We start from the raw sequence: 55,734 nt of genomic DNA on the forward strand, positions 1-55,734 counted from the left end.
GGGCCAAGGAGCGACGCGGGGGACTTCACCATGTTGGCCACGTCCCACAGCCTCGCCGCGATACTCGGGTCGTGCTGGCCCGCGACCACGCATTGGGTGACGTACCGATTGATCATCTTCGTCGGCCAGGGGCGGTGGCCGCGGGTCTCGGGATAGACGAAATCGGCTCCGGTAGCCGTCGTCCAGGCCGGTGACACCGCACGTGCGGACAGTCGGTAGAACGTGCGGGTGAACTCCGGGCCCATGACATCGGACCGCGCCAGGGCTTGCTGCAGGGCGACGACCTGAACCGCGGCAGAGGTCATGCCCTGCCCATACAGGGCGTTGAGGCTGCATACGGAATCGCCGACGCACACGAAGCCGCGCGGGTGGGCCGCGAGCCGGTGGAACAGCCGCCACTCGCTTCCCGGCAGCCGGAAGCGAACGGCCGCGCCGATGGGCCGCTCGTCTTCGATGATGGACGCTATTTTGGCGGTGGGCAGGGTGCGGGCCCAGCTGAGATATCCGGCCGGGTCGGTCGGCGCTCCCTCGCCGTGCAGCCCGGCGAGGGTGATGATCCACCGGTCGCCCTCGATCGGCATCGCCGTGCCGAACCGCCTCTTGGCCTGCGGGTCGCTGATGACGAAGTATCCGGCGGCGCCATCGGTCCGCACACTCGTCGACCGATGGAAGACACGGGTCGTGTAGCGCACGTCGGACTGGACCAGCTGGACGTCGGGGACGGGGTATCCGAGCCCGGTCAGCCAGTGGTCGGCACGTGACCGTCTTCCGGAACAGTCCACGACGAGGTCGGCGTTGATCACCGTCGATCCGCCGGACGGATCGCGCACGCGGACCCCGCCGACGGCGCCGTCGCCGCCGACCAGGCCGACCGTCTCACCGGTGCGGAGTTCGACGACTCCGTTGCTCCCGACGTGCTCACGCAGCAGGAACTCCAACAGCGGACGTGAGCAGGAGATGATGGGGGCCGCGTCGGTCACCGCCGCGCGGTAGCCCTTCTGCTGCCACCACCACACCCGGTCCATGGGCATCACGACCGCACCGTGCCGGATCAGGTCGTCCGTGATGCCGGGGCACAGGGTGTCGAGGATCTGCTCACCGCGGCGCAGGAGCGTATGAGGGTGCTTCGCCTGCGGGACGCCGCGCCGGACACCGCTGCTCGTCGTATCCAAGGTGTCGCGTTCGATGACGACGACCTCGTCGAACGCGGCCGAGAGCGCCTGTCCTGTCAGCAGGCCGGCGATGCTGCCGCCGATCACCACGGCTCTCTGCAAGGTGACCCCGCCTTCCGTGTCAACAACGCTCACGCGGCGGCAGACCGGCCAGATCCTCGGTGGTCTGGACGAAGTTCTGCCAGCTCAGCATGAAGGAGTCGAAACGGGAAAGATCCTGGAAGTTGGAGACCGGGCCGAGCGAGATCCGTAGCGCACCGCCGGTCTGAATGCCGACCTCGTGCCGATAGTGGTCCACCGTGTACGGGCCGTTGCTGAGCCGGCCGGCTCGTAGCAGGTCGTCCGTAGCGAGGCAGAACGCGGCCTCTCCGACGCCGGGGTTGCAGAAACAGCCGGTCCTCAACGCTATGTCCATGTCGACGGACCGGCTCTCGACCAGGCGCTCATCGACCACGCGGCCGTTCCTGTCCAGGACGTTGAACGCGATGGTGGGCCCCCTGTCGACGACATCGCCGGGGCCGTAGACGGCGCACATCGGCATGCCGTTGTCGTGCTCCAGTTCCGTCATCCGATGCAGCGCATACTGCAGCAGACTCGTCATGCGTGCCCGCGCCAGGTCCCGTTTGACGACGTTCGTGACGTAGTCCAGGCCGATGCCGACACCGACAGCGCCGAGGAAGTTCGGCGTGCCGTCCTCGAACCCCTCCGCTCCCGGCGCGAGCGCGTGCCAGCCTCCCATCGCGCTGGACGCGATCACGGTGCCGCCCGAGAACCAGGGGCGCCGCAAATCGGCCAGCGCCTCCTTCCTCGCGACGAGGCAGCCGATACCGGTCGGCCAGCCGAAGATCTTGTAGAAGGACATCGGCACGAAGTCGGGTTTGTGCTCGGCCAGGTCGAGGTCCTGCGACAGCACCAGCGCGGCCGCGTCGAGCAGCACCTTCCAGCCGTGGGCGTGAGCCACGTCGATCCAGTCGAGCGAATGGCGCACCCCGGAGAAGTTGCTCTGGGCCGGGTAAGCGAAGAGCGACGGGCCGTCCGTGCCGCCGGCAAGCACCCGGTTCGTCTCGTCGGCGTCGGCCCTCAAGTCCGCGCCGAGCGGTACGGTCGTCACCTCGGCGCCCAGCCGCTCGGCGTACTCACGAATGCCGAGCACGGAGTTGTGGTTGTCCTGGAGCAGACCGAGACGGGACGGCGCGGCGAAGGGGAACGCTTCGGCGACCAGTCGGATCGCGGCCGAGGCGTTCGCGCAGAACACCACGGTGTACTCGTCGGGTGAAGCGTTCAGGAAGTCGAGCACGGCCCGCCGCGCCGCTGTGATCGCTTCCGTCGAGCGCCGCGAGGGCAGGCTCGCCGAGTGCGGATTTCCCCAGATGTCGTCGCAGACGGAATCGCGGTATCTGTCCAGCTGGTATCGACCGGGAAGCGCACTTCCGGTGTAGTCCAAATACACCTGGCCGAGACGATCCAGTTGTGAGAAGTCCCGGGCACGAACCTCGTCGAGATGGTCCGCGGCAGCGTACTGCCAGTGATGGCTCGTGAAGTCCGCGAAACTCAGCTCGGTGGCCGACATGACGGGCTCCTCTCAGATCCAACTGGGCTCGGCAGGCAGCCACGAGTGATTAATACATAATTATTAAGCTATCCTCCGGCTTGGCGCATTGTCAAGATCGGAAAGAGATGACGTCCAAGCGGGCAGCTGGAGTCGAATGCCAGGTCGGCATGTATCCGAATCTCTCACTTCTGTGATTGAGGGTCTCCGGTGCGGCGGATGAACCGGAGCGAGGGCGGTTCGAGGTCGGTGCGAGCCGGCATTCCCGGTGGCGGGTCCGGGCATTGGCGCGCGAACAGCCAGGGCTGCATGATCGCGGCAGTATCGGTCTCGCTGACCGACGCGGCCGTGGCGAGGAACTGCGGCAGCGAGCCGTGCTGGTGGCGGTGGGCGGCGCACCACGTGCGCAGACAACTCATGAACGCGTCGTCGCCGATCGACCGGCGAAGAACATGAGTCGCCATCGCTCCGCGTTCATAGACCTGGGTGGAAAGGAGGTGGGCGGGTGAGGGGTCGCCGGGTGGGATCCGCCAGTAATCCGGGTCTGCGGCTCGAAGGTGATAGAAGCTGCTGAACAGCTCGTCCGTGGTGCCCTCGCCGTTCTTCTCCGACCACATCCATGAGAGGTAGGTGGAGATGCCTTCGCTGATCCAGATGTCTTTCCAGGTCGAGAGGCTGACCGAGTTGCCGAACCAGTGATGAGCCATCTCGTGTGCCACGACGTACGAGTCGAGGCCCTGGTGAAAGAAGCGGTCGCCGTAGATCGGATGGGTCTGCGTCTCCAGTGCGTGCGGGCCGGCCATGCGTGTCACCACTCCGCCGATGGCGTCGAACGGGTAGGGGCCGATGAGGGTTTCGAGCCAGGCGCGGACTGCCGGTGTGGTTTCGACGGAGGCCCGGGCCAGCGGTGCGTGGTCGTCGACCCCGTCGCCGTAGGCGGAGACCCATTGCGAGCCGCGCTCATCGAGAGTGTCGATCTCGATCCGCATCCTGTCGATGAGCAGCGAGTAGAGGTAAGAGGCGACGGGTTCGGCTGTCACCCAGCGGAAGCGATTCGCCTGTGAGGTGCGCGAGTGCTCGACGAGGCGGCCCGGGGCGATGGCGGCGAATCCGCGCGGCACGGTGATGGTGAGGTCGTAGGTCCCCTTGCGTGACGGATGGTCGTTGGTGGGAAACCAGAAGGCCGCCGCATGCGGTTCTCTCGCGGCGAGCGCACCAAGAGGCGTGTTCAGCCAGGACCGTTCGCCTCGGATCTCCACCTCCCCGGGCCGGCCCGCGTAAGTGATGTCGATGTGGTGACGGCCGGCGCCGAGACCGGTGTCGGGTTCGATGACGAGCTTCCCCGGGACCGCCTTGGGGGCCAGCGGGGAGCCGTCGACGACCACCTCACGGGCTGGTAGCCCGAAGTCGAGCGCTATCGCCGGTACGTCCGCACCGACGGCGATCTCCAGGCGCGCCAGCCCCTTGAGCACGCCACTGGTGATGTCGAAATCGACCTCCAGCGCGTGGTGGGTGATGGTGAACAAGTCGGAGCCGTCGACAGGGAAGTAGGGGTCTCCCACACCGGCCAGGTCCGAGCCGGCCAGCAGCGAGGAGCCGGCGTGCCGGGCCGCTTCGGCCAGCACTCTGTCGAATTCCGTCCGGTCGGTCATGGCCGAGATCCCTTGATCGTGGCGGTCCGTGCCCGGCAGGTGCGTCCGACGTCATCGGTCACAGGCAGGCGACTGCGTCGATCGCGTTGTCGACGTCGGTTTCGGAGTTCTCGATGGTGGCGGCAAGCCGGGCGTACGACCGCGGGTACGGAGTCGTGGCCGATCGGATGTGCCGTGCCGTGAGCCCGGCCACGACTTCACGGGGGTCGAGCCCGTCGACCTCGAAGCACACGATGCCCGCACTCATGTGTTCCGGCAGGGGTGTGATCAGGCGGACTCCGGGGAGCGCGGCCAGCCCGTCCCGGAGTCGCGTATTCAGGCTGAGTACGCGTCGGCAGATCTCGGACTTCCCGATGCTCGTCAGGAAGTCGATCGCCGCGGGAACGGCGTACAGGTACTCGTAGGCGACAAAGCCGCCTGGCGAGACGAATGAGGCACGTGTCGGCGGCAGATGTTTTCGGCCGACCCAGGCGCCGAACACGTCCGCGTCGAGTTCGAAGGTTGGAATCGTGGGCTCCACATGCCGCCAGCTCGCGGTCTCACCCCAGATGAATCCCGTGCCGCGGGGGCCGTGCATCCACTTGTGGGCTCCTGACACGAAGAAGTCCACGCCCAACCTGTCGACCGGCTCGTCGAGGACCCCACAGCCATGGACGCCGTCGACCACGATCAACGGACTCGGACGTGCCCCGTACCAGGAGCGGATCGCATCTGCTGCCTTGCGTACGGGCATCCGCACCCCGCTGCCGGAATACACCCAGGTCAGTCCGACGACGCGGGTACGCGTGGTGAGTGCGCCGAGTACGCGATCGATCAGTTCGTCCTCGGTTACCGCGGCGCCGTCCTCATAGAGCGACACGAATCGCGGGACGGCACCGCATTTCTCGGCCTTGCGCCGGGCTGCCTCGTGATGGGAGTAGTGGTCGTGCTCGGAGAGCAGGATCTCGTCGCCCGGGTGGAGTTGCAGGCCGGCGTACAGCAGGCCCAATCCGGCCGTGGTGCTCTGCACGAGTGCGAACTCGTCAGGCCGTGCCCCCACGTAATGGGCGATCGCGGATTTCACCTGGAAGATCATGTTCGCTTCGCCGGGTGCCAGTGCGGCGAGTTCGGCCCACTCCGGCCGCGCGTCTATTCGATCGGCCAGCTCCGCGATCGCCTTGCGAACCGGTTTCGGATGCGAGGACAGCATGAATGACGTGAAGTCGGCCCAGCCCGGCTGGAGTCTGAAATTCGCCCGCACCTCCGCCCAATTGATGCCATCCGTGGAGGCTTGCCCAGTGAGGTCGGTGTGCTTCTGCATAGGCGGATCGTTCCTCCGCGAGCACGAGGCTTGGTGGGTCACTATATGTTGGATATAGTGGCATGCTGGCGGTGTCGCCTGCAAGACATGGGAGGGTGCTGGGAGTGAGTGACCAGTCGACCGAACCGAGCGCGGACACATCCGATGCCGAGCGGGCGCGGGCTGCTTCAGCAGCGGATGTCCGCGACCACGTCACCCGTCTTGATGCGGCTCTGGGGTTCATGGCGACGACACTGCCGCCCGCGTCACCCCGGCCGGCGGCGCCTTTCACGGGCGAGCCGCTGCTGGTCAAGGATCTCGACCTCAAGCTGGCCGATGCGCCGTTGTGGCGCGGTAACCACGTCTTGCGCGAGCACGGCGTCGTCTCGAACCACGACGACCCCATGGGGCGGCGGCTGCGGGAGCTCGGGTTCGACATCGTCGGGCGGACCAAGTCCGCCGAATTCGGGCTTGCGGTGACCACCGAGCCGCTTGCCTACGGGCCGGTGCACAACCCGTGGGATCTGGATCGCAGCGCCGGAGGGTCGTCCGGCGGCTCGGCGTGCGCCGTGGCCGCGAGAGCGGTGCGGATCGCGCACGGGACGGACTTGGGCGGGTCTCTGCGCATTCCGGCGGCTCATTGTGGAGTCTTCGCGTTGAAGCCCGGTCTCGTGCGGCTCGCGACGACGCCGACGTTCGCGGCTTGGAACCAGCACGGGTTCCTCGCGAGCAGGGTCGACGACCTGCGCCGAATGCTCCCGGTGCTGGGCCGGGACATGGCGTCCGAAGCCGGCCGTTCCGGTACGGAGGGTCCGACCCGGCGGCTCCGGGTCGGCGTACTCGCGTCGGCTGTGAGTTCCGCGATCGACCTGGGTGGCGGCTCCGTCGAGGCGGTCGAACGGATGGCGGACAAGCTCAGTGACCAAGGCCATCATGTGCTCCCGGCCCATCCCCGGGTTCTCGAGCAGTTCGATCAGTTCGCGATGCAGACCACTCCCATGCTTGCCGGTTGGCTGGCGAAGGAGGTGGCGGACGCTTCGGAAGATCTCGGCCGACCGCTGACGGAAAGCGATATGGAGCCCGCGACCGCCCAGATGCTGGCCATGGCAGCACGGGCAACACCCGAAGCCGTCAGGGATACGGTGCAGTGGCTGCGCCGGCTCGTCACGGATCTCACGGCATGGTGGGGCCGGTTCGACATCCTGTTGAGCCCCACGGTCCCCGTTCAGGCACCGCGGCTCGGGTGGTTGAGTGATCCCGACACCGCGATGCACCGCACCTTCGGCATGATGCAGTACACCGCGATGTTCAACGCGAGCGGACAGCCGGCCGTCAATGTTCCCTGCGTCGGGGTGGGCGGCCTGCCGTACGGAGTGCAACTCGTCGGAGCGCACGGATCCGAGGCGGACCTGCTGGATCTTGCCGAACAGCTGAGTCCCGAGGGGGCGCCGGCGCCGCCGTTCTCGTAGGCGGGCCGAGACGGTGATCGCGGACTTGGCCAGGACACCGCCTGGGCCAGGACACGGCCTTGGCTAGGACACCGCCTCGACAAGACCCTCGCCGGCCGGTGGCTTGTCCCCGCCCGAGTCGAGACTGAGCCCCAACAGTTTCAGGCAACGCGCCAGCGCCGTCGAGTCGCCGCTGATCGACATCCGTCCGGACAGCACCGCATCGAGCGGGCTGACCTGTTCGTTCCCGATCCGTATGAACGTTTCGGGATCGGAGTCCACCACCAGCGCCGCCTTCCGCGGGGCGGGTCCTTCGACGACGGTGGCCTTCCCGTTCTCGCACGACACGCTGAAAACGTGGTCCCCGATGCGGAACTCATACGCTTCATCGGCCTCTGGTGGCGGTCCGGCCGCAATCATCGCCTCCACCGCCACCATGCCCCACTCGGCACGCACCAGATCGGTGGGCTCATAAGAGGTGATGTGCGACAGACCCCATGAGGCCAGCCCGAGAACGACCGGCCTGAGCGCCTCACCGCTCTCCGTCAGCCGGTACTCGACTCCACGGCCGTCGCCAGGGACCGGCTCTCGTTCGACCAGCCCCTCATCGGTCAGCATTTGCAGCCGCGAGGCGAGGAGATTCGGTCCGATGCCGACCAGGCTCTCACTGAGGAGCTGGTTGTATCGCTTCGGCCCGTTGATCAGGTCACGAATGATGAGCAGGGTCCAGCGCTCCCCGACGATGTCCAGCGCCGCAGCGACGGCACACATCTGCCGATATCGCTTCGTTCCCATATACGCTCACCTCCGTGCGCAGTTCGGCCATGCACTCTACAGCGTACTCTCTGTAGAGGTTGGGCCCATTTCTGGTAGTGGCCTCGTCCGCGGTCGGTGCGAAAGCCTGGTGGGGTGAGCGCGGGAGGCCGTTGGTCAAAATGCCTCCGTGGTGGGCGCCTTGCGGGGCGCAGAGCTCAGGCCGTGCTCAGGGCCTGAGGAGGGCCTGGAAGCCGAGCTCACTATTTCGACATATACGTTTCCTGCGAGGGCGCCATGAGGTCGACCCCGGCTCGATCCCGCCGTTGTTCAGATCGCTGACGGCGGCATGGCCGAAGCTGCGGTGCTGGCAACGCGACGAACATTTTCCTCTGGTCCATTGGTCTGCCCGTGGTTCGACCTGGACGTACCGGTGTGGGCCATTGGCATAGTGATGTGGGTGTCGGTTGAGCCAACAGGCTCGTAGATGGTGTGATGTCTCTGTCGATGGCGCTGCGGATCTCCGCGGCGCCTTTTTGATGTCGCAGGTCGAACGGAAAGCGGAAAGGGCGGGAAGCCGTGCTGAAGAGGGTGTTCGTGGCGCCGGATCCGGGGCGGGCGCGGTTGCGGTTCGCGTCGCGGGCGGTTCTCGGCATCACGCTGGCCGTGGTGGTGTGCGGCGTCGCCGGGCATTCGCTCGCCGCGGCGATCACCGGCGGGCTCGCCGCGCTGCTCGCGCTCTTCACCGTCACGGACTCGACCGTGCGAGGTCAGGCGGTCACCACCGCGCTCCTGCCTGTCGTCGGCTTCCCCGTGCTCGCCCTCGCGGCAGGGCTGCATGACTACCCGGTCGCTCGGGACGTTGCCTTTCTGACCGTGATGGGGCTCGGCGTGTACGCCCGCCGGTGGGGGCCGCGCGGGCATTCGCTCGGCGTATTCGCCTTCATGATGTTCTTCAGTACTCAGTTCCTCCACGCCGAGCTCAAGCAGCTTCCCCAGCTCTACGCGGCGGTCCTCTTCTCCCTGGCCGCCGCTTCGACCGTCCGCTTCGGGCTGTGGTGCTACGAGCGCGGGGCGCCCGTGGCCGCCGTGCCCGCTCCGCCGAGTGGCGAGGGGCTGGCACGGGCGACCACCCGGCAGGCGCTGCAGGCCACGGCGGGTGGTGCTTTCGCGCTCGCCGTGGGGCAGGCGATCTCCGGTGATCGCTGGTACTGGGCGGTGGGGGCCACATGGTGGGTCTTCGTGAACACCACATCGAGGGGCGAGACGCTCGTGCGCGGCTTCCGCAGGGTGCTCGGAACGGTCGTCGGGATCGCCGCCGGCCTGGTGCTCGTCGTGCCGCTGGACGGCGCGCCTGTTCCGAGCGCGCTGCTCATCGCGATCAGCGTCTTCGGCATCTTCTACACGGCTGCCGTCTCTTACTCGTGGATGATGCTCTCGGTCACGGTTCTGGCAGGTTCTCTCTACGGCCTTCTCGGTGTGCTGGATGCGAGCCTGCTCGGACTGCGTCTGGTTGAGACCGGTGTCGGCGCCCTGGGCGCCGGACTGGCGGTGCTGCTCATCCTGCCCATCTCGACTCACGCCACGACCGACGCCTGGGTGGAGCGGGCCATCCTCTGTGTGCATGCCTGCACCGCGGAAGCCGCGGCCCGCCTTGCCGGGACGACGTCCGCCGACCCGGCCCCGCGGGTCGCGGAACTGGAAGCCATATTGGGCCGGGTGCGCCTGTCTCTCGCCCCTCTTGTGCACCCGTTCAGTCCACTGCGGGCGCGCAAGGGCCGGGCCCTGCAGGTCATCGCCCTGCTTGACGACTGCGCACGCGAAGTCCGGGGGCTGGCGTCCATCGCAGGGGACCCGGAGGCGTCCCACGACGCCCGACTTGCTGCGGCGTGCTGGCGCGTCGAGGCCGCCGTCGAATCCCTGACGGCGCGGGAACCGAGGCCCCGGGAGGCGGGTACGTCCAGTGACCTGCTCCATACGGCCGCCCTTGAGCCCGCCCTCGCTCACCTGCACAGCCTGGAGAAATCCCTTGTCGAACTCGCGGCGCCTCTGCAGCGGGTGAGCCGCACGCCGGTGATCGGCAGCTGACGCGGGACCCGGCATCCCCCCACCGCCTGGTCTAGACCGACTGCTAGCGTTCGGCCGCATGAGCGGCGTCACACCTGTGGCGCCCGGGTCGAGAGGGGACAAGCAGTGGTCGTCGGCAGGCAGGCGGGACGGGCGTACATCGGATCCTTCACCGCGGCCGGGGGGCGCGGTGTCCTCGCCGCGGACGTCGATCCGGGCACCGGCGCGCTGACTCTCGTCGGCGCCACGGACGCGGTCGCCGATCCCTCCTACCTCGCGCTCTCGCCCGACGGGGAGACGCTCTACGCGGTCAGTGAGACCTCCGACGGCGCCGTCGCCGCGTTCCGCACCGGGGGAGGCGTGCCCGAGCCCGCGGGGCGTTCCGTTCCGGTCGGCTCGGCCCCCACCCACCTCGCGCTGTACGGCGGCCACGTACTCACCGCCAACTACCGCTCGGGCAGCGTCAGCGCCGTGCCGCTGCGCGCCGACGGCGCCCTCGCCCCCACGCCGTCGAGCGAGCTGCGGCACACCGGCTCGGGCCCGCATCCCCAGCGCCAGCAGGGGCCGCACGCCCACCAGGTCCTCGCCGACCCGAGCGGCCGCTGGGCGGTCAGCGTCGATCTCGGCACCGACTCCGTGCGGGTCTGCGCGTTCGGGGAGAGCGGGCTGACCCTGCACCGGGAGGTGGCGCTGCGTCCGGGGTCCGGTCCCCGGCACCTCGTGTTCCACCCGCGCGGCGACCGCGCGTACGTCCTGAACGAGCTCAGCCCCACCCTCACCGTCTGCGCCTGGGACGCCGCCGAGGGTGTTCTCAAGCCCCTCAGCGAGCTGCCGGTCCTCGTGGCGGCCCCGGACGGCGACACGTACCCCTCGGAGGTCGTCGTCGCGCCCGACGGGCGGTTCCTGTGGACGGCCACGCGCGGCCCCGACATCATCTCGGTCATCGCTCTCGACGAGTCGGGCGACGGGGCGCGGGTCACCGCCACCGTGCCGTGCGGCGGTCACTGGCCGCGCGACCTGGCCATCGACCCGGCGGGACGGCACCTGTACGCGGCCAACGAGCGCTCCGGGGACGTCACCTGGTTCACGATCGACCAGGAGACGGGCCTGCCGGTCCGGACGGGCTCCGTCGCGGCGCCCGCGGCCTCCTGCGTGATCTTCGGCTGAGTGCCGTGACGTCCGGCTGAACACGACGACGGGCCCGCCCCCACATCGGGGCGGGCCCATCGCCGTACGTACGGAGGTTCAGTGCACCGGCGTGCCCGAAGGCCGCTGCGGCGTGATGCCGAGCGTCGTCGTGTACTTGGCGAGCGCCAGCTTGCCGATCGCCGGGTAGGGGCCGAGCGGCTCGGCGACGGAGCAGCCCGCCTCCTTCGCGGCCGCGTCGAGCAGGCCGGTGTCGAGCTCGGGGCCGATCAGGTACGGGGCGAGCGCCAGCTGGGCCGAGCCCGAACCGCGCAGCTGCTCGGCGGTCGCCGCGATGGCGCCCTCCTCGTCGAGCGCGGCGGCCATCACCGGCACCGCGAGGCGCGCGGCGAGCAGCATGCCGGTGATCCCTGCGGCCTGCACGGCCTCCTCGCCGCCGACCGTGGCGAGCACGATGCCGTCCGCGGCCGTCGCCACGGTGAACAGGCGGGCGCGGTCGGCGCGGGCGAGACCGGCCTCCGACAGGCGCACGTGCAGCGCCTCGGCGAGCAGCGGGTGGGGGCCGAGCACGTCGGTCAGCTCGGCGGCGGCACGGCTGTCCATGACGGCCTGCCGGATGCGGCGCATCAGCGCGGCGTCGGGGCCCGCGAGCAGCGGCACGACGACGGCGACGGGGCCCTCGGGATCGGCCACCTCGGCGCCCGCGGCGCGCGCCCGCTCGACGCGGCCGGTGCGCTCGGCGGCCGCGTGCGCGAGCACGGACTGCAGCGAGGGAAACTCGGGGAAGGACGTGACGGTGGCGTCTTCCTCACCGTCGAGGTAACCGATGCGGGCGTCGAGGCCGGGCAGCTCGGAACGGGCGATGCTCACGACTTCCTCGGCGAGGCCGCGCGTGGTGGTGCTGGGGGCGCCCGGCACGGCGAGAACGAGTGCGGGCGCGCCTTCAGGAGCCGCGACGGGCTCCGGACGGCGGTGCCGGCCCGGCTGACGGGGGCGCGGCATTCGTACAGGCAGGCCGGATGCGGGCCCAGTGGGGGAGCTCATGCGCCCGCATGCTACTGGCTTGCGGGCCTCCCCTGTTCGGGGAGGGTGCAGGTGAGCGGTATAAGTCCGTTTTTGTCTGATGAATTACGCCGAGGTCACCTGTCGCCCGGTCCGTGGACGCAGAGCATGCGCGCGTCGTGCGGCAGTCGCAGCCGGTCGGCGGCGATATCGACCGCTATGCGCAGCGCGCCGTCCAGCGGGTCACCGGCCGCGGGGACCCGCCGCGCGTACGGCAGTTGCTCCGCGAGTTCCTCGTACAAGGGCGCGAGGAGAGGAGGTCCCAGCTTGAACAGGCCGCCGGTGAGCGAGACTTCGCCGGGCTCGGCGCGGGGGCAGACGGCGGCCGCGGCCTCGGCGATGTGCCGGGCCGCGTCCCGCAGAACGCCGTGCGCCACGGGGTCCTCCGGGGCGCAGCCGGCCACGTCGGGCGCGAAGGAGGCGAGGGCGGCGGGCCGGTCGGTGCGCGGATAGAGCTGCCCGGGCAGGCCCGTCACGGGGCCGAACCTCTCCGTCGCGCGGGCGAGGAGCGCCTTCGAACCGCCGCGCCTGCCGTCGTGCGCCCGCATCGCCGCTTCGAGCCCGGCGCGGCCGATCCAGGCACCGCCGCCGCAGTCGCCGAGCAGGTGCCCCCAGCCGTCGGCGCGGCGCCAGGCGGTCAGGTCCGTGCCGATCGCGATCATGCCGGTGCCCGCGGCGACGACCGCGCCGGGGCGGTCGCCGAGCGCGCCCATGTACGCGGTGACGGCGTCCGCGGCGAGCGCTGTGCGGCGTACGCCCAGGGCCTGTTCGAGCGCGGACGGCAGCTCGGCACGGAGGTCGTCGCCGAGGGTGGCGAGACCCGCGGCGCCGATGGCGACCGCCGTGATCCGGCCGCCGCCCGCCTGCTCCAGGAGAGCCCGCGCCATGGGCAGGAGGTGCTCCAGGAAGTGTCCGGCGTCGACGCCGCGCGGGCCGGTGCGCACCGGCCCGGCGGAGCGCGTCAGGTCGGCGGAGCGCGTCAGGCCGACGGAGCGCACCGGTTCGGACCGGCGCGCGCCCCGCGCCACGTGCAGCGCGGCCCGCAGCCCGGAACCGCCCGAATCGACGCCGAGGACGTACTCCTCGTGCGTCACGGCAGCCGCCAGTCCACCGGCTCCGCCCCCTGGCGGACCAGCAGGTCGTTGGCCCGACTGAACGGGCGTGACCCGAAGAACCCGCGGTCGGCCGACATCGGCGACGGGTGGGAGGACTCCACCGACGGCAACTGCCCGAGCAGCGGCCGCAGATTGCGCGCGTCACGCCCCCAGAGGATGGACACCAGGGGCTTTCCGCGCGCGGCGAGCGCCCGTATGGCCTGCTCGGTGACCTCTTCCCAGCCCTTGCCGCGGTGTGCGGCGGGCTTGCGCGGGGCGGTGGTGAGCGCCCTGTTGAGCAACAGGACGCCCTGGCCGGTCCACGGCGTGAGGTCGCCGTTCGACGGCGCGGGCAGTCCCAGGTCGTCGCTCATCTCGCGGTAGATGTTGATGAGGCTGCCGGGCAGCGGCCGCACTTCGGGCGCGACCGAGAACGACAGTCCCACCGCGTGACCGGGTGTGGGGTAGGGGTCCTGGCCGACGATCAGGACGCGGACGTCGTCGAAGGGCTGCTGGAACGCGCGCAGGACGTGCTGCCCCGACGGGAGATACGTACGTCCCGCGGCGATCTCCGCGCGCAGGAAGTCCCCCATCGAGGCGATCCGTTCGGCCACCGGCTCCAGGGCCTTCGCCCAGCCTGGTTCGACGATTTCATGCAAGGGTCGTGGTGCCACGGCGTCACCCTACTGCCGTAACGGTGGGGGCGATCAACCGATGGCCGCGGCCCGCACGCAGAGCACATCCGGCAGGTGCGAGGCGAGCAGCCGCCAGCTGTCGCCGTCGTCCGCCGACGCGTACACCTCGCCGTTGCGATTGCCGAAGTAGAGGCCCGCCGGGTCGCAGCCGTCGCTCCCCATCGCGTCGCGCAGCACCGTGCCGTAATGATCCTCCTCGGGCAGGCCCGCGCTCAGCGGTTCCCAGCTCTTGCCGGCGTCGGAGGTGCGGTAGACGCGGCACCGGTGGCCGGCGGGGACGCGGTCGCTGTCCGCGGTGATCGGGAAGACGTACGCCGTGCCGCCGCGGTGCGGATGCGCGACCACCGTGAAGCCGAAGGTGGAGGGGAGGCCCGCGCCGATGTCCGTCCAGTGCGCGCCCGCGTCGTCGCTGCGGTACACACCCCAGTGGTTCTGCAGATACAGGCGGTCCGGATCGGCCGAGTCCCGCGCGACCTTGTGCACGCACTGCCCGAACTCGGGGTCCGGGTCGGGCAGGAACACCGCGGAAACGCCCTTGTTGGCCGGCTCCCAGCTCTCGCCGCCGTCCTGGGTGCGGAACACCCCGGCGGTCGACACCGCGACCGTCACCGCGCGCGGGTCGCGGGCGTCGGTCAGCACCGTGTGCAGGCCCTCTCCGCCGCCGCCGGGCACCCACTTGGAGCGGGTGGGGTGCTCCCAGAGCGGACGGACGAGCGAGAAGGACTCGCCGCGGTCCTCCGAGCGGTAGAGCGCGGCGGGCTCAGTGCCCGCGTACACCACGTCCGGCTCGGCGGCCGACGGGTGCAGCTGCCAGACCCGCTCCAGTGAGGCCCCGGTGTCCTTGGGGAACTTCACGGCGGGCTTCGAGGGCTCGGTCCAGGTGCGCCCGAGGTCGTCGGAGTGGAACACGGAGGGGCCCCAGTGGGCGCTGTCTCCGCCGGCGAGGAGGCGCGGGGCGGGGCCGCGGGTGTCGATGGCGACGGAGTACACCGCCTGCGCGTTGAAGTACGGGCTGTCGTCGAACTCCCAGGCACCAGCTCGCCTGCGTCCGATGAAAAGGCCCTTGCGGGTGCCTACGGTCAGAATGACGTCGGCCATGCCGACCACCTCCGGGACGTCGTTGTCTCAGGTACCGGCCAGTCTGCACCCCGGCACTGACAGTCACCCCCGGGAGCGGTATCAGCCCAGGTCGGATGGGGTGTCCCGGGGATGGTGCGACCGGCTCCCGCGGCCCGCCGTGCCACCCCGCGACAGCTCCGCAGCGACCTCCGCGATCGCCCCGGGACCCACCCGGCAGCACCCGCCGATCAGCCGCGCCCCCGCCGCCCGCCACGCGTCGGCCTGCCCGGCCGTGAACCGGCGCGGACCCCGCCAGGAGCGGGCCGCGGCGTCCCACGCCTCACCGCTGTTCGGATAGACCACGACGGGCTTGCCGGTGACCCGCGCGGCGAGCGCCACCGCGGCGTCGGCGTCCCTCGGGTCGCAGCAGTTCACGCCGACTGCAAGCACCTCGTCCGCGTCGGCGGCGAGTGCGAAGGCCTCCCGGAGCGGCTGTCCCGCCCGCGTGCGGTCGCCCGCCACGCTGTACGACAGCCAGGCCGGGACCCCGAGCCCGCGGACCGCCCTCAGCAGCGCCCGCGCCTCGTCGGTGTCGGGGACCGTCTCCAGGGCCAGGACGTCGGGCCCCGCCTCGGCGAGGGTTTCGAGCCGCGGCCGGTGGAAGCGCTCAAGGGCGTCCACGGACAGGCCGTACCGCCCCCGGTACTCGGAGCCGTCGGCGAGCATTGCCCCATAGGGCCCGGCCGACGCGGCCACCCACACCTCGCGCCCGAGCCCGGCTCCGGCACGGCGCGCCAACTCCACGCTCAGGAGCAGCAGTTCGCGGGTGCGGGCCGCGTCGACGCCGCGCCGTGCGAACCCCTCGTACGTCGCCTGATAGCTCGCGGTGACGGCGACCTCGGCGCCCGCCTCGTAGTAGGCGCGGTGGGCGGCCTCGATCGCCGCCGGCTCGTCGGCGAGCAGCCGGGCGGACCACAGGGCGTCGCCCAGGTCGTGCCCGGCGGCCTCCAGCTGGTTGGAGAGGCCGCCGTCGAGCACGACCGGGCGCAGGGCAAGGGCATCGGCGAGTCTCACACCGCCGACGCTAGCCGAGGTGCGGCGAGGGGGAAGTGGCAGGCCACCTGGTGTCCCTCGCCGTTGGGCATGCTGACCTGGGGTTCGGTCGTGGCGCACACGTCCTGGGCCAGGGGGCAGCGGGTCCGGAAGCGGCAGCCCGACGGAGGCTTCGCCGCGGACGGGGTCTCGCCCTCCAGGGGCGTGCGTGCGGCGCCGGACGCGGCCTCGGGGTCGGGCAGGTTGACCGTGTCCAGGAGTCCGCGCGTGTAGGGGTGCAGGGGGTGCGCGTACACGCGCTCGGCCGGGCCCGACTCCACGAGCTTGCCCAGGTACATCACGCCGACGGTGTCCGCCAGATGGCGTACGACGGCCAGGTCGTGCGAGATGAACAGATAGGTCAGACCGCGCTCGCGCTGCAGTTCGCGCATCAGGTTGAGGATCTGCGCCTGCACGGACACGTCGAGCGCGGACACCGGCTCGTCGGCCACCACGAGATCGGGGGAGAGCGTCAACGCCCGTGCGAGGCCCAGGCGCTGTCGCTGGCCGCCGGAGAACTCGTGCGGATAGCGGTGCACCGCGCCGCGCGGCAGGCCGACGGCGTCGAGGAGTCCGGCGACCAGCCGCTCCCGCTCGGCGCGGTCGCCGACGCCCTGGATGACCAGGGGCTCGCGCAGGATCTCGCCGACCCGCATGCGCGGATCCATCGCGGCGGTGGAGTCCTGGAACATCAGCTGGACACGGCGCCGGTGCGCGCGCCGCTCGGCCCGCGACATCCGCGCCGGGTCGGCGCCGTCGAACCGCACCGCGCCGCCGGTCGGCTCGTCCAGGCCCGCGACGATCCGCCCGAGCGTCGTCTTGCCGCAGCCGGACTCGCCGACCATGCCGAACGTCTCGCCCTTGCGGATCGTCAGCGACACCCCGCCGACCGCGCTGACCGTGCCCCGGCTGCGCGAGAACGGCCCGCCCTTCAGGGGGAAGTCCTTGACGAGGGAGTCGAGTTCGAGCAGTACGTCACCGGGGGCGTCGGGGGTGGGAACGGCCGGTACCACCACCACCTCGTCCTCGGAGGCCGCCACCTCCGGCACCGGGTGGAAGCACGCGAACCGGTGCTCCGCCCCGTGCGACTCGTCGTCCACGAGCTGCGGCTCCTCGGCACGGCACGCGTCCGTGGCGAACGTGCAGCGCGGCGCGAAACGGCAGCCCGTGGGGCGCACCGCGAGGTTCGGCGGCAGGCCCGGGATGGTGTGCAGTTCGGTGCGGCTGTCGGCCGCCCGCTCGGGCAGCGCGGCGAACAGGGCCTCGGTGTAGCGGTGGCGCGGGCGCGCGAACAGACCGCGTACGCCGGCCTGTTCGGCGACCTTGCCCGCGTACATCACCGCGACGCGGTCCACGCGGTTGGCGATGACGCCCAGGTCGTGGGTGACCAGGATCATCGCCATGCCCAGGCGGGCGCGCAGCTCGTCGACGAGTTCCAGGATCTGGTGCTGGGTCGTCACGTCAAGGGCCGTCGTCGGCTCGTCCGCGATCAGCAGCTTCGGTTCGCAGACCAGGGCCATGGCGATCGCCACGCGCTGGCGCATGCCGCCGGACAGCTGGTGCGGGTAGGCCTTCATGCGTTCGGCGGGCTGGGGCATGCCGACCAGGCGCAGCATCTCCTGGGCGCGGGCCCAGGCCTCTTTCCTCGTGCTGCCCTCGCGGTGCAGGAGCAGCGGTTCCGCCACCTGGGCGCCGATGGTCATCGTCGGGTTGAGGGAGGTCAGCGGGTCCTGGAAGACCATGCCGATGGTGTTGCCGCGGACGTCCTGGAGGACGGGGGGCGCGGCCGCGGCGAGGTCCTGTCCGTCGAACAGGACGCGCCCGCCGGTGATCTCGCCGCCCGGCGGCAGCAGGCCGAGGACGCTGAGCGCGGTCATCGTCTTGCCGCAGCCGGACTCGCCGACGATGCCGAGGGCTTCGCCCGCGGCGAGTTGGAGGCTGACGCCGTCGAGGGCGTGCACGGTGCGTTCGCGCGAGGCGATGTCGACGTGCAGGTCGTCGATGGTGAGGAGGGGCTCGGTCATCTGTCGTGTCTCCTGTTTACTTCCGCAGCCGCACTTCGAACGCGTCCCGCAACCCGTCACCGATGAAGTTGAACGCGGCGACGACCAGCACGATCGCGATGCCCGGCGGGAAGATCAGCCACCAGTAGCCGTTCTGGGTGTAGGTGATGCCGGCCGACAGCATGGACCCCCAGTCGGCCGAGGGCGGCGGGATGCTCAGGCCGAGGAAGGCGAGGTAGCTGACGTAGAGGATCGCGTCGGCGATCTGGAACGTGCAGTTGACGATGACGGTGCCGATCGCGTTCGGCACGATGTGCCTGAAGACGGCCCGCGCACCGCCGCCGCCCATCATCCGCATGGCCTGGACGTACTCGCGGTTGCGCAGGGACAGCGACTCCCCGCGCACCAGGCGGGCGGGGGAGAGCCACGCCACCGACGCGATGATCATGATGAGGACGCCCTTGCTGGGCGTAACGATCGCGGCGACCACGACGAGCAGGAACATTGCGGGGATGGCGAGCGCCGCATCCGTGATCCGCATCATCGTGGCGTCGACCCAGCCGCCGAAGTATCCGGCGATCGCGCCGTAGACGGTGCCGAAGAGGGTGGCGAGCAGACCGGCCGCCAGACCGATCTCCAGCGAGGTCTGCCCCGCGACCATGAGGCGGCCGGTCATGTCGTAGCCGAGGTCGGTGGTGCCGAGGAGGTGACCGGAGCTGCCGGGCGGCAGGTTCGCCTGCGACAGGTCGGTGTGGACCTGCTCGGTGTCGTACACCAGCGGCCCGAGATAGCTGAACGCGAGCAGCAGGAGCAGTACCACCACGCCCGTCAGGGCGAGCTTGTTGCCGGTGAAGACCTGGAGCGTGCGGCGGGCCAGCGACGGCGTGGCCCGCGCGGCGTCCTCGTGGCCCGGCGCGGTGTCAGGGGCGACCGTGGTACTCATGCCACGCTCCGTATCCGGGGGTCGAGGACGGCGTACAGGACATCGGTGAGCAGCGAGCCGACGACGGTGGCGACCCCGACGACCAGCGTCACGCCGAGCAGTACGGGGAAGTCGGAACCTTGCGCCGCGTTCCAGAACAGCAGCCCCATGCCGGGGTAGTTGAACATCGACTCGACGACGAGGGCGCCACTGAAGAGGGTCGGGAGATACAGGCCGAGGAGCGTGGCGAGGGGGATCAGCGCGTTGCGCAGGACGTGCCTGACCATGATCCGGCGGTTCGACTGGCCCTTGGCCATCGCCGTCCGGACGTATTCCTCGGTGAGGTTGTCGAGCACCGCCGAGCGCATGTAGCGGCTGAACATCGCGATGATGCCGAAGGCCATCGTGACCACCGGGAGGATCAGCCCGGTGAAGTCGCCGAGCAGTTCACCGATCGTCTCGCCCTGCGGCGCCTGAGCCGGGAAGACCGGCATGACCTGCGCGAACAGGATGATCATGATGAGGCCGAGGAAGAACACCGGCGTGGCGTACAGCAGGAAGGCGAGGCCCGTCAGGGCGTAGTCCGACGCCTTGCCGCGCCGCACGGCCTGCACCAGACCCAGCGGCACCGCGATGACCACCGCGAGCACGGTGGAGAGGACCGTCAGGAGCAGCGTCTTCGGCAGGCGCTGCCTCAGCAGGTCGAAGACGGGCGAGTTGAGCTTGAAGGACTCGCCGAGGTCTCCGGTGAGCAGCCGCTTCAGATACATCAGGTACTGCATGGGCAGCGAACGGTCGTACCCCTGCTGATGGTTGAAGTGCTCGATCTGCTGCGGGGTGCCCTTCGGGCCGAGGATGGCGCGCGCGGGACCGCCGGGCAGCAGGTGCAGGAGAACGAAGACGATGATCGAGACGAGGAAGAGGACGACGATCGCCTGGAGGAAGCGCTTGACCAGAAAGCCGGTGAAGCCGGTCACTTCTCGGCCCCCTTCTTCTTGACGTAGTACCAGTGCTGGGGAGCGAAGGTCACGGTCGGGTTCTGCGCGACGCCGCGCAGGTCGTTGCGGATCACCGAGACCTGGTACGCCGGGTTGGGCATCCACATCACGGGCAGCTGCTCCGCGAGGTACTCGCCGTACGCGTGCACGGCCTTCATGTCGGGGGAGTACTGCACGCCCCGGATGATGCGGTCCGCCTTCTTGTCGCTGTAGTTGCCGAAGTTGGCCGAGGCGCCCGTCGAGAAGAGCTGCTCGCCGCTGGGGTTGAGCGGGTAGTACCAGCTGCCCGCCGTGCCGAAGAACGACATGTCCCAGTCGCAGCCGGGGTCCTTGGCCCTGCACGGCACGGAGTTGCCCAGAACGGAGTTCAACGGCTGCTGCCGGACGGTGAGTTGGACACCGGCCCTGGAGAGCGTCGACTTCAGCTCCTGCATCATGTGGGTCGTCTCGGTCGATCCCGACTGGGAGAGCAGGGTCAGTTCGAGTGGCGCGTCCTTGCTGATGCCCTTGCCGCACCGGTCCGCGCCCGTCCCGGGGCGTACGCAGTGTGCCGTGCCGTCCTTCATCCGCCAGCCGTGCCGCGCAAGGAGCGCCCTGGCCTTGTCGACGGAGAACGGGTACTGGTTCTTTGCCATCTTCTCGGACAGGTACTGGCTCTTCGGGGTCACCGGCACGGGGCCGAGCGTCGGCGTCGCGCTGCCCTGCCAGATGACGTCGCTCATCGCCTTCTGGTCGACGAGGTGCTGCATGGCCCTGCGGAGGTAGAGCTGGCGCATCAACGGGCCCGCGTGGGTGGAGTTGAAGTTGTAGACGATGTACGTCGCCGCCCAGCCCTCCCACGGATCGACGCGGTAACCCCTCTGCTCGAACTTCTCCTTCTGCGCCATCACCGACGGCGGGATGTAGCCGTAGTCGACGCCGCCCGAACGCAGCACGTTGTACTCGGAGTCGGCGGTCGTGAAGGGCTTGAAGACGACCTTGTCGAGGTGCGGCCGCTCCGACGCCGGGCCGGTGAACTTCTCGTTCGCCGCGATGGTGACCTGGCCGCTGTCCCGCCAGCCCGCCAGCTTCCACGGCCCGTTGACCGTCTTCCAGAGCGGGTCCGAACCGTACGAGCCGAGGCTCTTGGCGTGCCGGGTCAGCCGGGCGAAGACCGCCTTGGCGCCCGCGGGGGTGCGGTCCCAGTCGCCGACCTTGCCGCCGTCGGTCCTGGCGTCCCAGGCGTGCTGGGGCAGTGCCCGCATCAGGGTCAGCTGGTTGGCGGTGAACCAGTCCGGGTTGTACGCGCGACTGAGGTGCAGCCGTACGGTGTGGTCGTCGAGCGTCTCGAACCGCTTGACGTTGTCGGGCATGGTGCCCACCGAGTAGTTGCCCCAGTCCGCCTTGTTGGCCTTGACCAGATGGAACCAGAACTCCAGGTCGCGGGCGGTGACGGGCTTCCCGTCGGACCACTTCACGCCCTCGCGCAGCGGCACGGTCACGGTCTTGTTGCCGTCGCTGTACGTGGGTTCGAGGCCGAGCGTGCTGGGGCCGTGCGTGGTCAGCTCGCCCTTGGCCTTGTCCTGCACGGCGTCGTAGACCGGCATGAAGAGCAGCGACTGGATCCCGTAGTTGTACGAGGCGCCGTAGCCGGGCGAGCCGATCGGGAAGATCCAGTTGGGCGTCGCGGCCGGCGGCAGCGCCATCGTCGCCGTGCCGCCCTCGACGGGCGTGCCGCCGGTGGGGCCCATGTCGATGCGGCCGCCCTCGCGGGTGCAGCCGGTGAGAGCCGCCGCGAGGACGAGCAGCGCGGCCGCCGCGGACCTGAATGAGCGCATGGCGATGGGCCTCCAAGGGGTACGGGGCCGGCCCGTGCCGGAGAACGACGGGGCAGCGCCCGAACGCTAGGCCTGAGGCGAAAAACAAGTCAATAGCTTCATTCGGTAAGAAGCAGAAAAGCGGGAAGGGCTGGTCAACATGGTTCGGCCGGACTTAGTGTTCGTGCCGGTGCCGAATGAACTCGTCGAAGCAACGGGCATCACAGCACCACGTGCCGAAGCAACACAGAAGCAACTGGGGGCGCCATGACCGGAACACCACTCGGCGAGCCGGGTTCGGCGCAGCACATCGTGCACTTGGTCTCCTCGGGCGTGGCCACGTCCCGCGCCGACCTCGTACGAGAGCTGGGCCTCGCCCCCTCGACGGTCTCCCTGCGGGTGCAGGAACTGGTCGACGCCGGGCTGCTCTCCGAGTCCGGCGAGGGCGCCTCGCGCGGCGGCCGCAGGCCGAGGCTGCTGCGGGTCGCCGCACAGGGCGGCGTCGCCGTCGCCGCCGACCTGGGCAGCCACCACGCGCGGCTCGGCGTCGTCGACCTCGGCGGCACGGTCCTGGACGCCGTCGACCTGCCGCACGACATCACCGCGGGACCTGAGTCCGCCGTCGACTGGCTCTGCGAGCGGGTCGGCGAACTCGTCGCACGCCAGGGAGCCGAGGGCCGGGCCGTGCGCGCGTTCGGCGTCGCCTTCCCCGGCCCCGTCCAGCCCGCGACCGGCCGCGTCCTCAGTCCCTCCCGCATGCCCGGCTGGCACCGCTACCCGCTGCGCGACGTCCTCGCCGAACGGCTCGGGATCCCTGTCACCGTCGACAACGACGCCACGATGATGGCCGTCGGCGAACACCGCGTCGCCCGCCCCGAACTCGACCACCTCGTCGTCGTCAAGGCCGGCCGCGGCATCGGCAGCGGCATCATCTCCGCGGGCCGCCCGCACGACGGCGCCAACGGCAGCGCGGGCGACATCAGCCACGTCCGCGTCGACGCGGCGGGCGACCGGCCGTGCAGCTGCGGCAACATCGGCTGCCTGGAGACCGTCGCCAGCGGCGCCGCCCTGATCAGGGAACTCGCCCTGCAGGGCGTCGAGGTGGCCGACACCGCCGATCTGCTGCGGCTCGTCGCGGACGGCGACCCGCAGGCCACCACCCTCGTCCGCACGGCGGGACGGCACATCGGCACTGTCCTGTCCGTCGTCGTCAACTTCTTCAACCCGCAGGCCGTGGCCCTGGGCGGCGTCCTCGCCACCGCCGAACCACTGGTCGCCGCCGTGCGCGGCGTCCTCTACGAACGCTGCCTGCCCCTCGCCACGGCCGACCTGGAGATCACCACCACGGTGACGGGCGTCGACGCGGGGCTGCTCGGCGCGGGTCTCACGGCGCTGCGCCACCACTTGCCGGCCCCCACCCCTCGTATCCCCGCGCCCCATGTCCCCGCACCCGCGCCCGCGCATCAGGAAGAGAGCGCCCCCGCATGACCCCCTCCGCGAACCGTCGCCGCCTGCGCATCGGCATCGGCGGCATCGGCATCGAGTCGTCCACGTTCTGCCCGCACCGCTCCACCGCGGACGACTTCCGCCAGACCCGCGGGCAGGACCTCCTCGACCGCTACACGTGGACGCGCCCGGATTCCGACCTCGCCGGCACCGTCGAATGGGTCCCCCTGCTGCACGCGACCTCGCTGCCGGGCGGGCCCGTGGAAGCGGAGTCGTACCTGACCCTGAAGGACGAACTCGTCACCCGCATCAGGGCGGTGGGCCCGCTGGACGGCCTCGTGTACGACATCCACGGCGCGATGAGCGTCATCGGACTCACCGACGCGGAGGCCGACCTCACCGAAGCGGTCCGCGCGGCCCTCGACTTCGTGGGCACCCCGGACGGCACGGGCCGCCCCATGATCTCCACCGCCATGGACCTGCACGGCAACGTCTCGCGCCGCTTCGCCGAACCGGTCGACCTGCTCACCGCCCACCGCCTCGCCCCCCACGAGGACGCCTGGGAGACCCGCGAGCGCGCCGCCCGCAACCTCGTGCGTTGCCTGCTCGACGGCGCCCGCCCGCACCGCGCCTGGGTCCAGGTCCCCGTCCTCCTGCCCGGCGAGAAGACCAGCACCCGCCTGGAGCCCGCCAAGTCCCTCTACGCCTCGCTCGCCGAGACCGAGAAGCTGCCCGGCATCCTCGACGCCGCCCTCTGGGTCGGCTACGCCTGGGCCGACGAGCCGCGCTGCCAGGCCGCCATCGTCGTCACCGGTGACGACGCCGAACGCGCCGCGGCCGAGGCGGAGAAGCTCGCCCGCCGCTACTGGCAGGCCCGCCGCGACTTCGTCTTCGTCGGCCCGACGGGCAGCGCCGAAGAGTGCATCGAGCGGGCGGTGGCCTCGCCCCGGCGGCCCTTCCTGATCAGCGACTCGGGCGACAACCCGACGGCGGGCGGCGCGGGCGACCTCGCGTACATGCTGGGCAAGCTCCTGGAGAACGACGCGATACGGTCCGGCCGGGTCACCGCCGTCCACCCCGGCATCACCGACCCGGCCGCCGTCGCCCGCTGCTTCGACGCGGGCGTGGGCACCGAGGTGACGCTGAGCGTCGGCGGCAAGGTCGACGCGAACCACGGCGGGCCGTACGAACTGACGGGCACCGTCGTCGCGTTGCAGCGCGCCACCGACCAGAAGGACCGTGCGGAGGGCGGCGCGTACGACCGCGGCGTCGACATGGCGGCCGTCCGCCGCGGGGGCCTCACCGTGATCCTCGTCGAGCGCCGCAAGCCGTTCCACACCCTGGCCGACTTCATGGGCCCCGCCGAGGGCGGGCTCGGCATCGACCCCCGCACGTACGACCTCGTGGTCGTGAAGATCGGCTACCTGGAGCCCGAACTGCACGCCATGGCGGCCGACTGGCTCCTCGCCCTCACGCCCGGCGGCGTCGACCAGGACCTGCTGCGCCTCGGCCACCACCGGGTGGAGCGGCCGCTGTACCCGTTCGACGAGGACGCGTACGCGGATACGACGCCGGACCTGACGCCGACCCGGCTCGCCCCGCTCGCCCGGCTCGCCCCGCTCGCTCCGTGAGAAGGGGCTTCAGCCGCGGGAACGGCTCTGCGAAGGTGATCCCTTCGAGCCACCGTCCGTAGCGCAGAGGAGCCTCCTGTGAAGCGTGCCGCCACCCTGTCCGCCCTGGTCTGTCTGCTGGCCGTCACCGCCGCCGCGCCCGCGTCACCGGACGCGGCCGGCCGGCCGCACCGGCACCAGGGGACCCTCCTCGACTCCGTCCCGAAGAAGGGCGTGCTCAAGGTCTGCACGACCGGGGACTACGCGCCGTTCACGAAGCTGGACCCCAGCGACGGCACCTACAGCGGCGTCGACATCGAGATGGCACGGGACCTCGCGAAGAGCCTCGGCGCCAAGCCGGAGTTCGTGGCCACGACGTGGGCGAACCTGACCAAGGACGTGGCGGCCGGGCGTTGCGCCACCGCCGTCGGTGGCGTCTCCATCACCCTGCCGCGCGCCCGGCAGGTCTACTTCAGCGAGCCGACGCGCGAGGACGGCAAGACACCCGTCGTGCGCTGCGCGGACAAGGACGAGTTCGGCGCGGGCACGCTGAAGGACATCGACAAGCCCGGCACGACCGTCGTCGTCAACCCCGGCGGCACCAACGAGGAATTCACGCGCGCCCACATCAAGCGGGCGACCATCAGGCTGCACCCGGAGAACACCACGATCTTCCAGGAGATCGTCGACGGCCGGGCGGACGTGATGATGACGGACGCGAGCGAGACGCTCTACCAGTCGAAGATCCACCCCGAACTGTGCTCCCTCCACCCCGAAAAGCCCTTCACCTTCTCGGAGAAGGCGTACGCGACGCCGCGCGGCGACGACGAGTTCAAGGCGTACGTGAACCAGTTCGTGCACCTCGCGACGCATGACGGGACGTATGCGAAGTATGAGGCGGAGTGGATGAAGTAGGCCGGGGCCCCTCTCCCGGCCCTCTCCCGGCCTGTTCCCCCTCCCCGGTCAGAGGTGTGTCCCGGACGGGGTCTCCGCGAGGTGCCGGACGACGCGGTCGACCCGCTCCTTGATCACGGACAGGTGTTTCGCGGCCCCTGCGGCATCGGTCTTCGCGGCCGCTCGGTAGACCTCTTCGAGGCCGAGCATGTCGCTGCCGAACTGCACCGCCTTCCGCCGGAAGACGTCCAGCTGAGCCATGGGGTCGTCCGACGCGCCGCTGCGGGCGCTCTCGGAGGCGGTGGCCGGCCGCGTGCCGGTCGCCCTCTTCGCCCTCTCGGCCCTCCTGGTCGCCGTGAGGTGCGAGAGGAGCTCGTCGACGCTCAGGCCGGAGTGCTCTCGGGCGTGCCGGGCCATGACCCTGCCGTCCCGCTCGGACAGCGTGCCGTCGCTGAGGCGCCTTTGCAACTCGTCCGGGAGGGCGAGCAGGACGAGCTGGTTGGTGACCCAGGAGCGGTCGCGCCGCAGTCGCCTCGCGGCTCGCACCTGGGCGCCGCGCCGGCCTGCCGCTTCGGCGCAGACGGTCACCAGGGCTTCGATGCCGCGGGCGCGCTCGACGAGGTCGAAGTCCTTGCGGTCGAGGTTCTCCTGGAGCTGGTGGTCGACGAACGTCTCGCGCGAGACGGCGAGGTCGTCGCGCACGATGAGGTCGAGCTCGTCCATTTCGACCCGGCGGGCACCGCGCAGTCGGCGCTCCCCGCTGACGAGAACGTACTGGGCTGATTCACCGAGCTGTTCGGCGTGGTCGGGCCAGAGGCCGAGGTACGCCTGCCGGGTCACGGCGACGCACGGCACGAGTTGCTTGGCGCGCAGGCCTTCGCCGAAACGCACGAGTTCTTCGTCGGTGCCGAACTCGCGGCGCGGGTTGAGCGGAGTGGCGGCGACCTGGTCCAGCTTCACCCGCGAGAGCCCGTAGGCCCTGTCGAATGCGTATTCCGTGCTCATGACCTGACCTCCCGTGCGAGGGTGCGCAACACCTCGGCCTGGACGGGGACGGCGCCACCCTACTGACCCGCACCGGGCCCCATGTGCACGTTCCGCCGGGGTCGACTGCGCCCCCTCGGCAGAGACCTGTTGTCGTCCGCGGACAACGAACACCTCCGGCAGACGCCGCGACGTGCTCTGTGCACATGCCTGGTCCGCGCACACCGGCCGCGGGCTCGCACCGCACACTTTGTCTGGGAGAGCCATTCGGGAGGAAAAGCGTGCGCGGCCGCGACAGACACCGTCTACTGAAGGAGCGTCTCCACGAGTACGAGAAGACTCCGGAGATCGAGCGTCAGCAGAACGCCGCTCTGGACACCCACTACAGCGAGGCCCTTCGTGAGGCACTGGCGACCTGCTGCGACCCGCGTGCCGACATCTACGACATCGCGGAGTGCGCCTTCGCCCATCTCTTCGCCGGATGGCGGAACTGGGAGGAGGACCCGCGTCGCAATCTGCTCCAACTCGTGGACGAGTACTCCGCACAGACCCTGCGGAAGCTGCCCAAGAAGTTCGACCTCGAGGACTGGCTGACGCCGAAGTACCCCAGCATCTACAAGGACGTCGCCTCCCCGGAGCAGTACGCCACGCTCCAGGCGGTCATGGAGCTGGACGGCGAAGCCCGCCGCCTCTACGAAGCCCGCCGCGTCTACGGCTGGCCGGTGGCACGCACCGCCGAGACGCTCGCCATCCGCAGGAACACCATCGGGCCGACCACCACTCGAATTGAGCGCGAGCTCGGATCGAGACCCGGCAGGGATGTGCCGGGAGTCCGAGTGCTCTTCGAGACCTACCTCGCGGGGGGAGGTGACTGATGGGACATGACGAGATTCCGCGTGACCGTATTCAGCGGCGAGCCCAGCGGATCATACGGATCCAGCGTCAACGCGACGCGCAGTTCACTGTGACCATGACCTGGAGCTCGATCGCAACAGCCTCCGGCACGGCGCTAGTCGCACTGCTGCTCGTGACGGGCCTGGTATCCATGGAGGCTCTTGTCGTGGCTCCGGTTCTGCTGAACCTGGCGCAAGCAGCCCTCGCCGGCTGGTTGCACACCCGCAGCGTCGAGTGACGCACAACCTCTCATCCGTGGCCCACAAGCCTCTGAACGACCTGGAGTTCAATAGCAACGGGCCCCACACCGGCCGTCGTCGAAAACCACCGGTTGCAGGGCCCGTTCCGGCTATATCCAGCAGAGGACATGCCATGTTCCATCGAACCACACCGAAGGCCTCAGCGGGCAGGCGCAGCGAACGCCCGCGGTCCGGTCGAGCCCCGCACTGGACGCCCGACCCGGTCTCCCGTTCCGGTGCCACCTTCTATGCCTTCGCCGGCGCGGCCCTGTGGGAGGCCGCGGACATCACGATGCACTACGTCAAGACCGAGGCGGTGCCCGCGCTCTGCGACGTCGGCGTGGCGGTCACCGACTGGGTGACGCGGCTGATCGCCTGAGGTCGTTGTCCGCGGACAACGACGGCAGCGACGGGTCCGACAATCCCGCCGGGGCGGCGACTCGGGGGTCTGCGCGGGCTTCTCCCTCGCGTACACGGGTACTCGCGGGCCCATGACGGATCGCAGCGTGGAACATCTGGCCGCCGGGGTGCCCGGGGGCGCACTCGTACCGTTCCTGGTGGGCCTGGGCATCGCCGCCCTGCTGGTCTGGGCCGTGCGGCTCGGGATCCGGGTCCGCCGCAGGGAACACCGGACGCCGAAGCCCGAGGAGCAGCCGCGGCTGCCGCCCGAGGGCCCCGTCGGGGAGGTGATGGAGCACCGCGAGCCCGAGGAGATGCCCCGGGACGGCGGGCGGCTGACCCCGCACCGGATCAGGGGCGCGGGCAACGCGTCGTCCCGGCGGCGCGACGACCGGCGGCGGTGAGTGAGGACCGGGGCGCTCGCCGTTTGGGCGGACCGGCGCGGGGGACCCGCAGGGCATGACCGTTCACAAGAACACCGTGCTCGTACTGGACTGCTCGGAGCCGGAGCGGCTCGCCGAGTTCTACGCCGGAGTGCTGGGCGCCGACGTGCAGTTGAGCAAGGATCCGGACTACGTCGAGGTCACGAACGAGAGCGGCGTCTGCCTGGCCGTGCACCGCGAGCGTGACTACATACCGCCGAGCTGGCCCCGTCCGGAGGACTCACAGCAGGCACACCTGAGGATCATGGTGGCTCGTGACGACATGGACGAGGCGGAGCGCGAGGTGATCGGCCTCGGGGCGCGGCCCGTGGAGGCGAAGAACAACAGCGGGCCGCGGGACACCCGTACCTACTCCGACCCCGCGGGCCACTCCTTCACGCTGGCGGCCGTCCCCGAGTGACCTCACGGGTCGGTCCACCGGCACAGCAGCCGCACGAACCCGACCAGAGTGAGCGACCACAGACCCGCGAAGGCCCAGATGAGGCCGGGCTCGCAGGTGTGGATCCCGGTGACGAGGAGCGTGCCGCACACGGCCGAGAGGAGAGCCACGGTGCGGGGGCGCGGCGCACGCGTCAGCGCGGTCCGCACGCGATGGCGCAGGCGCAGGAGCCACCAGCGCGCCCGCAGGTGACGGTCGGTGCGCAGGGACGCCTCCAACGCGTCCAGGATGCGCTGCTCGTGCTCCGGAAGTCGCTCTGCCGACATCGCCGCCTCCCGTGCCCGAGGGAACCCGACCGTATCGGACAGGCCCCGGGCGCACGGGTGCCCCGAGCCGTCCGGATCTAACCGGGCGGCTCGGGGCACGAGTGCGTCAGACGGAGCGGTGGTACTGGTCCGGAACGTGCACGTCGCCGCCGAGCTCTCGTGCCGCGTGCCGTGCCCACGAGGGGTCGCGCAGGAGTTCCCGGCCAAGCAGGACGGCGTCCGCCTCGCCGTTGGCGAGGATCTTCTCGGCCTGCTCCACCTCGGTGATCAGGCCGACCGCGGCGACCGGCAGCTCCGTCTCGGCCTTCACGCGCGCCGCGAACGGGACCTGGTAGCCGGGTCCGACGGGGATCTTGACGCCCGCGGCGTTGCCGCCCGTGGAGACGTCGAGCAGATCGATGCCGTGCTCCTTGAGCTCGCCGGCGAAGCGGACGGTGTCGTCCGCCGTCCAGCCCGCCTCCTCCAGCCAGTCCGTGGCGGAGATGCGGAAGAACAGCGGCTTGTCCTCGGGCCACACGGCCCGCACCGCGTCGACCACTTCGAGGGCGAAGCGCGTGCGGTTCTCGTACGAGCCGCCGTACGCGTCGGTGCGCTTGTTGCTGTGCGGGGAGAGGAACTCGCCGATCAGGTAGCCGTGGGCGCCGTGGAGCTCGGCGATCTCGAAGCCGGCGTTCAGGGCGCGGCGCGCGGCCTCGGCGAACTGGCCCACGATCTCGCGGATCTGCTCGACGGTGAGCTCCGTCGGGACGGGGTGCCGCTCGTCGAAGGAGACCGGGCTCGGCGCGACGGGCTGCCAGCCGTGCTCGTCGGCGGTGACCGGGGCGCCACCCTTCCAGGGGCGGTCGGTGGACGCCTTGCGTCCGGCGTGGGCGAGCTGGATCGCCGGCACGGTGCCCTGGCTCTTCAGGAAGTCCGTGGTGCGGCGGAAGGCCCTGGCCTGCGTGTCGTTCCAGATGCCCAGGTCGTACGGGCTGATGCGGCCCTCAGGGCTGACGGCGGTGGCTTCGACGATGATCAGTCCCGTGCCGCCGGCGGCACGGGCCGCGTAGTGCGCGAAGTGCCAGTCCTGCGGGGCGCCCGCGTCGGCGCCGTCGGGCGCCGCGGAGTACTGGCACATCGGGGGCATCCAGACCCGGTTCGGGATCGTCAGCGATCGCAGGGTGTACGGCTCGAACAGCGCGCTCACGGCGGACTCCATTCGTTCACGGCGGGATGTGCGGAGGTGCGGATGTGCGGTTCTGCTGCTCGTACGATAAACCTCGTAGTACGGCGCATGTCAAACTACGATGGGTCTCGTACAATGAAACGCAGCGAATGCCCGGCCGGGGCGCCTGGGGTGCCCGGGACGTCAGGGGGGAGCCGTCAGGGCTGTCGGAGACCCCGGGGTGAACAGGACGAAGTGGAGCCGCCATGACGACCGCCGCAGCGACCGGCAGTACGAACAGCAGGACGCTCGCCCACCCCGCGCCAGGGGACGTCCGGCTCGAAGGGGTGCTGCATGCCTTCGCCGACCCCATGCGGATGCGGGTGGTGCGGGCCCTGGCCCGCGAGGAGGGGGAGGACGGGCTCTCCTGTTCGTACTTCGACCTGCCCGTCACGAAGTCGACGTGCACGCACCACTTCCGGGTGCTGCGCGAGAGCGGCGTCATCCGCCAGATCTACCGCGGCACGACGAAGCTGAACGTGCTGCGCCGCGACGATCTGGACGCCCTCTTCCCCGGCCTGCTCGACAGCGTCCTCGCGGCGGCCACCCGACAGGACGCCCGGCTCGCCGCCCAGGTGTGAGCTGCCCGTGACCACCTTCGGTGCGCCCTGGCCGGAGGTGCGCCTGGGCGGGGGTGCGCCGCCTGGCCGGAGATGTGCCGCCTAGCCGGAGATGTGACGCGCCGCTTCCCGCAGTCCCTCCCAGTCCGGGATCTTCACGACGCCCCGCCCGAGCGCGTGCCCGAGCTCGGCCTCCGCACGCTCGATCGCCAGCCAGCCGGGCCACTCGACCGGCCGGCCGCCCGCCGCGCGCAGTCCGGCCAGCGGGTCCGCCAGAACCTGCCGCCGTTCGAGCGCGGGGGCGTCGTCCAGCAAGGACATGACCGTCTCCTTGGAGCACGGACGGTTGGTGCCGATGACGCCGGTGGGGCCGCGCTTGATCCAGCCGGCCACGTACTCGCCGGGGGAGGGCGCGCCGTCGCGCAGCACCCGCCCCGCCGCGTGCGGCACCGTGCCCCGCTCCGCGTCGAACGGCAGCCCTTCGATGGGCACGCCGCGATAGCCGACCGAGCGCAGCACCAGCTGGGCCGGAATGTCCTCGTACTCTCCCGATCCCGTCACCCCGCCCCGGCCGTCCGGCAGCGTGCGCTCGAAGCGGGTCAGGGCGACGTGGCCCGTCGCCCCCGCCGTCAGCGAGACGGGCCGCAGGAAGAAGCGCAGCCTGAGCCGTCGGGGCAGGCCCTGCGGCGGGCGGTCGGCCCAGCCGCGCAGCACCTCCACGTTGCGGCGGCTCGCCGCGGGCAGACCCGACGGGTCGGCATACGCGGGGTCCAGGGCCAACTCCGCCGGATCGACCACGATGTCGGTGTCCGGCAGCGCGCCGAGCTCCCGCAGCTCCTTGGTGGTGAACCGCGCCTGCGAGGGGCCGCGCCGGCCCACCATGGACACCTCGCGCACCCGGCTGTCCGCGAGCACGCCGAGCGCCGCGTCCGGCATGTCGGTGGGGAGGAGTTCGGCGGCGCCGCGGGCCAGCATCCGGGCGACGTCCACCGCTACGTTGCCGACCCCGATGACGACGGCGGAGTCCACGTCCCTGATGAATCCGCCCTGCGTGCCCACCGCCGGCATGGCGTCCGGGTGCGCGCTGTACCAGGAGACGAACTCGGTCGCCGAGTAGCTGCCCGGCAGGTCCTCGCCGGGCACCCCGAGCCTGCGGTCCGCCGCCGCGCCGACGCAGTAGACCACCGCGTGGTAGAGGTCGAGGAGCCGGGCCGGGGGCAGGGCGCCGGGGCCGATCTCGACGGAGCCGAGGAAGCGTACGCGCTCGTGTTCGAGGACCGTGCGCAGGTTGTTCTGCAGGGACTTGATCTTCTCGTGGTCGGGCGCGACGCCGTAGCGCACCAGGCCGTACGGGCAGGGGAGGCGGTCGAGCACGTCGACCCGCACGTCCGGCACTCGGTCCTGCTGGACGAGGGACTGTGCGGCGTACACCCCGCTGGGGCCCGAACCGACGACGGCGACCTGCAGCACGGTGGTGCTCCTTCCGCGAGGCGACCCCGGGACGGTTTCAGGATCGCACCCGCGGGGCGCGCATGTCAGGGGTCGTGGGGCTCGGGGCGCCGGGAGCCTGCGCTGTCAGGGTGCCGCTGCCGCGGCTCCTGCGCATTCCTGTGCGTGCCGTTCCCGGCCGGATGTGACGGCGCGGATGGCGTGCGCCTGTGCGGGACAGATCATCTATTGACGTTCCGCGCCGCTCAGAGCGAGGGAGGGGACCCCGCCCCGCGTCAGTCCATCTCCCGCATCCGGCCGATCTCGCTCGACTGCTGCGCCACGATGTCGTTCGCCATCTCCTCGACCTGGATGTTGTTGCCCTCGGAGAGCACATCCGTGGCCATGGTGAGCGCTCCGGTGTGGTGAGTGATCATCAGCTTCAGGAAGAGCTCGTCGAACGCCTCGCCCTTGGCCGCGCGCAACTGCTTCAGCTGTGCCTCGCTCGCCATGCCCGGCATCGTCCCGTGCTGGTGCCCGGCGTGCTCGCGCGGGCCGCCGTGGTTCTTCAGCCAGCCCTTCATCGCGCCGATCTCGGGCTTCTGTGCCGCGGCGATGCGCGAAGCCAGCCTTTTCACGCGGCTCGACTCGGCCCGCGCGGGGGCGAGTTCGGTCATTTTCAGCGCCTGGCCGTGGTGCACGATCATCATCTGCGTGTAGGTGAAGTCGGCCGAGTTGGGGGAGTCGTCCTCGGCCCTCTGCCGTGCGGCGTCCTTCGCGGACATCGTCGCCGCGCTCTCACCCGGCTTGCCCGGAGCAATCACCGAGGGGCCGGGCGACGCCTCGTGCCCGGCAGCGGACTTGCCCCCGCCGCCCGCCTCGGAGTCGCACCCCCCGAGCACGAGGACAGCTGTCGTCATGATCGCGCTGACGGCGGACGTACGGCGGTTGAGCACAGCGACCTCCTGTGGCACACGGGCGAGTTGGGGTCCGTATTAGCACGCGGATGAGCATCGGCGACCGGAAAGTCGCGTGAAGAGACCGGCGCCCTCTGTTGATCTGAGCATGATGAGCACGATACTGCGGGTGTTCGTGAACCGTTCACATAAGAACGGCGACTAGGGAGGACGCAGTGACCCTGTTGAACAATCCCCGAACCAGGCGCAGACGCCTGGGAGTCGGCGCCGCGGCGGCCGGACTGCTGGCCGCGCTGCTCACCGCGGCCCCCGCGGGGGCCGTCCCCGACCCCGGCGACTCGCCCGCCGCCCCGAAGAGCGTCTCCAAGAGCGACGCCGCCCGGGCGGAGAAGGCCATCGAGCGCGGGGAGATACCCGCGCCCGACGAGGTCGTCCACTCGGACAACATCGAGCACCTCGCCAACATCCCCAAGGACGCGCTGCCCGGGTTCAACACCGACATCGCGTTCCAGGGGAAGTACGCCTTCGCCGGAAACTACGACGGCTTCCGCATCTACGACATCAGCGACCCGAAGGCCCCGAGGACCGTCTCGCAGGTCCTCTGCCCGGGCTCGCAGAACGATGTCTCCGTCTCCGGGAACCTGCTCTTCCTCTCCACCGACTCCTCCCGCAGCGACAACTCCTGCAACAGCACCACGCAGCCCGCCACGGAGAAGTCCTCCTGGGAGGGCATGAAGATCTTCGACATCAGCGACAAGTCGAACCCCAAGTACGTCTCCGCCGTCGAGACCGCCTGCGGCTCCCACACGCACTCGCTGGTGCCGGAGCGCAAGAACGTCTACGTGTACGTCTCCTCGTACTCCCCGAACGCGACGTTCCCCGACTGCCAGCCGCCGCACGACGGGATCACCGTCATCAAGGTGCCGCGCAAGGCGCCGGAGAAGGCCGCGGTCGTCAACTTCCCCGTGCTCTTCCCCGGTGAGGGCCCCGACGGCGGAGGCAACCCGGGCGGGCCGACCAACCCGGGTGTCTCCAAGACCACCGGCTGCCACGACATCACCGTGCTGCCCTCCAAGGACCTCGCGGCGGGCGCCTGCATGGGCGACGGCATCCTGATGTCCATCAAGGACCCGGAGAACCCGCGGGTCATCGACCAGGTCCAGGACAACACCAACTTCGCGTTCTGGCACTCGGCGACCTTCAATCAGAAGGCGGACAAGGTCGTCTTCACCGACGAGCTCGGCGGAGGGTCCGCCGCCACCTGCAACGAGGCCACCGGCCCCGAGCGCGGCGCCGACGGCATCTATGACATCAAGGGCAAGGGGGACAAGCGCAAGCTGGTCTTCAAGAGCTACTTCAAGATCCCGCGTCACCAGGCCGACACCGAGAACTGCGTGGCCCACAACGGCTCGCTGATCCCGGTCAAGGGCAAGGACCTCATGGTCCAGGCCTGGTACCAGGGCGGCGTCTCCGTCTGGGACTTCACCGACTCCAGCAAGCCCAAGGAGATCGGCTACTTCGAGCGGGGCCCGCGCTCCACCGACAAGATCAGCACCGCGGGCGCGTGGTCCGCGTACTACTACAACGGCCGGATCTACTCGAACGACATCGAGAAGGGCCTCGACGTCCTGAAGATCAACGACAAGCGGACCGACTCCGCCCAGCGGGTCCGCCTGCACGAGCTCAACGTCCAGACGCAGCCCGACTACTTCGACTAGGCCCTGTCGTCAAACTCGCGTCGTTCGCCCGGAGGGCGGCCTCGCGGCGTCTGGTGCGTGCGATCGCAAGGCGGAGGGTCATGCCGGTACTGGGCGTACCGGGATGAGCCCGACAACGCGGCGAGCGTGCGTGCCAGGCGTCGCGAGGCAGACGGGAGTTTGACGACAGGACCTAGCCCGGCTGACCGGACGGTATGGGCCGCATCGGCCCGTTCGGGGACGTTCCGTCGGGCGGTGCGCCGTCCGGCGGGACGCCGAGCTCCCAGTCCAGTCCGTACCGCTGGAACAGCTCCGCCCGCAGCGTCGAGAACGGCATCGGCGCCCCCGGGATGAGCAGCGCGAAGACCGCTCCCATCAGGAGCGCCCGCAGCAGCGGGTAGTCGCGGTCGGCGTCGGGCGATCCATAGCGCACGACGGTCTCGCGCAGCAGCTCGGCGAGACGCTGCTGCTCGGGGCACTGAACGAAGCCCTCCGCCTGCAGGATGCCCGCCATGTGCGTGCGCATGAGCAGCGGCTCGTCGCGGGCAAGGCCCAGGATCGCGTCGACGGCCCGCGCCATCCTCTCGCGCCCGTCATCGGTGCCCGGCTCCCGCTCCAGGGCCGCCTGCAGCGTGCGGTGCATGAGCCGGTGCACCGCGGACTGCAGGAGCTGGCGCTTGCCGGGGAAGTAGTACGACACCAGACCTCGGGCGGCACCGGCCCGGTCCGCGATGTGGCCGAGCGTCGTGGCCTCGTAGCCGTGCTCGCCGACCAGTTCCACCGTCGCCTGCAGCAGACGCTCCCGGGAACGTCTGCGCAATTCTTCATTGACCGACGGGCTACGCGGGGACATTCTGTAACTCCTGCGTTGACTGGCTCTGAGCCAGTATACTCAGTGTGTCCCGGAGAGGAGTCTCCAGCGAGACTCCACACGGGTCGCAGCAGCCTGGGGCAGGCAGCACCGCGGGGGAGTGTTGCCTGCCCACAGGCGCGAGCGCGCAAGCCGCAGGGCGGCCTTCTGGATCCCGTGTTCGTACGAGAGCACCGTCATGTTCGGGATCCTCCGCAGCCGTTCGAGGAGCGGTCATGTTCCGTTCGTGGTGCGCCCGCCGGGACCGCGCGCGTACGTGAGCACGGCCAGCGCCACCGTCAGGGCGCCCAGCAGCCAGCCGCCGAGCACGTCGGACGGCCAGTGCACCCCCAGCCAGATCCGCGTCAGGCCGACCCCGACGACCGAGACGACGGCGAGGACCAGGCAGGTGCGCCACAGGGTGGGGCCCGCGCCGTACCTGCGCAGCAGCCACAGCAGCAGACCGCAGACGATCGTCGCCGTCATCGCGTGCCCCGACGGGAACGCCGCGAAGTGCGCCGAGTCCACGGGATCCGGCCACACGGGGCGTGGCCGGTCGACCGCCGCCTTCAGCCCCTGCTGCACCGCCGAGCCCACCGCGCAGGCACCGGTGAGCCAGAGCGCGAGCCACCACGCCCCGCGTACCGCGAGCCAGATCACCGCCACCGCGCAGAGCGCACGCATCGCCCAGGGGTCCCACACCCAGTCGGAGAGGATCCGCCCGGCCCGGGTGGCGCCGGGGTTGTCCACCGCCCAGCGGTGCGTGGTGCGCGCGATGTCGCCGTCCAGCGAGAGCAGCGGATGCCACTCCAGCTCCACCAGGAGGAGCAACAGGAGCGAGGGCGCGGTGAGTACCGCGGCGGTGAGCGTGGCACGGGAGCGGGGCGGTCGGGTCGGGGAGTCGGTGGACGTGGGGTGCATGGAGTGATCCTTGCCGACGGAGCAGAGCTGCGGCCATCCTGGGGAGCCCGGGGCGTGGCGCGTACCCGGCGCTGTGGCGTGTACGCGCGGTCATGTCTGTCGGCGAAGGCGGCATTTGCGCGCACCAGACCCGGCCGACCTCCGCCGGACAGTGGGCGCCACCTGCCGCCCCGGAGATCCGTCAGAAGGGCCCTAGCCGAGCGCGCGCAACCCCGGCACGAAGGTGACCAGGACGGGGATCACCGGCACGAGCGCCGCCGTCGCCGTGAGGCGGAGCCTGCGTCCCGTGGTCAGGCGCGGGCGCGCCGCGAGCAGCCGGTGCACGCGCTGCGGGACGTGCGCCTGAGTGGCCGGGCAGGGGCCGAACACGCCCCGGTCCTCGTTGAGTTCGACCAGGGCGAGGGCGATCGTCAGACGGCCGAAGCGGCGCGAGGCCACATCGTCGGCGGCGAGCTCCACCAAGCGGTGCATCTCGTCGCGGAACGCCGCGAAGACCCGTACCTGCGGAAAGCCGATCGCCAGCGCACCCGAGCAGTGCAGGAGCCAGTCGTGCCTGGCCTGCGCGTGGCCCTGCTCGTGCGCGAGGACGGCGTCGAGCTGACGGCCCTTCAGGCGGCGCAACGCGGCCGTGGTGATCACCAGTTGGGGCGCCTGCCCCGGCAGCCACCAGGCGTCGGGGCGCTCGCCCTCCAGCAGGACGAGCGGGTTGCTGCCGGGCTCCTCGCCGGGCAACAGCGGGGAACGCACGAGCAGTTCGGCCCGCCGCTCGGCCCGCCGGGAGCGGGCCCGCGCGATCTCCCGGGTCAGCATGACCGCCGTCCACACTCCGCCGCAGGCCAGTGCCACCGCGGTGGCCGCGGCCCAAGGGCCGGGCGCCTGGAGGGCGTATGCCTCGACCACGGCGTGCGGCGCGGGCGCGAAGATGTGGCCGCGCACCGCCTGCCACGCGGCGGCGGCGCTCAGGGTCATCGAGAGCGCGCAGCAGAGCAGGACACCCGCCACCACGCACTGCCAAGCCCACAGCGCGACCACCGGTTCGCGCTCCGGCCAGTCGGCCCGCGCGAGCATCCGGGGGGCGACGACAGCGGTCAGGGCGCCCAGCAGCAACAGTGCGACGGGGACCATCATGCCGCTCAGCCTATGAGGGTTGGGCTACCGGAGGGTATGGGCTCTCACTCCAAGTGACGCACGCCACGGCCGACACGGGTGTATTTCCCGTACGGGTGACGACCCTGGCCGGGGCGCCGGGACGCCGTAGTGTGCTGACGGTGATCGAGACCATCGTGTTCGACGTGGGGGAGACCCTCACCAAAGACGACCGCTACTGGGCATCCTGGGCGGACTGGCTGCAGGTGCCGCGCCATACCCTCTCCGCGCTCGTCGGAGCCGTCGTCGCGCGGGGCGGGGACCACACCGACGCGCTCCGGCTCGTCAGCCCGGACATGGACATCGCCTCCGCGCACGGCGCGCGCGAGTCCGCGGGCCGGGGTGAACACCTGGGCGAGGCCGACCTCTACGCGGATGTGCGCCCCGCCCTCGGCGGTCTCCGAAAACTCGGCGTCCGCGTCATCGTCGCCGGCAACGGAACGCCACGGGCGGCCGAGCTCCTGCGCGCCCTCGACCTGCCCGCCGACCTCGTCGCCACCTCCGGCGACTGGGGCGTGGCCAAACCGGACCCCGCCTTCTTCGCCCGGGTGCTCGAAGTGGCGCAGGCCGGGCCCCGCGAGACGCTCTACGTCGGCGACCACCCCGCCCACGACATCTTCCCGGCCAAGCAGGCGGGACTGCGGACCGCGCACATCAGGCGCGGCCCGTGGGGGTACCACTGGGCTGACGACCCGGCCGTCGTCGACACGGCGGACTGGCGGACCGACAGTCTCACCGCGCTCGCCGCGCTGATCGCCCGCAGGGAGGCGGCGCCTACAGCGTGAGCAGCATCGCCACCATCCCGATCCCCATCGAAAGGCGGCACGCCAGCGCCACCTCGGAGCGGTCCGCCCAGCCGAGCACCGCGGGTCCGCCCGCCGTGGCGGAGACCGCCCGGGGGGCGAGCCGCGCGCCCGACCACAGGACGTACCCGGCGAAGTAGAGCAGCAGCGTGCCGGTCAGGAGCGGGACGCCGGCGCCCCCGTGGCCCGCGTGCGCTCCGGGCGCCGTGGCCATCGCCACCGACATGTAGGCCATGGCGAAGGCGCCGACCAGGTGGTGGAGGTGGTGGCGGTCGGTGCGGGCCGCCCACCCGGTGTGCAGCGCGGCCGTACCGAACACCGCGGCGTAGACGAGCCAGGCCCAGCGCGGCGGTGCGACGACGGCCGCGGGCAGCGCCATCACCGCCATCCCGAACCCCATGAGTGCCTCGCCGCCGGCCGTGCGGCGCTGTTCCTCGATCCGGCTGCGCATCCGCAGCAGACAGTAGGCCCCGGTCGCCGCGCACAGCGCGACGAGCAGCCAGGCGGCCTGTGCCGGTCCGTGCACCGCACCCTCCCCCTGTCGACGGTGTCGTCGGGTCGATGCCCGGGGCCGCGGTGCCGTACGCGAGCGCACGGGGGTGCATGGGGAGCACGGGGGAGCGGACGCGCGGCGGGGGGGGGGCTACGGGATGTCCGCGGGGCGCCGACTGCGGCTGCGCGCTCGTGCCCGCCCTGTCCGCGGCCCGCCTGCCCTTCTCTCCGTCTCTCTCCGTCGACTCAATCATTTTCGAGTAAAACACTTGCTAACCTTTTCGTATGAGCAGTACGCCCCCGTCCCCGCATCCCTCTCCCCGCCCCGCCCGCGTCCGCCCGCTCCGCCTCGCCGGCGTGCTGCGCCCGGGCAAGCCGTCCGACATCTGGTTCAAGCCCGCGAGCAGCGTGGTCGTGGCCACCGGGCTACCGAACCTGACGCTGCTCGCCCTCGGCCGCCTCGACCTCGTGATGTACACGATGGCCGGATCGTTCTGCGCCCTCTACGCCCACAACCTCCCCTACGCCGCCCGTGCGCGGACCCTGGCCCTGGTCGTCGCGGGAATGACCGCGAGCATCGCCGTCGCCCTGGTCACCGCGTCCCTGACGAGCTCCGCCGCGGTCCTCGTCGCGGTCGGCGCGCTGCTCGCCGCCGCGCAGAAGACGCTCTGCGACGCCACGCGCGTCGGACCGCCCGGACACCTGATCTTCACCTTCATCAGCTCCGCGACCCTCTTCGCGCCGCAGAGCCTTGGCCAGGTCCCCGGCCACCTCGCGCTCACCCTCCTGGGCGGCGCGGTCGCCTGGCTCGTCGGCATGGCGCCCGCCCTGGTACGCCCGCACGGACCCGAGCGCCGGGCCACCGCACGCGCCCTGCACGCCGCCGCCGCGTACGCGGACGCCGCACACACCGACGCCACCGGGGCGGGCGCCGAGCGGGCCCGCGCCGCCGCTGCGGGCGCCGTGCTCGCCGCCTGGCAGTCGCTCCTTGCCACCGGCGCCCGCACCGCCGCGGCCCGGCGCGCCCTGGCCCGCCTCGTCGTGCGCGCCGAGGAAGCCCTGGCCACGCCCGCCGAGGCGGACCCCGCCGCCCTGCGCTCCTGGGCGGCCGGACTGCGCGGCACGGGCGCCGTACCGCGCCCCGGCGGCCTGCGCCCCGGCGAGGCGGACGAACTGCTCGGCGTCGCGGCCGAACTCGCCGGGCCCAAGGTTGCGCTGTTGCGGCGGCTCGCGCCCGGCTCGCCGCTGCTGCCCATCGCGCTGCGCACCGCCGTCGGCTGCGCCCTCGCCGGGTACGGCTCGCTCGCGCTCGGCATCGGCCGCCCCTACTGGGCGCTGGTCACCGCCGCCTCGCTCTACCAGGCCAACGTCACGCTCACCTGGCACCGGGGCGTGCAGCGAGTGGTCGGCAACCTCGTCGGCGTGCTCGCCTTCGCGGCGATCGCGCCGTTCGCCCACCTCGGGCACGCCGAGCTCATCGTGAGCTGCCTGGCCCTCGCCTTCGGGGCGGAGGCGCTGATCACCCGCAACTACTGGCTCGGCACCGTGTGCGTGACGCCGATGGCGCTCCTCGTCACCGAGTTCGCCCGGTTCCAGCAGCCCGGAGAGCTCATCCTCGACCGTGTCGTGGACACCCTCGTCGGCGCCGTGCTCGGCGTGCTGGCGGCCGTCCTCGTCACCAACCGGCGCGCCGGCGACCACATCGAGCACGCCATCGCCGCCGCCGAACGGGCCACGGAGCAGGCCGAGGCCGGTCTCACGGGCGCGGGCCCGGCCGAACCGGCGCGCCGCCGGCTCACGGCCGCCCTCGTCGACCTGCGCGCCGCCGCCGACGCGGCCGCCGGTGAATGGTGGCAGCGCGCCCTGCCCGAACAGCGGGTGCTCGCCGCCGAGCGCGCCGGACACCGTACGCTCGCGGCGACGGTCCGCCGACCGAACGGTCAGGGCGGAGACGACGGTCAGGAGACGCGGACCCGCGCGAGGGCCGCCGACGCCTGGGAGGGCGCACGAGCATGACGACGGAGAACGGTCCGGTGGCCGGCCCCGGTGGGGACACCGTGGCCGCGGTGGTGCGGCAGTGGCAGGCGGTACGACCCGACATCGACACCGGGCCCATGGAGGTGATCGGCCGCATCAACCGCTGCGCGGCCCTCCTCCAGCAGGCCGAGGACGCCCCGCTGCGCCGGGCGGGCCTGACCCGCGCCGAGTTCGACCTGCTCGGCGCGTTGCGCCGCACCGGGCACGAACTGACACCGGGTGAGCTGGCCCGGGAGACCTTCTCGTCCGGTGCCGCCGTCACCAAGCGGCTCAAGCTCCTCCAGGAGCGGGCGCTGGTCGACCGGCGCGCGGACGCACGGGACCGCAGGGTCGCGCACGTCGGACTGACCGAGGCCGGCCGCGACCTCGTCGACGCGATCCTGCCGGAGCAACTCGCGTACGAGACGGTCGTGCTGTCCGTTCTCGACGGAGTGGGGCAGGGACGGCTCAGCGGACTCCTGGGGGAGCTGCTGGCGCAACTTGAGGGCCGTATCGGGGTGCGGCGGGGCTGAGGGCCTGCGTCGGGGCGCAGGCGGGGGCTCAAAGACAGGCTCTGAGCGCGGGCCTCGCCCTCACGCCGCCGCCACCCGCTCGTCGATCTGGTCCTGCGTCAGGTACGCGTCGGTCTTCTCGAAGTCCTTGAGCGTGGCCGGGCGCTGGGCCTGGAAGCCCGTGCGTACGTAGTCGTCGCCCGCGAGCGCGTTCAGGCCCCAGTTGGCGGCCGTGCGGAAGCGGGCGGTCACCGTGCGCAGGGCGCCCAGGTGGTAGCCGCGCGCCACGACCTGGGCGGGCAGCCCCGTCAGCTGCACACCCATCGGTTTCGACACCGCCTGGATGCCGCCCAGGTCCACGACCAGGCCCATGTCCTTGTGCCGGTAGTCGGCGAGCGGGAAGCCGCGCAGCGCCGCGAGCACGTTCTTCGCTGCGGCCCACCCCTGGCGCATGGCGTGCTGCGCGGTGGGCGGGCAGATCGCGTCGTCACCCTTGACCACGTCCGGCACGGCCGCCGCGTCGCCGAGCGCGAAGACGCCGTCGAGTCCGGGGACCGTCAGATCGGGCCGGACGACGAGCCGGCCCTTGTTCGTCTCGGCGCCCAGCGTCGCGATGAGCGGGCTCGGCGCGACGCCCGCGGTCCAGATCAGCGTGCGGCACGGCAGGACCCGGTCGTCCGTGAGCGTGACGGTGTCCTCGGTCACCTTGGCCACGGACACGCCGAGCGAGACGTTCACGCCACGGCGCTGCATGATCTCCATCGCCTTGTCGCCGAGCCGCTCGCCGAGCTCCGGCATCAGCTTGGGCGCGACGTCCACCACGTGCCACTTGATCTGGGACACGTCCAGGCCGGGGTAGCGCTTGACGGCGGCGCAGGTCAGGCGCTGCAGGTACGCGGCCGTCTCGACACCCGCGTAACCGCCGCCGACCACCACGAACTGCAGCCGCTGCTCCCGCTCCTCGCGGCTGGAGCTCGCCGCGGCCAGGTCGAGCTGGGAGATGACGTGGTCGCGGATCCAGGCGGCCTCGGCGAGCGTCTTGACGCCCACCGCGTACCGGTCGACGCCGGGGATGTCGAACTGCCGCGTCACACTGCCGGGCGTCAGGACCAGGTAGTCGTAGCGCTCCACGACCTCCTCGCCGTTGATCTTCCGTACGACCACGGCCTTGGCCTTGGGATCGATGCCGACGGCGCCGCCCGGGATGATCGACGTGCGGCGCAGCATCCGGCGCAGGGGCACCGCCACCGACTGCGGAGTGAGCACTCCGGAGGCGACGTGTGGCAGCAGAGGGAGATACAGCTGGTGGTCCTGTGGGCTGATCAGCCGCAGCTCCGCCTCGTGGGGTGAGAGCTTCTTCTCCAGTTTGTGAGCGCACTCCATGCCGGCGAAACCGCCGCCGACGATGAGGATCCGGGGAGCTGCCATGTGATGTCTCTCCTGAGCTGTGGGAGATCGACTTCAGGGCTGTCAGGTGGCCAGAGCCGTGGATGATCTTCTGCGGACCGTACCCGTGGCCTTGTACCCCTGCATCCTGAATGGATTGCGCGTGTGACGTGGTTCACAGCGGTGGGGCCTTTGTGGTGCTGCTCCGGCCGGCGCGCGAGTGGCCGGGTAAATGGCTGGCGCGGAGGCCGGGCGCGGCGGGATGCTGCGGGATGTCCGGGCGACGTGTGTGCTGGGCATCGCGTCCCGCCCGCGCAGAGGGGGGATTGGCGATGACCGTTGCCGAGTCCGGGGCTTCCGCGTCCCGGCCCGAAGTCCGTACGGCGGCCGGAACGCTGCGCGGCACCCGGGAGGCGGGCGTCGCCGTCTTCCGCGGGATCCCGTTCGCCGAGCCGCCCGTCGGCGCGCTGCGTTTCGCCGCACCGCGGCCGGTCCGGGCCTTGAGCGGGGTGCGGGAAGCCGTCTCGTACGGGCCACCGCCCCCTCAGGGCGGGCACTTCGGGATGGACGCGCTGGCGCAGGAGACGGCGGGCGACGACTGGCTGACGGTCAACGTCTGGTCGCCCGACCCCGGCCCCGACGCGGGTCTGCCGGTGATGGTGTGGATCCAGGGCGGCGCCTACACCATCGGCATGTCGGGCCTTCCCGAGTACGACGGCGGATGCCTGGCACGTGAGGGCGGCGTCGTCCTGGTGACGTTCAACTACCGCGTGGGGCTGGAAGGTTTCGGGCAGATCGAGGGGGCGCCCGCCAACCGCGGCCTGCTCGACCAGATCGCCGCCCTGGAGTGGGTGCGGGAGCACATCCGCGCCTTCGGCGGCGATCCGGACCGCGTCACGGTCTTCGGCCAGTCGGCGGGCGGCGGGTCGGTCGCCGCGCTCCTGGCGATGGACGGCGCGGCCGGGCTCTTCGGGCGGGCCGTCGCACAGAGCGCGCAGGGCACCTTCTTCTCGCCGGAGCTCGCCGCCGACATCGCCGCCTCGTGCGCCGCCGAGCTGGGGCTGCGGCCCACGGTGGCCGACCTGTCCGAGGTGTCCCCGCACCTGCTGGCCGCCGCGGGGGACGCGGTCGGCGCCAAGTGCGCAGGGCAGGCCGGGCGCTGGGGCGAGCCCGCGCTCCGGGCGGTCACCTTCTCACCGGTCGTCGACGGCGAGGCCTTGGCCGTCACCCCGTGGCAGGCCCTTGCCGGCGGCGCCCGCCGGCACATCGACCTCATGGTCGGCCACACCCGCCACGAACAGCGGCTGCTGACCGCGCTCGACGGACTGCTCGGCCAGGTGAGCGAGGAACAGGCCGCGACCGCCCTCGCCGCCTTCGCCCCGCACCCGGACGGCGCCCGCCGCTACCGCGCGGCCTTCCCTGCGGCGGGCCCGGACGAGCTGCACGAACTCGTCCTGTCCGACGCACTGTTCCGCATGCCGACCCTCCACCTCGCCGAGGCGCACATCGCCGCCGGTGGCCGCGCCCACGCCTACGAACTGACCTGGCCCGCCCCGGGCATGGACGGGGTGCTCGGCGCCTGCCACGGCCTCGACGTGCCCCTCGTCTTCGGCGCGCTGGACCGCGGCCAGCCCGCCGCGCTGATCGGCACGGGGCCCACCGCGGAGGCGGAAGCCCTGTCCGCCCGGATGCGCGCCGCATGGACCTCATTCGCCACCGGGGGCGAGCCCGGCTGGCCCGCGTACGACGCCGAGCGGCGTCTCGTGCAGCTCTTCGACGCCCGGCCCACCGTCACGCGCTACCCGGAGGAACGCTCTCGCCGGATCTGGCGGGACCACGTCTTCTCCGTGCTGCCGCTGCTGGAGCCGTAGCGCACAGGCTCTCAGATGCCCGGCCGGTAGCGGATGGGGTGATCGGGCGGGACCTCGACGAGCACGATCCTGACGCCGTCCGGATCCGCGATCCACATCTCGACGAGCCCCCACGGCTCCCGCTGCGGCGGGCGCAGCACCTCGACGCCGTTGCACAGCAGCTCGTCGTGGGCCGCCCGCACGTCCGCCACCTGCAGCCACAGCTGCAGTCCCGGTGCGGGCGGGGCCTCGGCGCGGCCGGAGAGCTCAAGGAAACCGCCGCCGAGGAAGTAGACGGTGCCGCGCTCGGGGCCCGTGCCGAACTCGCGGTAGACGGCGAGACCGAGCGCGTCGCCGTAGAAGGCGCGGGAACGCTCCGGGTCGGTGGGGTGCAGCAGGGTCCTGCCGCTCAGTACATGCACCATGCGGCCGCACCTTAGCCGCCGTGGCCGGGGGTTAGGCTCGGCGCAGCCACACATCGCGCCAAGCATCGGGAGAGTCAGGTCCATGGACACCGCCCCGCGCCCCTCAGCCGGCGAGCTCACCTACCGGGACGCCACCGCCGCCGACGTCGACGCACTGGTCACGCTCGTCGAGTCGGCGTACCGCGGGGACGCCAGCCGCGTCGGGTGGACCACCGAGGCGGATCTCCTCGAAGGGCAGCGCACCGATCCGCGGGGCGTCGCCGAGGTCATCGAGTCGCCCGCGAGCCGGCTGCTCATCGTCGAGCGGGGCAGTGAACTCGTCGCCTGCTGCCAGCTCGAACACCGCGGTGACCACGCCTACTTCGGCATGTTCGCGGTGAGCCCGGCCCTGCAGGGCGCGGGCCTCGGCAAGGTGATCATCGCCGAGGCCGAGCGGGCCGCGCGCGAGACGTGGGGCGTGCGCGAGATGCACATGACCGTGATCGACGCCCGCGAGGACCTCATCGCCTGGTACGAGCGCCGCGGCTACCGCCGTACGGGAAAGACGACGCCCTTCCCGTACGGCGACGAGCGCTTCGGCATCCCGCAACGCGACGACCTGCGGTTCGAGCTACTGATCAAACCGCTGGTCTGAGCGGAGGCTGGGTCCGGGCGGCGGGCGGGGTCACGCCGTGAAGCGGCCCGTCCGCTTGATCTCGGGGTAGTCGGTGGTCGCCCCGTCCAATTGCAGCGCCCGCACCAGGCGCAGATCGTCCTGCGTGTTCACGACCCAGCCGATGATCCGCAGGTCGGCCTTCCTGGCCCGCTCGACGATCTCAAGGGTCAGGCGCCGGATGTTGAGGACGAGGGTGGTCGCGCCGACGGCCGTCGCGCGCTCCACCACATCCGTGCCGTACCGGCTGGCGACGAGGGCGGTGCGCACGCCGGGGACGAGCCGCGCGATCTCGGCGACCGCCTCGTCGTGGAAGGAGATCACCTCCACCCGGGCGACCAGATCGCGGCGGCGCATGACGTCGGCGAGGGCGCGCGCGACCGCGACGTCCTTGATCTCGGCCTGCAGCGGCGCCTTCACCGCGTCCAGGACCTCTTCGAAAGTGGGGATGCGCTCCCCGCGGCCCGCGTCGAGCTCCCGAAGCTCGGCCAGGGTCTTCTCGGCGATCGGCCCCTTGCCGTCGGTCGTACGGGCCACGTCGGCGTCGTGCATGACGACCAGGGCGCCGTCCTTGCTCAGATGCAGGTCCAGCTCGATGAGATCGAGGCCCGCCGCCTGCGCGGCGATGAAGGAACGAAGGGTGTTCTCGGGCTCGACGCCCATGACCCCGCGATGACCGATGGTGAGGAAGTTCAAGGTCCACTCGCTTCCGTCGACGGAGGCTCGGCGACCGCGCGGCGAGGACGGAGGAAGCCGCGCGACAATGTCGCAGCCTAATGGCCCGACACGGTGAGCGAACCGTGCGGACGCGGGTCCGTGGAGCTGTCCGTTCTGGTTCCGGCGATGCCGAGGAGGAGCCCGGTGATCAGGGCGGCGACCAGGACGGCGCGGGTGCTCACGGGTGCGCTGCTCCGTACGGCGGGGGACGGCTGACCCCGCCGTCCTACCGCTCGGAGCGCCACCGGGGCCAGTCGCTTCACCCGGGGGTGGGCGCGTCCTCGCCGCGTTGACGGGGCCCGCGGGGAGCGGGGAGGGCGGACGCCGCCGCGCCCCCCGGAGACTTGGCTTCCTCCAGTGCGTCGAGGTCCACGAGCATCGCCTCGGCCAGCTCCACCTCGGCCTCCAGCCGCCGCTCGCTCCACCGCAGCGCCACCTCGGGGTGGGACCAGGCCTGCGCCCCGCCCGCCCGCGCGAGCGCGTCCCGCACCTCTTTCAGCTCGCCCTTCGTCCGTGCGATGTGCTCGGCGACCAGCGCGCGCAGCTGGTCCGGCGCCGTGAGGTGCCCGAGCCAGACCCGCAGCAGCAGCGGATGCTTGAGGACGGGCGGCCCGGCGTCCTGGCCGCCGCCCGCCCAGGCCGCGAGCGCGGCGCGGCCCTCCTCGGTGATGGCGTACGACCGTTTCGTACGCGGCTCCTCGGGCCCCGAGCGCCGCGAGGTGGCGTACCCGAGGGCCTCCAGACGGCGCAGTTCGGCGTAGATCTGGCTGATGGCGGGGGACCAGTAGAAGAAGCGGAGTGAGGCGTCGGCCCACTTCTTGAGTTCGTAGCCGGTCCGCTCCCCGGGGAAGGAGAGCAGACCGAGCACCGCCCAGGCGGTCGGCGGCATCGGGCCTTCCTGCTGCGGCGACGGGGTGCGCGATGTCGTGCGACGGGCTGCCATACGCCGCATTGAAGTGAACCGCACGCTCCGGGCGCAAGGCCCGGCAAGGCCCGGCAAGGCCCGGCAAGGCCCGGCAAGGTCCGGCAAGGTCCGGCAAGGCTCGCCGCGGGTCCTGCGGGCCGCGGCGCGCGGCGGGCCTCACCTCCCGAACCGTCCGCGGCTTGGTCCCGCCGCGGCGGCGCGGAGCTCAGCCGCGGTCGCCGCCCGGGCGGCGGTTCGCCACCAGTGTCAGGGTGCGGGCCCGCTGCGCGATCTCGTCCAGGGGCGCGGCCGGGCTGTAGACGGTCAGCGCGGCGCACCGCTTGTCCAGGAGCAGGGCGTCCGGCGCCTGGGCGGTCTCGCCGTCGTACGCGAGGCTCGCGACGTCCTCCAGACCGCTGAGCCTGAGCTCCTCGACGCGCTCGGCGCGGAAGACCCGCGAGCGCCGCAGCGCACCGCCCAGCGCGGAGAGGGCGACCCGGGTACGGGCCAGCGTCGCCTCCGCGTCGACCGTGCGGACGTCGAGGAGACCGTCGTCCAGGCGCGGCCGGTGCGCGGGGGCGAGCCCGTCCGGCAGGTACTGGCCGTTGCCCGCGAAGAGCAGCCACAGGACCCGGTCGTGACCGTCGAGCCGGATGCGCAGCGGCGCCGCCGTCCGCAGCACCTCGACGAACGACACGGCCGCCGCGGGCCACTTGCCGATGCGGCCCTCCAACTTCTCGCGCTTGCGCACCAGATCCGGATAGAGCCCGATGCTGAAGGTGTTGACGAAGCCGGCGACGTCCGCGCCGTCGCCGTCGCGCACCCGGGCCAGGTCGACGCGGACGGCCTCGCCGCGCTGCACGGCGTGCGCGGTGTCCTCGAAGGTGGACGTGCCGGCGTCCAGGGCGAAGTGGTTGAGGGTGCCGCCGGGGAACACCGCCAGCGGGATCCCGGCGGCCGCGGCGCGGCGGGCGACGGCGTTCACCGTGCCGTCGCCGCCGCAGACACCGAGCACCCCGCCCGGCCCTCCGGCCCGCTCCACCGCCTCGTCCAGCACCTCGTCGAGATCGTCGCCCGGCCCGCGCGCCAGGATCTCGGCCTTCGGCAGTAGCAGCTCCAGGTGCTCGCGCGCCGGGATGCGCCCCGGAACGCCCTTGCCCGCACCGGAGTTGAGGACCACGACCAGCCCCTCGCCGTCCGGCAGCGCGGGCGCCGCCACCCGGGTCCGCCGTTGCCGCGCGGGCGAGGGGCGCGGCGGCCACCAGTAGCAGGTGACCGCCGCGGCGGCCGCGCCGAGCGCGCAGCCCGCGAGCACATCGCCGGGGTAGTGGACCCCCACGTACACCCGGGAGAAGGCGACGGCGGCGGCGACCGGCGCGAGCAGAGCGCCGTACCGGGGCGCCTCAAGGGCCACCCCCACGGCGAACGCCGTCGCGGACGCCGCGTGCCCGGACGGGAACGACGAGGTCCACGGCGCCTTGCCCAGATGCCGGACCGCGGGGACCGCGGTCATGACGGGCCGACGGCGGCGGACGGCGTACTTGGCCACGGCGTTCGTGGTCAGCGAGGCCAGCGCGAGGGCGCCCGCCCCGCGCCGCGCGGCGCGCCGGGCAGCGGGGCCGCCGACGGCCGCGAGCACGGCCGCCGAACCGAACCAGAGACGCCCGTGGTTGGCGGCGGCGCTGAGGGGCGGCAGCAGCTCTCCGCCCGGCAGCCGCGCCGACGCCACCCGTTCGAACCACCGCCGGTCGATGCTGCCGATGCGTCCTGTCATGGCCTCACTTGATCAGGGCGGCACGGCGGCGGCCCGCGATGGTCGCCCGAACGGGGTACGCCCGCGCGCCGTTCCGGTGCCGGGCGTCGCTGCCCAGGCGGGGGTTCAAAGGCAGGCTCTGAGGAGGACCCCGACCAGGACCCCGACCGGACGGAGAACGCCATGACGCCGAGCCGCTCCCTCGACGTACAGGTCAAGCGCGTGTACGACGAGGCGTCGCCCGACGACGGCGCCCGCGTCCTGATCGACAGGCTGTGGCCGCGCGGGGTGTCCAAGGAACGGGCGCGGCTCGACGCGTGGGAGAAGGAACTGGCCCCGTCGAACGAGCTGCGCCGCTGGTACGACCACGACCCCGAGCGCTACGAGGAGTTCGCCGAGCGCTACCGCCACGAGCTCGCGGACCCGGACCAGTCCGCGGCACTCGACCGGCTGCGGTCCCAGGCCCAGGAGGGCCGCCTGACGCTCCTTACGGCGACGAAGGACCTTCCGCACGGCCACGTGCGGGTGCTCGTCGACGCGTTGGAGCGGCGGAAGGGGTGAGGGGTGAGGGCGGGGGAGACCAGAGTCACGTCAGGAACTCCCCAGAGCTCCCCGCTGGCCTCCGCCACGACGGGCGGGGCCGTGCGGGTCGACGGCGGATACGTGGACTCGATCGTTCCGTAGCCGGATCCGCCCATGGGTACGCCGGGTATGCCGGGTCCGGCGACCCGCGTTTGCCGGATCGGCAAAGAACGTCGCCACCGCGCCCGCCCTCGCCGGATGCTCGTGTCCGAAGCCTTCGGAGCCCCAGGAGGATCCATGAACGTCCCCCAGACCCAGACCCAGACCCAGACCCCGCCCGCCACGGACCGCACGGACCGCGAGGACCGCACGCACCGCCTCGTCGCCACGCCCGCGGGCCGGATCCACCTGGTGGAGCAGGGCACCGGCCCTCTCGTCCTGCTGGTGCACGGTTTCCCGGAGTCCTGGTACTCCTGGCGCCACCAGCTGCCGGCCCTGGCCGCGGCAGGCTACCGCGCGGTCGCCGTCGACGTGCGCGGCTACGGCCGCTCGTCCAGGCCGCAGGAGAGCGCCGCTTACCGGATGCTCGACCTCGTCGAGGACAACGCCGCCGTGGTGCGCGCGCTCGGCGAGGAGACCGCGGTGATCGTCGGACACGACTGGGGCGCGACCATCGCCGCGCACTCCGCCCTCGTGCGCCCCGATGTCTTCAGAGCGGTCGGCCTGCTGAGCGTCCCGTACACGCCGCCCGGCGGTCCGCGACCCGGCGAGGTGTTCGCGGGGATGGGCGGTGACGAGGAGTTCTACGTCTCGTACTTCCAGGAGCCCGGCCGCGCCGAGGCCGAGATCGAGCCCGACGTGCGGGGCTGGCTCGCCGGCTTCTACGCCGCGCTCTCCGCCGACACCATGCCCGGGCCCGACGCGCCGGACCCGCACTTCGTGAGCCGCGGCGGTCGGCTGCGCGACCGTTTCCCCGTCGGCCGGCTGCCCGGCTGGCTCGGCGAGCGGGATCTCGACGTCTACGCCGAGGAGTTCGAGCGGACCGGCCTGACCGGCGCGCTCAGCCGCTACCGCGCCATGGACCGGGACTGGGAGGACCTCAACCCCGGCTTCACGGGCGCCCCGATCACCCAGCCCTCCCTGTTCGTCGGCGGGGCCCTGGACGCCTCCACCACCTGGCTCGCGGACGCGATCGCGGCGTTCCCCGGCACCCTGCCCGGCCTGCGCTCCTCGCACGTCCTGGACGGCTGCGGACACTGGGTCCAGCAGGAACGCCCCACCGAGGTCAACCGGCTCCTGACCGAATGGCTCGCGGGACTCCCCGACTGACGGCAGGCGCGGAAGCCGGTTGAGTCCGCCGAGCGGGACCGTCAGGGGAACGTGACGGACGAGTCCACGGGCGTGAGGACCAGCCAGCGCAGCGCCGTGTCGCCGAAGCGGCCGTAGGCCGTGATGCGCACGGCGACGGGGTCGGGCGCCACCAGCGGGAAGTACATCGGGCGCGGCTCGTCGTCGGCGGAGCCCCGGCCGTCGGCCGTGCGGTCCCACAGCTCGGCGACGCCGGGCTCGCGCCGCACCGTCCGCACCACCTCATCCAGGCGTTCGTTGTCCGGCCAGCGCTGCCAGGCGAGGCGCAGCCGCCCGAGCAGCGGGGCGGCCCACTTCGTGTCCCAGTCGCGCAACTGGTACCGGGCTTCCGGGGAGAACGCCCAGGTCATGGCGTTCGCGTCCGCGTGGACCAGCCAGGGACAATGGCGCGCGGCCACGGCATTGGCGGCGACCACGTCCCAGGCCTGGTCGCAGATCCAGCTCACCCGGCGCTGCTGGTGCAGCAGGTCGAGCAGCGCGGCGTCCGGTCGGGCGGCCGCGTCCCGCTGCCGTGGTGGCTGATGGCCGGTGCCGCGATAGAGGGCCCTCGCCTGATGCGCGGAGAGGTCCAGGATCCGGGCGACCCCGGCGATCATCTCGCGCGCGTACCCGCGCTCCTCGCCCCGCTCCAAAGCGCGGTACCAGCGTTCGGAGACGCCGAGCAGCAGGGCCATGTCGAGCTGGGTGAGGTAGCTGCGGTGGCCGCGGAAGGGCACGGGGCCGGGCAGCAGACCGGGGTCCCGTGCCATCCGCCAGGCGCGCAGCATCCGCCCCAGATCCTCGCGTCGCGCGTCCGGCAACTGTAAAGACCTCGCAAAAATGGTGCTGTCGTACGGAGGGTGCCGCGCGCCCTTCGCGGATCGCCGCCCGGGCGGGTGCACGGTGTCAGCCTCGCACAAGGGCACGAGGACCGGAACGCGGGAGTGCCGGTAGGCGGGAGTGCCGACCTTGGGGAGCGGTGGGCGACCAAGGTGGGCCGCCCTGCCACCCGGTACGAGCGGAACTCCGCGGTACCGGGTGGCCCGGGACCGCCGGTTGTTCCGCCGTGCCGGCCCGCCGTCGTACGGACGCCCCTTCGCCCGCGTACGCCGTCCGAGCCCGGCACGCACCGCCCGCGCCCGGACACGCCGACCGCACACCCACGGAGAACCCGATGAGCCACTTCCTTCCGGAGAACGACGCCGTGCTGACCGCGGCCCGAGGGCTGGCCCAGGCGCATGCCGGGCTGATCGAGGTGAACAGCAGCCCCCTCTACCTGCGGGCGCTCGACGCCGACCCGGCCCGCACGGTGGGCCTGGTCTCCGGCGGCGGCTCCGGGCACGAGCCCCTGCACACCGGGCTCCTGGGCCGGGGCGGCCTGGACGCCGTCTGCCCCGGCGCGGTCTTCGCCTCCCCGCACAACCGGCAGATCTACGAGGCCAGCGCGGCGGCCGCCAAGAGCGACGGCGTGCTGCACATCGTGAAGAACTACACCGGCGACGTCATCAACTTCCAGATCGCCGCGGAGCGCCTGCGCCACGACGGCATCCCCGTCGCCACGGTCCTGGTCGACGACGACCTGGCCACCGACAGCGTGGACAGCGCCACCGGCCGCCGCGGCACCGCCGCCACCGTCGTCGTCGAGAAGCTCCTGGGCGCCGCGGCCGACCGGGGGGCGACGCTGGAGGAGCTCGCCGACCTGGGACGGCGGATCGTGGCCCGGTCCCGCAGCATCGCGGTCGCCGCCCGCGCCCAGACCTCGCCCACCACGCTGAGCCCCGCGTTCGAGCTGGACCAGGGCACCCTCGACTACGGCGTCGGCATCCACGGCGAACGCGGCATCCGCACCATCGCCCGGCCCGCGACCGGCGACCTCGTCCGGCGCATGACGGACGACCTCCTTGATGCGCTGCCCGAGGGGCCCGACGAGGTGCTCGCCCTCGTCAACGGCCTGGGCGCCACCACGGAGCTGGAGCTCAACGCCATCGCCGTGCTGCTCGGCGACGAGCTCACCGCCCGCGGCGTCCGCCCGGTACTGGTCGTCCCCGGCACCTTCACCGCGGCCCTGGACATGGCCGGCTTCTCCCTCACCCTGACCCGGCTCGACGAGGGATGGGCCGACCTGTGGACCGCACCCACCCGGACCCCGCTGGTCCTGCCGCGCCCCTCGCTCGCCCCGGGGCTGCCCGCGCCGACCGCCGAGCCTGCCGCGGCGAGCTCGCCCGTACGCGCGCCGCGCACGGGCGGCGACCGCGCCCTGCTCGACCACTACGCCCGCACCGTCACGCAGGTCCGCGACAACCTCACCAAGCTCGACCAGCTCGTCGGTGACGGCGACTTCGGCGACAACCTCGCCGGTGGCGTCCGGCGCGCGGTGAAGCTGGCCGACGAGACCGGCGCGGACGGCACGGCCGCCCTCGCCGACGCCTTCCTCAACGACGTCGGGGGCACCAGCGGCCCGTTGTTCGGCCTCCTCTTCCAGCACCTCGCCACCGCCTCCCCGGCGGACGGCGGGGCGCCGCCGGTCGCCGCGCTCGCGGAGGCCGCGGCGGCCGGATACGCCGCCATCCACCGGGTGGGCGGCGCGAGCCCCGGCGACTGCACGCTGGTCGACGCCCTCGCACCCGCCGCCGAGTCCCTGGCCGCCACCCGGGACGCCGGCGCCGTGGCGCCGCTCACCGAGGCCGCCCAGGCCGCCATCCGCGGCGCCCTGGCCACCGCGTCGCTGCGCCCCCGGCGCGGCCGCGCCAGCTATGTCGGAGATCACGCCCTCGGCGTCCCGGACCCCGGCGCCCTCGCGGTGGCCCTGCTCTTCATGGCCCTCGCAGACATCTACGAGCCCGCCACCGCTCCGCGCCTGCCCGCCCCCGGCCACATCACCGTGCTCTGACCGACCGCGGTCCACTGGCCCGCTCGGGCGAGAAGCGCATCGCGCGAGCCTGAGCGGGCAGGTGGCACGCACCGGCTAAGTACCATGCCCATTTGCCTAAAGGCTTTAGGCAAATGCATACTCGTTCATGCCGAACGAGGAGAGCATCATGGTGCGCGTAGGGCTGACCACGGAACGACTGATCCAGGCCGGGGCGGAGCTGGCCGACGAGGTCGGCTTCGACCAGGTGACCGTCTCGGCCCTCGCCCGCCGCTTCGGCGTCAAGGTCGCGAGCCTCTACTCGCACGTGAAGAACTCCCAGGAGCTCAAGACCGGGATCGCCCTGCTCGCCCTGGCCGAACTCGCCGACCGGGGCGCCGACGCACTCGCCGGACGGGCGGGCAAGGACGCCCTGGCCGCCCTCGCGAACGTCTACCGCGACTACGCCAAGGAGCACCCGGGCCGGTACGCCGCGGCCCAGCTCAGGCTCGCACCGGAGGCCGCCGCGGCCAGCGCGGGCGGCAGGCACGCGGAGATGACACGGGCGATCCTGCGCGGATACGACCTGTCGGAACCGGACCAGACGCACGCGGTCCGCCTCCTGGGCAGCGTCTTCCACGGCTACGTGAGCCTGGAGCTCGGAGGCGGGTTCAGCCACAGCGCGCCCGACTCGCAGGAGACCTGGACACGCGTTATCGACGCCCTCGACGCCCTGCTGCGCAACTGGCCCGCGCCGGCTGCCTAGGGTCCTTCCGGCGTCGGGCCCCCGAGACCATCCGCATTGATCAACAGGTTGAGGCAATGAACACGGCAAGGAATACGGCAGTGCATACCGATCAACACTGGACCACCACCCCCGTCACCGCGGAGCTCCTGCGCGGCGCCCTCGACGTCGAGCGCACCGAGCGCGGCGTAATGCCGCACCGGCTGCCCGCCTGGGCCCGCGCACAGAACAACGACGGCCAGTTGGCCATGGCCGAGTCCCAGCCGTCCGGCGTGCGCCTGGCGTTCCGTACCCGCGCCACCGCGGTCGAGCTCGACACGCTGCCCACCAAGCGGGTCTACGTGGGCGCGCCGCCCCGGCCGGACGGCGTCTACGAACTGCTCGTCGACGGCAGCCCGGTCGACCGAGCGAGCGCGAGCGGCGGCAACACCCTGACCATAGACATGACCACGGGCACCACTGAGTACACCGCCGGGCAACCCGGCACCGTGCGCTTCACCGAACGGCTGCCCGACGGCATGAAGGACGTCGAGATCTGGCTGCCGCACAACGAGACCACCGAACTCCTCGTGCTGCGCACCGACGCTCCCGTGGAGCCCGCCCCGGCCTCTGGCCGCAAGGTGTGGCTGCACCACGGC

At 71.8% G+C, this 55,734-nt stretch carries 53 protein-coding genes (2 of these 53 cut by a window edge); 23 read left to right on the plus strand and 30 right to left on the minus strand.

Annotation, left to right across the window (positions count from 1 at the left end; genetic code table 11):
• The 4 genes from ACFVYL_RS22430 to ACFVYL_RS22445 form a co-directional block, all read right to left on the minus strand.
• On the minus strand, positions 1 to 1,274 hold the 5' portion of the coding sequence (locus ACFVYL_RS22430) for an FAD-dependent oxidoreductase (protein WP_389718873.1). Its footprint begins 76 nt before the window's first position; the window shows 1,274 of its 1,350 coding nt (coding positions 1-1,274); the start codon lies at positions 1,272 to 1,274; its stop codon lies off the left edge, out of view.
• A 19-nt stretch (positions 1,275 to 1,293) separates the two neighbouring features.
• Positions 1,294 to 2,742, minus strand: a complete 1,449-nt coding sequence (locus ACFVYL_RS22435) for an aminotransferase class V-fold PLP-dependent enzyme (protein ID WP_389718874.1) — start codon at positions 2,740 to 2,742, stop codon at positions 1,294 to 1,296.
• A gap of 164 nt (positions 2,743 to 2,906) precedes the next feature.
• A complete protein-coding gene (locus tag ACFVYL_RS22440) occupies positions 2,907 to 4,373 on the minus strand; it encodes a M1 family metallopeptidase (RefSeq protein ID WP_389718875.1) in 1,467 nt (488 codons plus the stop codon).
• Positions 4,374 to 4,431: 58 nt separating this feature from the next.
• Entirely contained in the window at positions 4,432 to 5,673 is a 1,242-nt protein-coding gene (locus ACFVYL_RS22445) for an aminotransferase class V-fold PLP-dependent enzyme (RefSeq protein ID WP_389718876.1), read from the minus strand.
• Between the two features lie 104 nt (positions 5,674 to 5,777).
• Between ACFVYL_RS22445 and ACFVYL_RS22450 the strand changes: the two genes are divergently transcribed.
• On the plus strand, positions 5,778 to 7,121 hold the full coding sequence (locus ACFVYL_RS22450; RefSeq protein ID WP_389718877.1) for an amidase: 1,344 nt from the start codon (positions 5,778 to 5,780) through the stop codon (positions 7,119 to 7,121).
• Between the two features lie 63 nt (positions 7,122 to 7,184).
• Here the strand turns inward: ACFVYL_RS22450 and ACFVYL_RS22455 are convergent, their stop codons facing one another.
• Positions 7,185 to 7,895 carry a winged helix-turn-helix transcriptional regulator gene (locus ACFVYL_RS22455; protein WP_389718878.1) on the minus strand — a complete coding sequence of 237 codons (711 nt, stop codon included), beginning with the start codon at positions 7,893 to 7,895 and terminating at the stop codon, positions 7,185 to 7,187.
• A 537-nt stretch (positions 7,896 to 8,432) separates the two neighbouring features.
• Here ACFVYL_RS22455 and ACFVYL_RS22460 point away from each other — a divergent pair.
• Complete coding sequence (locus tag ACFVYL_RS22460) at positions 8,433 to 9,941, plus strand: FUSC family protein (RefSeq protein ID WP_389718879.1); 1,509 nt, start codon at positions 8,433 to 8,435, stop codon at positions 9,939 to 9,941.
• 105 nt (positions 9,942 to 10,046) lie between these two features.
• Positions 10,047 to 11,087 (plus strand): lactonase family protein, encoded by a 1,041-nt coding sequence (locus ACFVYL_RS22465; RefSeq protein ID WP_389718881.1) that lies wholly within the window; start codon positions 10,047 to 10,049, stop codon positions 11,085 to 11,087.
• Between the two features lie 78 nt (positions 11,088 to 11,165).
• Here ACFVYL_RS22465 and ACFVYL_RS22470 read toward each other — a convergent pair whose 3' ends face one another.
• From ACFVYL_RS22470 to ACFVYL_RS22510, 9 genes are all read right to left on the minus strand, one after another.
• Entirely contained in the window at positions 11,166 to 12,110 is a 945-nt protein-coding gene (locus ACFVYL_RS22470) for a sirohydrochlorin chelatase (protein ID WP_389718882.1), read from the minus strand.
• Positions 12,111 to 12,205: 95 nt separating this feature from the next.
• Entirely contained in the window at positions 12,206 to 13,222 is a 1,017-nt protein-coding gene (locus tag ACFVYL_RS22475; RefSeq protein ID WP_389718883.1) for an N-acetylglucosamine kinase, read from the minus strand.
• Positions 13,219 to 13,896: a uracil-DNA glycosylase gene (locus tag ACFVYL_RS22480; protein ID WP_389718884.1), complete on the minus strand. Its 678-nt coding sequence runs from the start codon at positions 13,894 to 13,896 to the stop codon at positions 13,219 to 13,221. Before ACFVYL_RS22480 ends, ACFVYL_RS22475 begins: the two co-directional genes overlap by 4 nt.
• 33 nt (positions 13,897 to 13,929) lie before the next feature.
• Positions 13,930 to 15,015 (minus strand): WD40/YVTN/BNR-like repeat-containing protein, encoded by a 1,086-nt coding sequence (locus tag ACFVYL_RS22485; protein WP_389718886.1) that lies wholly within the window; start codon positions 15,013 to 15,015, stop codon positions 13,930 to 13,932.
• Positions 15,016 to 15,096: 81 nt separating this feature from the next.
• Entirely contained in the window at positions 15,097 to 16,050 is a 954-nt protein-coding gene (gene mmuM / locus ACFVYL_RS22490; RefSeq protein WP_389718887.1) for a homocysteine S-methyltransferase, read from the minus strand.
• Positions 16,047 to 18,092, minus strand: coding sequence for a dipeptide ABC transporter ATP-binding protein (locus ACFVYL_RS22495; protein WP_389718889.1), 2,046 nt, complete (start codon positions 18,090 to 18,092; stop codon positions 16,047 to 16,049). The genes mmuM and ACFVYL_RS22495 overlap by 4 nt, the downstream gene beginning before the upstream one ends.
• A 16-nt stretch (positions 18,093 to 18,108) precedes the next feature.
• Positions 18,109 to 19,014 carry an ABC transporter permease gene (locus tag ACFVYL_RS22500; protein WP_389718890.1) on the minus strand — a complete coding sequence of 302 codons (906 nt, stop codon included), beginning with the start codon at positions 19,012 to 19,014 and terminating at the stop codon, positions 18,109 to 18,111.
• Positions 19,011 to 19,970 (minus strand): ABC transporter permease, encoded by a 960-nt coding sequence (locus tag ACFVYL_RS22505; protein ID WP_389718892.1) that lies wholly within the window; start codon positions 19,968 to 19,970, stop codon positions 19,011 to 19,013. Before ACFVYL_RS22505 ends, ACFVYL_RS22500 begins: the two co-directional genes overlap by 4 nt.
• Positions 19,967 to 21,808, minus strand: a complete 1,842-nt coding sequence (locus tag ACFVYL_RS22510) for a peptide ABC transporter substrate-binding protein (protein WP_389718893.1) — start codon at positions 21,806 to 21,808, stop codon at positions 19,967 to 19,969. The genes ACFVYL_RS22505 and ACFVYL_RS22510 overlap by 4 nt, the downstream gene beginning before the upstream one ends.
• Positions 21,809 to 22,054: 246 nt before the next feature.
• Between ACFVYL_RS22510 and ACFVYL_RS22515 the strand changes: the two genes are divergently transcribed.
• The 3 genes from ACFVYL_RS22515 to ACFVYL_RS22525 all read left to right on the plus strand — a co-directional run bounded on the left by ACFVYL_RS22515 (position 22,055) and on the right by ACFVYL_RS22525 (position 25,758).
• Positions 22,055 to 23,275: an ROK family protein gene (locus tag ACFVYL_RS22515; RefSeq protein ID WP_389718895.1), complete on the plus strand. Its 1,221-nt coding sequence runs from the start codon at positions 22,055 to 22,057 to the stop codon at positions 23,273 to 23,275.
• A complete protein-coding gene (locus ACFVYL_RS22520; RefSeq protein WP_389718897.1) occupies positions 23,272 to 24,864 on the plus strand; it encodes a M81 family metallopeptidase in 1,593 nt (530 codons plus the stop codon). The genes ACFVYL_RS22515 and ACFVYL_RS22520 overlap by 4 nt, the downstream gene beginning before the upstream one ends.
• Positions 24,865 to 24,942: 78 nt before the next feature.
• A complete protein-coding gene (locus ACFVYL_RS22525) occupies positions 24,943 to 25,758 on the plus strand; it encodes a transporter substrate-binding domain-containing protein (RefSeq protein ID WP_389718898.1) in 816 nt (271 codons plus the stop codon).
• 48 nt (positions 25,759 to 25,806) lie between these two features.
• Here the strand turns inward: ACFVYL_RS22525 and ACFVYL_RS22530 are convergent, their stop codons facing one another.
• Positions 25,807 to 26,742 (minus strand): ParB/RepB/Spo0J family partition protein, encoded by a 936-nt coding sequence (locus ACFVYL_RS22530; protein WP_389718899.1) that lies wholly within the window; start codon positions 26,740 to 26,742, stop codon positions 25,807 to 25,809.
• A gap of 260 nt (positions 26,743 to 27,002) precedes the next feature.
• On the opposite strand from ACFVYL_RS22530, the gene ACFVYL_RS22535 reads away from it, so the two are divergent.
• From ACFVYL_RS22535 to ACFVYL_RS22555, 5 genes are all read left to right on the plus strand, one after another.
• Positions 27,003 to 27,596, plus strand: a complete 594-nt coding sequence (locus tag ACFVYL_RS22535; protein WP_389718900.1) for a hypothetical protein — start codon at positions 27,003 to 27,005, stop codon at positions 27,594 to 27,596.
• On the plus strand, positions 27,596 to 27,853 hold the full coding sequence (locus tag ACFVYL_RS22540; RefSeq protein WP_389718902.1) for a hypothetical protein: 258 nt from the start codon (positions 27,596 to 27,598) through the stop codon (positions 27,851 to 27,853). The genes ACFVYL_RS22535 and ACFVYL_RS22540 overlap by 1 nt, the downstream gene beginning before the upstream one ends.
• A gap of 134 nt (positions 27,854 to 27,987) precedes the next feature.
• Complete coding sequence (locus tag ACFVYL_RS22545; RefSeq protein ID WP_389718903.1) at positions 27,988 to 28,233, plus strand: hypothetical protein; 246 nt, start codon at positions 27,988 to 27,990, stop codon at positions 28,231 to 28,233.
• A 112-nt stretch (positions 28,234 to 28,345) separates the two neighbouring features.
• Positions 28,346 to 28,657, plus strand: coding sequence for a DUF6479 family protein (locus tag ACFVYL_RS22550; RefSeq protein ID WP_389718905.1), 312 nt, complete (start codon positions 28,346 to 28,348; stop codon positions 28,655 to 28,657).
• 55 nt (positions 28,658 to 28,712) lie between these two features.
• Positions 28,713 to 29,096, plus strand: coding sequence for a VOC family protein (locus ACFVYL_RS22555; RefSeq protein WP_389718907.1), 384 nt, complete (start codon positions 28,713 to 28,715; stop codon positions 29,094 to 29,096).
• 2 nt (positions 29,097 to 29,098) lie between these two features.
• On the opposite strand, the gene ACFVYL_RS22560 is transcribed toward ACFVYL_RS22555, so the two are convergent.
• Positions 29,099 to 29,401: a DUF3040 domain-containing protein gene (locus ACFVYL_RS22560; protein WP_389718909.1), complete on the minus strand. Its 303-nt coding sequence runs from the start codon at positions 29,399 to 29,401 to the stop codon at positions 29,099 to 29,101.
• A gap of 106 nt (positions 29,402 to 29,507) precedes the next feature.
• Positions 29,508 to 30,587 (minus strand): NADH:flavin oxidoreductase/NADH oxidase, encoded by a 1,080-nt coding sequence (locus ACFVYL_RS22565; RefSeq protein ID WP_389718910.1) that lies wholly within the window; start codon positions 30,585 to 30,587, stop codon positions 29,508 to 29,510.
• Between the two features lie 224 nt (positions 30,588 to 30,811).
• On the opposite strand from ACFVYL_RS22565, the gene ACFVYL_RS22570 reads away from it, so the two are divergent.
• On the plus strand, positions 30,812 to 31,186 hold the full coding sequence (locus tag ACFVYL_RS22570) for an ArsR/SmtB family transcription factor (protein ID WP_389718912.1): 375 nt from the start codon (positions 30,812 to 30,814) through the stop codon (positions 31,184 to 31,186).
• An 81-nt stretch (positions 31,187 to 31,267) separates the two neighbouring features.
• Here the strand turns inward: ACFVYL_RS22570 and ACFVYL_RS22575 are convergent, their stop codons facing one another.
• Together ACFVYL_RS22575 and ACFVYL_RS22580 are read right to left on the minus strand one after the other, a co-directional pair.
• Positions 31,268 to 32,635 (minus strand): FAD-dependent oxidoreductase, encoded by a 1,368-nt coding sequence (locus ACFVYL_RS22575; RefSeq protein WP_389718914.1) that lies wholly within the window; start codon positions 32,633 to 32,635, stop codon positions 31,268 to 31,270.
• 254 nt (positions 32,636 to 32,889) lie between these two features.
• Positions 32,890 to 33,513 (minus strand): DUF305 domain-containing protein, encoded by a 624-nt coding sequence (locus ACFVYL_RS22580; RefSeq protein ID WP_389719014.1) that lies wholly within the window; start codon positions 33,511 to 33,513, stop codon positions 32,890 to 32,892.
• Positions 33,514 to 33,725: 212 nt separating this feature from the next.
• Here ACFVYL_RS22580 and ACFVYL_RS22585 point away from each other — a divergent pair, with 212 nt between their 5' ends.
• Entirely contained in the window at positions 33,726 to 35,228 is a 1,503-nt protein-coding gene (locus tag ACFVYL_RS22585) for an LVIVD repeat-containing protein (RefSeq protein WP_389718916.1), read from the plus strand.
• 172 nt (positions 35,229 to 35,400) lie between these two features.
• Here ACFVYL_RS22585 and ACFVYL_RS22590 read toward each other — a convergent pair whose 3' ends face one another.
• From ACFVYL_RS22590 to ACFVYL_RS22600, 3 genes are all read right to left on the minus strand, one after another.
• Positions 35,401 to 36,060 carry a TetR/AcrR family transcriptional regulator gene (locus tag ACFVYL_RS22590; RefSeq protein WP_389718918.1) on the minus strand — a complete coding sequence of 220 codons (660 nt, stop codon included), beginning with the start codon at positions 36,058 to 36,060 and terminating at the stop codon, positions 35,401 to 35,403.
• 231 nt (positions 36,061 to 36,291) lie between these two features.
• Positions 36,292 to 36,978 (minus strand): phosphatase PAP2 family protein, encoded by a 687-nt coding sequence (locus tag ACFVYL_RS22595; RefSeq protein WP_389718919.1) that lies wholly within the window; start codon positions 36,976 to 36,978, stop codon positions 36,292 to 36,294.
• 192 nt (positions 36,979 to 37,170) lie between these two features.
• On the minus strand, positions 37,171 to 38,106 hold the full coding sequence (locus tag ACFVYL_RS22600) for a M56 family metallopeptidase (RefSeq protein WP_389718921.1): 936 nt from the start codon (positions 38,104 to 38,106) through the stop codon (positions 37,171 to 37,173).
• 140 nt (positions 38,107 to 38,246) lie between these two features.
• Here ACFVYL_RS22600 and ACFVYL_RS22605 point away from each other — a divergent pair, with 140 nt between their 5' ends.
• Positions 38,247 to 38,909: an HAD family hydrolase gene (locus ACFVYL_RS22605; RefSeq protein ID WP_389719015.1), complete on the plus strand. Its 663-nt coding sequence runs from the start codon at positions 38,247 to 38,249 to the stop codon at positions 38,907 to 38,909.
• On the opposite strand, the gene ACFVYL_RS22610 is transcribed toward ACFVYL_RS22605, so the two are convergent.
• Positions 38,899 to 39,453 carry a DUF5134 domain-containing protein gene (locus ACFVYL_RS22610; protein WP_389718923.1) on the minus strand — a complete coding sequence of 185 codons (555 nt, stop codon included), beginning with the start codon at positions 39,451 to 39,453 and terminating at the stop codon, positions 38,899 to 38,901. The genes ACFVYL_RS22605 and ACFVYL_RS22610 overlap by 11 nt on opposite strands.
• Before the next feature lie 251 nt (positions 39,454 to 39,704).
• Here ACFVYL_RS22610 and ACFVYL_RS22615 point away from each other — a divergent pair, with 251 nt between their 5' ends.
• A complete protein-coding gene (locus ACFVYL_RS22615; protein ID WP_389718925.1) occupies positions 39,705 to 41,435 on the plus strand; it encodes an FUSC family protein in 1,731 nt (576 codons plus the stop codon).
• Complete coding sequence (locus ACFVYL_RS22620) at positions 41,432 to 41,968, plus strand: MarR family winged helix-turn-helix transcriptional regulator (RefSeq protein WP_389718926.1); 537 nt, start codon at positions 41,432 to 41,434, stop codon at positions 41,966 to 41,968. The genes ACFVYL_RS22615 and ACFVYL_RS22620 overlap by 4 nt, the downstream gene beginning before the upstream one ends.
• Before the next feature lie 60 nt (positions 41,969 to 42,028).
• Here the strand turns inward: ACFVYL_RS22620 and ACFVYL_RS22625 are convergent, their stop codons facing one another.
• Positions 42,029 to 43,375 (minus strand): NAD(P)/FAD-dependent oxidoreductase, encoded by a 1,347-nt coding sequence (locus ACFVYL_RS22625; protein ID WP_389718927.1) that lies wholly within the window; start codon positions 43,373 to 43,375, stop codon positions 42,029 to 42,031.
• Positions 43,376 to 43,665: 290 nt separating this feature from the next.
• Here ACFVYL_RS22625 and ACFVYL_RS22630 point away from each other — a divergent pair, with 290 nt between their 5' ends.
• Complete coding sequence (locus tag ACFVYL_RS22630) at positions 43,666 to 45,204, plus strand: carboxylesterase/lipase family protein (protein ID WP_389718929.1); 1,539 nt, start codon at positions 43,666 to 43,668, stop codon at positions 45,202 to 45,204.
• 11 nt (positions 45,205 to 45,215) lie between these two features.
• On the opposite strand, the gene ACFVYL_RS22635 is transcribed toward ACFVYL_RS22630, so the two are convergent.
• The gene (locus ACFVYL_RS22635; protein WP_389718931.1) at positions 45,216 to 45,608 is read right to left on the minus strand and encodes a VOC family protein; all 393 of its coding nucleotides are present in this window, start codon (positions 45,606 to 45,608) and stop codon (positions 45,216 to 45,218) included.
• A gap of 82 nt (positions 45,609 to 45,690) precedes the next feature.
• On the opposite strand from ACFVYL_RS22635, the gene ACFVYL_RS22640 reads away from it, so the two are divergent.
• Positions 45,691 to 46,242: a GNAT family N-acetyltransferase gene (locus ACFVYL_RS22640; RefSeq protein ID WP_389718932.1), complete on the plus strand. Its 552-nt coding sequence runs from the start codon at positions 45,691 to 45,693 to the stop codon at positions 46,240 to 46,242.
• Positions 46,243 to 46,272: 30 nt separating this feature from the next.
• Here ACFVYL_RS22640 and ACFVYL_RS22645 read toward each other — a convergent pair whose 3' ends face one another.
• The 4 genes from ACFVYL_RS22645 to ACFVYL_RS22660 form a co-directional block, all read right to left on the minus strand.
• A complete protein-coding gene (locus tag ACFVYL_RS22645) occupies positions 46,273 to 46,956 on the minus strand; it encodes a glycerophosphodiester phosphodiesterase (protein ID WP_389718934.1) in 684 nt (227 codons plus the stop codon).
• A 77-nt stretch (positions 46,957 to 47,033) separates the two neighbouring features.
• The gene (locus ACFVYL_RS22650; protein ID WP_389718935.1) at positions 47,034 to 47,159 is read right to left on the minus strand and encodes a hypothetical protein; all 126 of its coding nucleotides are present in this window, start codon (positions 47,157 to 47,159) and stop codon (positions 47,034 to 47,036) included.
• A 77-nt stretch (positions 47,160 to 47,236) separates the two neighbouring features.
• On the minus strand, positions 47,237 to 47,920 hold the full coding sequence (locus ACFVYL_RS22655) for a helix-turn-helix transcriptional regulator (RefSeq protein WP_389718936.1): 684 nt from the start codon (positions 47,918 to 47,920) through the stop codon (positions 47,237 to 47,239).
• Positions 47,921 to 48,107: 187 nt separating this feature from the next.
• Positions 48,108 to 49,655, minus strand: coding sequence for a bifunctional phosphatase PAP2/diacylglycerol kinase family protein (locus ACFVYL_RS22660; protein WP_389718937.1), 1,548 nt, complete (start codon positions 49,653 to 49,655; stop codon positions 48,108 to 48,110).
• Between the two features lie 162 nt (positions 49,656 to 49,817).
• On the opposite strand from ACFVYL_RS22660, the gene ACFVYL_RS22665 reads away from it, so the two are divergent.
• Both ACFVYL_RS22665 and ACFVYL_RS22670 read left to right on the plus strand, forming a co-directional pair.
• The gene (locus tag ACFVYL_RS22665) at positions 49,818 to 50,195 is read left to right on the plus strand and encodes a DUF488 domain-containing protein (RefSeq protein ID WP_389718938.1); all 378 of its coding nucleotides are present in this window, start codon (positions 49,818 to 49,820) and stop codon (positions 50,193 to 50,195) included.
• A gap of 258 nt (positions 50,196 to 50,453) precedes the next feature.
• Positions 50,454 to 51,485: an alpha/beta fold hydrolase gene (locus ACFVYL_RS22670; protein WP_389718939.1), complete on the plus strand. Its 1,032-nt coding sequence runs from the start codon at positions 50,454 to 50,456 to the stop codon at positions 51,483 to 51,485.
• Positions 51,486 to 51,526: 41 nt separating this feature from the next.
• On the opposite strand, the gene ACFVYL_RS22675 is transcribed toward ACFVYL_RS22670, so the two are convergent.
• Positions 51,527 to 52,324, minus strand: coding sequence for a helix-turn-helix domain-containing protein (locus tag ACFVYL_RS22675; RefSeq protein WP_389718940.1), 798 nt, complete (start codon positions 52,322 to 52,324; stop codon positions 51,527 to 51,529).
• Positions 52,325 to 52,677: 353 nt separating this feature from the next.
• On the opposite strand from ACFVYL_RS22675, the gene ACFVYL_RS22680 reads away from it, so the two are divergent.
• The 3 genes from ACFVYL_RS22680 to ACFVYL_RS22690 all read left to right on the plus strand — a co-directional run.
• Positions 52,678 to 54,393 (plus strand): dihydroxyacetone kinase subunit DhaK, encoded by a 1,716-nt coding sequence (locus ACFVYL_RS22680; protein ID WP_389718942.1) that lies wholly within the window; start codon positions 52,678 to 52,680, stop codon positions 54,391 to 54,393.
• 148 nt (positions 54,394 to 54,541) lie between these two features.
• Positions 54,542 to 55,117: a TetR/AcrR family transcriptional regulator gene (locus ACFVYL_RS22685; protein ID WP_389718943.1), complete on the plus strand. Its 576-nt coding sequence runs from the start codon at positions 54,542 to 54,544 to the stop codon at positions 55,115 to 55,117.
• Positions 55,118 to 55,197: 80 nt separating this feature from the next.
• Positions 55,198 to 55,734, plus strand: partial view of a GDSL-type esterase/lipase family protein gene (locus tag ACFVYL_RS22690; RefSeq protein ID WP_389718944.1) — the beginning only. 663 nt of this gene lie beyond the right edge of the window; the window shows 537 of its 1,200 coding nt (coding positions 1-537); it begins with the start codon at positions 55,198 to 55,200; its stop codon lies beyond the right edge, outside the window.

Origin of the sequence: Streptomyces sp. NPDC058308 (genome assembly GCF_042880275.1) — a bacterium.
Lineage (GTDB): Bacteria > Actinomycetota > Actinomycetes > Streptomycetales > Streptomycetaceae > Streptomyces.

Excerpts from the sequence above, each read along its gene's own strand:
- ACFVYL_RS22520 (WP_389718897.1), top strand. The coding sequence starts at position 23,272 with ATGACCCCCTCCGCGAACCGTCGCCGCCTGCGCATCGGCATCGGCGGC.
- ACFVYL_RS22580 (WP_389719014.1), bottom strand. The coding sequence starts at position 33,513 with ATGACGACAGCTGTCCTCGTGCTCGGGGGGTGCGACTCCGAGGCGGGC.
- ACFVYL_RS22530 (WP_389718899.1), bottom strand. The coding sequence starts at position 26,742 with ATGAGCACGGAATACGCATTCGACAGGGCCTACGGGCTCTCGCGGGTG.
- ACFVYL_RS22455 (WP_389718878.1), bottom strand. The coding sequence starts at position 7,895 with ATGGGAACGAAGCGATATCGGCAGATGTGTGCCGTCGCTGCGGCGCTG.
- ACFVYL_RS22660 (WP_389718937.1), bottom strand. The coding sequence starts at position 49,655 with ATGACAGGACGCATCGGCAGCATCGACCGGCGGTGGTTCGAACGGGTG.
- ACFVYL_RS22640 (WP_389718932.1), top strand. The coding sequence starts at position 45,691 with ATGGACACCGCCCCGCGCCCCTCAGCCGGCGAGCTCACCTACCGGGAC.
- ACFVYL_RS22510 (WP_389718893.1), bottom strand. The coding sequence starts at position 21,808 with ATGCGCTCATTCAGGTCCGCGGCGGCCGCGCTGCTCGTCCTCGCGGCG.
- ACFVYL_RS22655 (WP_389718936.1), bottom strand. The coding sequence starts at position 47,920 with ATGGCAGCCCGTCGCACGACATCGCGCACCCCGTCGCCGCAGCAGGAA.
- ACFVYL_RS22545 (WP_389718903.1), top strand. The coding sequence starts at position 27,988 with ATGTTCCATCGAACCACACCGAAGGCCTCAGCGGGCAGGCGCAGCGAA.
- ACFVYL_RS22615 (WP_389718925.1), top strand. The coding sequence starts at position 39,705 with ATGAGCAGTACGCCCCCGTCCCCGCATCCCTCTCCCCGCCCCGCCCGC.
- ACFVYL_RS22595 (WP_389718919.1), bottom strand. The coding sequence starts at position 36,978 with ATGCACCCCACGTCCACCGACTCCCCGACCCGACCGCCCCGCTCCCGT.
- ACFVYL_RS22515 (WP_389718895.1), top strand. The coding sequence starts at position 22,055 with ATGACCGGAACACCACTCGGCGAGCCGGGTTCGGCGCAGCACATCGTG.
- ACFVYL_RS22635 (WP_389718931.1), bottom strand. The coding sequence starts at position 45,608 with ATGGTGCATGTACTGAGCGGCAGGACCCTGCTGCACCCCACCGACCCG.
- ACFVYL_RS22540 (WP_389718902.1), top strand. The coding sequence starts at position 27,596 with ATGGGACATGACGAGATTCCGCGTGACCGTATTCAGCGGCGAGCCCAG.
- ACFVYL_RS22620 (WP_389718926.1), top strand. The coding sequence starts at position 41,432 with ATGACGACGGAGAACGGTCCGGTGGCCGGCCCCGGTGGGGACACCGTG.
- ACFVYL_RS22435 (WP_389718874.1), bottom strand. The coding sequence starts at position 2,742 with ATGTCGGCCACCGAGCTGAGTTTCGCGGACTTCACGAGCCATCACTGG.
- ACFVYL_RS22680 (WP_389718942.1), top strand. The coding sequence starts at position 52,678 with ATGAGCCACTTCCTTCCGGAGAACGACGCCGTGCTGACCGCGGCCCGA.
- ACFVYL_RS22590 (WP_389718918.1), bottom strand. The coding sequence starts at position 36,060 with ATGTCCCCGCGTAGCCCGTCGGTCAATGAAGAATTGCGCAGACGTTCC.
- ACFVYL_RS22440 (WP_389718875.1), bottom strand. The coding sequence starts at position 4,373 with ATGACCGACCGGACGGAATTCGACAGAGTGCTGGCCGAAGCGGCCCGG.
- ACFVYL_RS22670 (WP_389718939.1), top strand. The coding sequence starts at position 50,454 with ATGAACGTCCCCCAGACCCAGACCCAGACCCAGACCCCGCCCGCCACG.
- ACFVYL_RS22570 (WP_389718912.1), top strand. The coding sequence starts at position 30,812 with ATGACGACCGCCGCAGCGACCGGCAGTACGAACAGCAGGACGCTCGCC.
- ACFVYL_RS22685 (WP_389718943.1), top strand. The coding sequence starts at position 54,542 with ATGGTGCGCGTAGGGCTGACCACGGAACGACTGATCCAGGCCGGGGCG.
- ACFVYL_RS22560 (WP_389718909.1), bottom strand. The coding sequence starts at position 29,401 with ATGTCGGCAGAGCGACTTCCGGAGCACGAGCAGCGCATCCTGGACGCG.
- ACFVYL_RS22470 (WP_389718882.1), bottom strand. The coding sequence starts at position 12,110 with ATGAGCTCCCCCACTGGGCCCGCATCCGGCCTGCCTGTACGAATGCCG.
- ACFVYL_RS22500 (WP_389718890.1), bottom strand. The coding sequence starts at position 19,014 with ATGAGTACCACGGTCGCCCCTGACACCGCGCCGGGCCACGAGGACGCC.
- ACFVYL_RS22630 (WP_389718929.1), top strand. The coding sequence starts at position 43,666 with ATGACCGTTGCCGAGTCCGGGGCTTCCGCGTCCCGGCCCGAAGTCCGT.
- ACFVYL_RS22495 (WP_389718889.1), bottom strand. The coding sequence starts at position 18,092 with ATGACCGAGCCCCTCCTCACCATCGACGACCTGCACGTCGACATCGCC.
- ACFVYL_RS22625 (WP_389718927.1), bottom strand. The coding sequence starts at position 43,375 with ATGGCAGCTCCCCGGATCCTCATCGTCGGCGGCGGTTTCGCCGGCATG.
- ACFVYL_RS22550 (WP_389718905.1), top strand. The coding sequence starts at position 28,346 with ATGACGGATCGCAGCGTGGAACATCTGGCCGCCGGGGTGCCCGGGGGC.
- ACFVYL_RS22665 (WP_389718938.1), top strand. The coding sequence starts at position 49,818 with ATGACGCCGAGCCGCTCCCTCGACGTACAGGTCAAGCGCGTGTACGAC.
- ACFVYL_RS22555 (WP_389718907.1), top strand. The coding sequence starts at position 28,713 with ATGACCGTTCACAAGAACACCGTGCTCGTACTGGACTGCTCGGAGCCG.
- ACFVYL_RS22600 (WP_389718921.1), bottom strand. The coding sequence starts at position 38,106 with ATGATGGTCCCCGTCGCACTGTTGCTGCTGGGCGCCCTGACCGCTGTC.
- ACFVYL_RS22445 (WP_389718876.1), bottom strand. The coding sequence starts at position 5,673 with ATGCAGAAGCACACCGACCTCACTGGGCAAGCCTCCACGGATGGCATC.
- ACFVYL_RS22485 (WP_389718886.1), bottom strand. The coding sequence starts at position 15,015 with ATGGCCGACGTCATTCTGACCGTAGGCACCCGCAAGGGCCTTTTCATC.